Origin of the sequence: Pseudomonas sp. Eqa60, from assembly GCF_018326405.1 — a bacterium.
GTDB lineage: Bacteria > Pseudomonadota > Gammaproteobacteria > Pseudomonadales > Pseudomonadaceae > Aquipseudomonas > Aquipseudomonas protegens.
Genome location: NZ_AP024342.1, coordinates 914,602 through 972,272, shown reverse-complemented (window position 1 = coordinate 972,272; position 57,671 = coordinate 914,602). Strand labels below are relative to the sequence as shown.

The window sequence follows — 57,671 nt, the reverse complement described above, 5'->3', positions numbered from 1 at the left end:
TTGATGTTGGCAATCGCCAATGCCAGCATAAAAAGGACTACCCGCTGCCTAATCGAATGGCAGCTCCATACCATGACTCGCCCCGCAGAGGCTGCTACCGCCCGCTGGGCTGACATCGACATAGAAAAGAGGGTCTGGACGATTCCAGCTGAGCGCATGAAGAAACGCCGGATCCACATAGTGCCGCTCACAGACCAGGCCCTTGCCCTGCTTGAAGCAATCAAGCCCTATAGCGGACACCGCGAGTACGTGTTCCCTGCAGACCGAAATCCTCGAACCCACTGCAACAGCCAAACCGCCAACATGGCACTGAAACGCATGGGATTCGAAGGACGGCTGGTAAGCCATGGGATGCGCTCTATGGCCAGTACCATCCTGAACGAAAATGCCTGGGATCCTGAGTTGATTGAAGTAGCGCTTGCACACGTCGATAAAGACGAGGTACGTAGCGCATATAATCGAGCGGACTACATTGAGCGCAGACGCCCAATGATGAAGTGGTGGAGCGAGCACATCCAAGAAGCAGCTACCGGCAATCTTTCGATGTCGGCCATTCAGGACAACCGGGACAGGAAGATCGTCTCGATTCGTTGAGTGATAAAGCTCTACCGAAATAGCGCCCCCTCAGATATCATATATCCGTTAACTAACCACTCCAGATGCTACATATCTGGAGTGGTTCGAAAACAGCTCAATAGATAGCTCTAAAGCCACAGCGACCATCAACACATAAATCACAACACAGTTTGAATAAGCAAGAGCCTAAAATCAATTCCTTTTAACCAACAAGCTTCCAGAATTTGATCCATACGTCTTACCTGTAACCATACCTTGTTTGTAATAGTCATTGAGCAACTTCAAAAAATCCTCAACATCATTCTTGTCTTCAATTAGGACTCTTCCATCTGAAGTTGACTTCAGTTCTCGCCCTTCATACTGAAGAAGCATCTGCTTCATATTTTCAATTTCAGCAGCACCGATTTGAGCATGATTGTTATTTTTAGCGATATTCGCTAGGGCTCGCATCATAGAAGGTTTTGATGTGACTTCCGCGCGAACAATTTCTAAACCTTCGACCACAGAATGATTATTTATTATCTCTAATGTTTCGTTTGATAGCTCAACAAACTCATCTTCTAACTCGGCAATTTTTTCGAACGCAGCTTTAGAGAAAATCAGAAACGAATTGTCTTGCAATACGCAATCAAATCTATCTTCAAAAGTAATATGCTCAGCCTTAACCTCCACCAACTTAGGGTCTGCGGAGTCGAAGTGAGCCTTAACTTTCTTCCCAAAGCCTTGCGGTGTGTCTGTAGCAACACTTGTAGCTGTTAATTTTTTGAAAAATAAGGCTTTTGCCTTTCCACCATCAGTCGTACTTACAATCTTAACGCAGTAGCACCAAATATTCTTTTTTAACTCATTTAAAGAAACGGCGGACTTTATTTCCGTGCCGTTGAGAATTTTCTTCCAGGTATGATCTGAAACCTTTAACTTTCCAGCCTCATCATACTTGAACAGCGTTTTTGGCATGTCATCGGAGATGACAGCATATTTCTGAGCCACTGCCGAAGACTCTACATATTTATCAACTTGCGCCTTTGCAGACTTAAGAAAAAAACCATTGATTTCCTTCGAGGCATCTATCCTACTAAGAGCATAGCTAAATCCTTTTTTCTTATTTTCAGTCTTGGCTTTTCTTTGTATAAAGAAAACCTCGAACGAAAGATTTGGCTGCTCTAGTAAACCTTTAACGGTGCTCAACGCTTCGCTACTCATCCTTCCTCCCCAAATCTATACCAAAATACAATCTGTGGGCAATTCGCTTCATCTTGAGCAAATCACCTTCTTCCATAAACTTTTCTTTGGTAAGAATTATTATTTTCCTCTTTACTCCCGCTAGGCTTTCGACCTCTACGTGATAGAGGGAATACCAAAAACTCAAAGTTGGGTTTATAAGTATCATTGATGAATTGACGTAAATTGTATACGTAACACACATCAAAGTGACTATTGGTATTAACTGGGCAGGGTCAGCGGGATCTTGAAATACGAAAGGGATAATGTAAGTAAATAGATAAGCGATTGATTCTGAGTTTTTATTTTCTACGTCAACCACCTTGGAAATTTCGCCGCTTTCCTCAGCTCTCTCTCCGAGATTTTTGAGTAAAACCATCAAGAAAATAACAGCCAGAACCGAGATAATTATAAGCGTGGTAGCCACACCGAATTTCTTTGCGAAATTCATCCAGGCATCGCTGTTGAAACCGCCAAAGCTTATATAGTCGCTGTTTTTATAGAATTGCTGAAAAATAATTATCAAAAACAACGGAATGTAAGACACCAGGAAAAGGGTAAGCCTTCCCAGCCGCGTCAATCCGTGCCTTCTGTCCCTACTGCTCTGCATTGGACTATTCCCTGTGCCTTAACACAAGATCTTAGCTGATAGGTGACTACCCTCCAATCAGAATCCTATCCGGACGCTCAGCCTGATTCGTTGAGTGGTGCCAAAACGTCGCAAACGGAAAATTACCTCTAAAATTCCTTCAACCAGATCAAGATTCCGAGTTGGATTCAATTCGAAAAAAACTCAGCCCTACATAATCGCAATGACATAACCACCAGAGAGGTTTGCCCCATGTCATTGCAGTGCCCTCGCTGTCATTCCCCCAAAGTCGCTTCCTTCCACCACGCCATGAAAATCGGGGCCGCTATCGGCACCGTAGGCGGTGCAGCCCGTGGCGTCAGCGCAGCTATAGCAGGTGGTCAGGCTGGTGCGCTCATCGGCGCTATCGCCGGACCTGTCGGCGTCACCCTCGGATCAGTGTCGGGCGCCATCCTAGGCGGCCTGGCTGGTGGCGTGGGCGGCTGCGCGCTCGGCGCTCAGTTAGGCGAGTCGCTCGACCGCCACGTCCTGGCCCACAACCTCTGCCTGCTCTGTGGTCACCGCTTCAACCTGCCGACCTGACCTGGCCGTACCATTTCTTTCTATCCATATCGTCGGGACGGTGCTGCGCAGTGCGCGGCGCTTATGCCGACTTGCACCCAAAGGAACCTCAACCATGGCTCATCTCGTCGAAACTATGGCCTACGCTGGCGCTTCTCCCTGGCATGGCCTGGGTAACCAGCTCACTCAAAAACAACCCATCGAAGTTTGGCAACGCGAAGCCGGCATGAACTGGAAAATCGAGGAAAGCCCCGTGCATTTCAAATCGGATGCTGTCGGCCACCTGGGCACCATCCACTCCTTCCCTGAGCAGAAGGTGCTCTACCGATCAGATACCAAGGCACCACTGTCGGTAGTCTCGCAACGCTATCACACCGTGCAGCCGCGCGAGGTGCTGGAGTTCTATCGGGATCTCACCGAGGTCTCCGGCTATGAATTGGAAACGGCCGGTGTGCTCAAGGGCGGTCGCAAGTTCTGGGCGCTGGCGCGTACCGGGCAAGGCGCAACGCTCAAGGGTAACGACCAGGTCAACGGCTACCTGCTGCTGGCCACATCTTGCGACGGCACCCTGGCCACCACAGCAACACCTACCACCGTGCGAGTGGTGTGCAACAACACTCTGACCATCGCCCTGGACGGCACCAGCCGCGCGATCAAGGTGCCGCACAACACCCGCTTCGATCAGAAAGCAGTAAAGAAACAGCTCGGCATCGCCGTCTCGCAGTGGGATGAGTTTATGTACCGCATGCGGACCTTGTCTGAGCGCAAGGTTCAGTGGCATGAGGCGCTGGGGTTCTTCATGACAGTGTTGTGTGAGACCAGTCCAACCGGCGCACTGCCGGAGGTACTGCCCAACGAACGCGCCCTGCGAAAGGTGCAAGAGCTGTATGAAGGCCGTGGTCGGGGCAGTCAGCTGGACTCGGCTCGCGGTACCGCCTGGGGCCTGCTCAACGCCGTAACCGAGTACGTCGACCATGAACGTCGCGCCCGTAGCAACGAGTACCGCATGGACTCGGCCTGGTTCGGCCAAGGGGCACAGATCAAGCAACGTGCTCTAGACACCGCCCTGCAGCTTGCCGCCTAACCGGTTACTTCCTCCCCCCAAAACGCCCGATCAGCAACGAGGCTGATCGGACGTTTCTATTTCTGCAAGGTGAACGCTATGAACGCTACTCCGTTGCGCAGCACTAGCAAGGCTCGTCCAGCGCTGCGCCTGATAAGCACCAAGGAACTGCCTCGTGAAGATTGGCTGGCGGTGCGCAAGCAAGGCATCGGCAGCTCAGATGCCGGCGCTGCGGTGGGTCTAAATCCCTACAAATCGCAGTTGGAGCTGTGGCTGGAGAAAACCGGTCGAGACACCACTCTGCCAAAAGCCGACCCACATGATGAAGAAAGTCCGATGTACTGGGGCAACGTGTTGGAACCAATCGTGGCCTGGCACTACAGCAAGCGTACTAAGAATAAGGTGCGACGTATCAACGCCGTACTGCAGCATCCGAATCCGGATATGTCCTGGATGCTAGCCAACATTGACCGTGAGGTGATCGCCGCAGACGACGTGCAGATCCTCGAATGTAAGACCGCCGGCATAAACGGGGCACGTCTCTGGAAGGAAGGTGTACCCGAGTATGTAGAACTGCAAGTGATGCACCAACTCGCAGTCACCGGCAAGCAGGCGGCAGATGTAGCGGTGCTACTCGGCGGTCAGCACCTGGAGATCCATCGCATCGAGCGAGATGAGCAGATGATCGCCCGCCTGATCGAACTGGAGCGTAAGTTTTGGAACTACGTGGAAACCGATACCCCGCCGCCAGCCGACGGCAGTGCATCGGCCGAGGCGGCTTTGCGCTGCCTGTACCCGGAGGACAACGGTCAGAGCGTCGACTTCAGCGGCCATGCAGGATTGGCTGCGGCCTACTTAGAGCTCAAGGCCGTACGCCAGTCGATTGCCGACAAGGAAAAGCGCGAGGCTGAGCTCAAGCAGATGCTGCAGCAGGCCATGGGCGATGCCAGTCGGGCGGAGTTCTCCAGCGGCTACGTCTCCTGGCGCAAGGCCAAGGACAGCATCGGTCTCGATGTCGCTCAACTGCTCCAGAACAAGCCCTACCTGCAGGCCAAGTACCCGCTGCTGAAACCCGGTGCAAGGCGTTTCCTGGTCGGCTGATTTCCACCTCTTTCACTCTTCCCTCCCCCTTGGCCAGTCCATGCAGTTCGCGCTGCGTGACTGGTCTTTTTTCATTTCCAGGAGAACCATCATGTTGAAAGGCTTAGCACTGACTCCACCCGTGCTCGGACGCATCTCCATCGGCAAAGTCGTTGAAAGAAACGGTAAACGCCTGCCGGAGAAAGATGATCAGTTCACCATCACATCCCAAGTACAAAGCAGGGATGGCTGGCTGCTACATCCACTCAACGACGAACTGCGCCAGAGTAAGGAAGACAAGCTGCGCAGTATTCCTATACGCCTATTGTTCAACGAACCGGAGCTGAATTTCCGGGCCGATTACACCCTGTTCGACCGGCAGTCTGGGCGACCGTTGTGCGTGGGCAATGGTGAAACCTGCAAGCGCGCTGCCCAGGACGGCATACAGTCTCTGCCCTGCCCTTCGCCCGATGCCTGCCCACTGGCCAAAGGCGGTGCCTGCAAGCCTTACGGGCGACTGAATGTGATTATCGGTGATGAGGATTCGTTGGGTAGCTTTGTGTTCCGCACCACCGGATTCAACAGCATCCGCACCCTGGCCGCTCGACTGCATTACTTCCAGGCCATCTCGGGCAATCGACTGGCTTGCCTGCCGATGGAGCTGCGTCTACGCGGTAAATCCACACGGCAAAGCCATGGCACGCCGATCTTCTATGTCGACCTCACGATACGCGCTGGCATGGATATGAGCGAAGCACTGCAGAAGGCGAGCGAGCTGGATAAACAGCGGCAAACAGCAGGTTTCGATCAGAGGGCTCTAGATGACGCGGCTCGCCGAGGCTTCGGCAACGGCGCCTTCGAGGACAGCGAGGAGGACAGTCACGTCGTGATCGAGGAGTTCTTCGTAAACTCGGAGCCCGCCAGCACCTCTAGCCAGGATGAATCGCAGCCAGCTCCCAACTCCCTCGCGGGAAAACTAGAAGCCCTCACCTCGCAGGCCCACTGAATCAAACCCGTCGGTACCAAGTACATCGGCCAGGCATAAGATCTTGGAGACACGCCATGTCGCTACTGCGATTTTTGCTCTGCTTATTCATATTCGTCGGCTCGCTTGCAGGCGCCGGAGCGCTGGTGCTGAGCATTCTGCTCATGCTGCGCTTCCCACCGCTGTTACTGGCTGTGGTGCTGGCCTTCTGGATCCTGAGTCGCTTGCTCAGACTAATTTCCCCCAGTCGGGGAAATCCCACCTGAAATATTCCAAGTAACCGTCAGCGGCCATGCACACGGCCGCTTTTAGCAGGAGAATGAGTCATGCTTCGATACTGCTTGATCTGCGACTCCAAGGCCGTCCTAACTAGGGAAGCAGCCAAAGACATTGCCCTGTTACTCGGCCTGGCTGACAGCGCGCTGCGAAAAGCGCAGAAATCTAATGAGAACACCCAAGCGCCAGGTAGCCATCTGCTCATCAATGGGTTGGCCGCTATCACTCCAGCGTATCCATCAGCGTTGCGGGTAGCGGAGGAGGTCGCCAAATATCACTTCGCGGGGTTCAACTGTTTGTGCCTACGCTGCGGTGCTCTGTTCGACGAGCCTGGAGAAAAATAATCCTCTGAAACAACAAAGTAACCGCCGTGACTGAGCCCATCAGTCGCAATCAAGCCTAGTGACAAGACGCTCCACCATGTCCATGACGAAGTCGCGGTCATGCGCCTCCAGCCTAGACAGCAAGTCATAAAGCCTCCGCGCCTGATCCTCAGGGCGTGAACTCCCCTCGGTCAGCAGGTCAGCCGTTTCACAACGAAAAACCGCTGCCAGCTCCACCAAACGCTCGATGTTAGGCATAACGATCCCTCGCTCGATACGGGATACGGCCTCGCTTCCAATCCCAAGCCTTTCCGCAACCTGCTCCTGACTCAGCTTGCAACGAGCACGCTGGCGAGCAATTGCTTGGCCAACAAGCTCAGCCAACTGCTTCGATTTGGTTTTTGACATGCCGCCCTCCAGTTCAACCTGGATGGTTGGCTATCAACCCGTTGACATGAAGGACTTATTAAGTTGAGACTCAACCTAAAAGGTTTATATCGCGTCCTTTCTCAAAACCACTATCTCTTGCAGGGAGCTCAGAAAAACCATGATCGTCGTAACAGGTCTGAATGAAGCGCAGATTGAAGGTCTCGTGAAAAGTAAAGCGTCCTTCGAGATCCATGGTCTCAGGGGCAATTTCATGGCAGGTATCAAACAGGTTGAAACCAAGATTGAAAACCTGGGGATGAAGTGTCGAGTTAAAAGCGATGTGAAAAGTGCAGTAGTGCAAGGCGGTGCACTCGGCGCCGTATTCACTGTCCTCACAACACCAGCCACATTGACCATAGCGACATTAACGGCTGCAGCAGGCGTAGGTCATACACTAGTTACGTACAACCCCGACTACGAAATCATCAAAGACTACGTCAACAAGCGGCTAAAGGTTGTTTACAAGAAATAGCAGCTTTGCTCAGCCCTCTCGTCAAACCCTTCATAGTAAGAAATAAACCATGAACCGTATCCTCAGCATCCTTCTTCTCGCGTCCTGTGCTCACGCCAACGCTGAGATCTCCGCGTACCAAGGGACAGCGGCTTTCTTTCCAGACGAGAAATCGACTCACAACCTCCCGGAAGCGATTCCATGTGTCACTCGCTCTGCAGCAACTGGCCAACCCATGCTCTTCTGCACTTGGCTCACCAGCACGCGGTACGTGGATATCTGGGACGCTCAGCGCCAGCAAAATGTCCGCATCACCAACAAAGTCAACGGCATGTGTCAGCGTGGTAACTGTCGAATCCAAGGTGCGGATGTAGGTAACTGGAAGGAGGACACTCCGTTCCAACTCTCGATCTGGTATCGCATAGGCAGTAGCACTGACGGCAAGCCAGTCGCCTACCGTACCGACGCCACTCGTCAAGTGTCGTACGTCGAAGCAGGCAGTCTACTGATGAAGTTCTACCTGGATGCAGGTGTCCCGGACAATGAACTGGTCTCGACCTTCGACAAACGCTACATCGGGGGTTGGACAGCGTGGAATCAGACGAAGGGCGAGGCAGCATCAGTAGCAAAATCCCCTTCTAATCCCCAATCCGAATGGCCAGAAGTCAAAACTGCCTGGTGCAATCCGCGCATGGATGACGACTGCTACATCAACAGCAAGAAAGTGCCAGTAGCTGAACTGGGCAAATGGTTGCCGGACATCAGCGAATCGAATGCCGACCAGCTAGGAGGTCACTGCGAGGCCATCCTCTGCTTCGACAAAGACGACCAGCCGATGGGCTATCTGTTGCCATAACAATCCTGAGCACTGCCGGACAATCTAGAATAGTCGCGCCTTGCTAACCCCAATAACAGGGGGCATACGCCCCCATTACTAGCCAAGATTTTTTATTTTTGCCAAAGCATAATCGCGCCCAGACCATAAGAGTCCAACGATGGCCCCCACTCTATCCTGATTATGTCAGGATCGAGATGCCCATGCGCTAACCGACTTCTACCCTAAGCCCCTAAAAGCCCAAATTATCCAGCATGCAAACAACTTGACATACCTATCGCCAGTGCAGGCCTTTAGTGCGATTGTAGTATCGATAATTAATAGGGGCTGGGCAGTCCAATACCTTGTATCACTGCATAAAGAGCCAAGCCCCCGACCGAACCAAATTTTGTGCCGATTTTTCTCCCGCGATCGAATCAAAAGGCGCGTTTTGGCAACTGGTCAAAAAGCATCAGGTCTCGATATTCACCACTGTGAACAGTACTCGTGGCACCACGAGTGCTGAAGTTTTCAGCCCCATCAAATAGAAGAGAATAACGTTTTCCGGTTTCCCAGGCCTCCTCGTTGAAAGTCAGATTTAGAGGATTGATGAATGCGTCATCGAATACCTCCATATCCTCCAGCTCGGTAAAGTGCATGACTTCTTTAGACGGTCCACTTAAGAGGTTTGCTGATCCGCTGAAAACCTCACATCCAGACTTCGACACCGCGCCATAAATTTTGGCATGGAATTTAGAATCTGGAACCACCTCACGCAATAAGCGCGAAGCCAAATCCAACTTCTCCAACAAAGAGTAATCTATACCTTTAGATTGCTGATAAGCTTTCTTGAAGGAATTTAGCTGGCCCTTACGGGTTACCAACCGAACCTTGCCAGGGTCTGCTCGAAGAATTAGCTCAAGCCAAGTGTCGACTAGATCTTGATCCTTCATCCACTGGTGCCCCACAAACGGGACAATGATGTAGATTTTATCGAACAATACCGTCCAACGTACCAATAGCTTGTGAAGCCATTGCATTATTTGGCTCTTAGAGTACACGCCAGGGCGAATTGTCTGGGAAATAGGTTTTGCACCAACTACATTACATATGGAAAAATCACACTCATCAAACTCAAAGCTCTCTACGTATGGTTTGCTCAGAAAGGAGACATAGCTACTTCCGCACAAGCAATTAAATGACATACGAATAAACATGTACTCTGGAGGAAGGCCGCGACCATGCTTCAACGACCAACTGTAATAATCTGAGAATTCAGCAAAAATAGATTTGAAGTTTCTTCTCAGCTCTTCAAAAATAAAACCGTCCAATCCCGCACTACACTTTTCGCACTCATATAGAGCGCGACCAGCGTAATCATACACATGAGAACGCCGATTCATATCGAGTTCACGACTCAAGACCTGCGTTAAATTTGGAAATGCCGCAAGCTTATTGATTTCCTCAGCAGTTGCCTCGTCCTCTAGGATATAACCAATTAAGGATGCGCCCTCAGAGAAGGCGCTGTAGTCTGGATTGACGACATGGATACTGAATTGATGCGAGCAATTATTACACGCACCAAGGATATAACCATTGTCGTCTTGCGCGGGGAGAGTAATGACTCCAGCATTTACCTCCATGGTCCAAACCTGCGAAAAAGTTATTATAGCAGAGCACACCGAGCAGAATGTTTTGCTAATTTTAACACTATCGGAATCTAGCTGATTTCTTTTGAACTGCTTAAGATCCTTTTTACTAAAAATCATTCCCTACCTACCCTATATTTTTTTCAATAAAAACACTAAGCCATAACTGCAAGCACGCACCGCTCGAACGAACGAACGGGGTATCTGACATCAAGATTACGGTTTTTGCCTGGTAATCGCCCCCCATCGAGTATTCCCATACCAGCCAATGGTTAGGCTCTTGGTAACGGCTTCGACGTTACCTTCGCCAGACAATGAGACTCACTGCTTGTTCTTCTGCATTGAGAAAATCAGTTGAAAGGCAGGAGATGTGCTGCCCGGACGGTTACCGCCAGATCATCGGATCGAATTGGTGCCGCCAGCTCGTTGCTCTATAGATGACATGGTAGCAATCGGCAGAGTACGACCAAAAACCAGGTGCCGCGATAGACGGGGCTCGATTGGAGCAATCAAGAAAAGCTCGCCTCACAATAGCAAATTAATATCATCTGCTGTAATTAGAGGGACCAACAATCGGTTTTGGTAAAACTCGCGAACAAGGAGGAAGGCTGGTGACCATTATCCAAGAGATCCATGCGTGGTCTAAGGGGCTCGCAGACTGGCAACAAGATGCAGTAGCCAGGCTCTATGAGGATCGGACGCTTAGCGCAGTCGATCTTGAGGACCTATATGCGCTGGTCAAAGTAGAAGCCGGAATTCCGGACCCAGAAAGTCGCAAACCCAAAAAGCTTCAAGATGCCCAGGTTGCCCCACCTGTCGATCCAGCTCGAATCGTTCAGTTGGTTGCCATCAAGGATTTGGCTCATGTCAACGCGTTGGCGCATGGCGGCAGTGTCCCAATTGCATTGACAGGCTTGACCGTCATCTATGGTGAGAACGGCGCCGGTAAGTCGGGCTACTCCAGGGTATTCAAGCATGCGTGCCGCGCAAGGGACCGACGCGAACCGATCCTTCCCAATGCGAACCTCGACCCCAAAAATGCCGGCGTAGCTCAAGCTGTATTCGAGACGATGATAGACGGTGTTGCCACAGACTTACCCTGGCGCTATGGAGCCGCTGCTCCCGAGCCGCTATCAGACATATCCATCTTCGATACCTACTGCGCTCGCGCCTACATCGACAACCATGGCGACTTCGCCTACGCCCCATATGGGCTGGACATCCTGGAAGGTCTGGCCAGTGCATGCAACAAACTCAAGGCTCGTGCCACGCAGGACAAGACGGCAAACGCTCCGAGTGACGCGGCATATGTGGCGCTGACGAAGGAACAAACGGCAGTTGCGGTGGCGCTTCTCGGTATACCGGCCAAGACCAAAGCAGATCAAATTGAAGCACTGGCTAAGGTCACCGAGGCTGAGCAGAACCGGCTAACTCTTCTGACCAAGACCTTGTCGGAAGCCGACCCAAAGCAGAAGGCCCAAGCGCTGCGCCAAAAAGCCACGCGATTCGCTGGATTGAAGGGTCGTATCGCTACGGCGATAGTCTTTGTCGACGACGATAAGATCACCCAACTTCAAGCACTCATTGAAAAATCCAAAACGGCAAAGTCCGCAGCTGAACTGGCCTCAACCGAATTCAAGCAGACCCCTGGGCAGTTGATCGGCACCGGCGGAGAGGAGTGGAAGGCTCTCTTCGAAGCGGCCCGAGTATTCGCCCAAACTTGCCACCCTGGCCATGAGTTCCCAGATCTTTCTGAGGGCGCTGCCTGCCCGCTTTGCCAAAATGCCCTCGGCCCGGAGGGGGCTGCGCGTCTTGTCCGATTCGATGTCTTCATCAAACAGAAAGCCGAGCAGACTGCGAAGCAAGCGCGAGAGCTCGCGGCATCCGCCTATAGGGCAATCCAGCAAGCCGTTCTAGATGTGATGTTCCGCGATGCGCTGATTGAGGAACTGACAGAGATTGATCCAATCCTAGCAGCAGAATGCACATCAATGCAGGACAGCCTGCTCCTCCGGCAGAAGTCCACGTTACGGGCAGCTGCAGCGGACCTCCCGTGGGCCGAAGTTCCGAAACTATCGGCCAACCCACAGCATGCTTTGACTATCATCATTGAAGAATTGCAAGAGCAGGCGAAGGCGCTGGAAGCCACCGCTGATGAGGTGGTACGTGCCGCCATGGTTGCCGAGAAACGTGAGTTCGACGCTCGTGTGCGGCTCGCAGAGGTCAAAGACGCTGTTTTGGAGGCTTTAGCCAAGCATGAAATTTGTCGCAAGCTGCAAATCTGCATCGACAGCCTGGATGCCCGTGGCATATCCAGGAAGTCCACCGAGCTTTCTCGTACAACGGCTAGCCAGGAATTAGCCGATGCCCTTAACGAAGAACTCAAGCGGCTCAAGGTGCATCAGCTACAAGTAGTAATGAAGCCGGAATCGCCTGGGGGCCGGACGCAATTCAAGCTTGTCTTGCAACTGCCCGGTGGTGGTGCACCTGGGGCAATTCTAAGCGAAGGGGAACAGCGCGCGATTGCTATCGCTTCCTTCCTAGCTGAGATCAAACTTGGCAAGGGACGCGGCGGCATCGTGTTCGATGATCCGGTCTCTTCGCTTGACCACCGGCGCCGGTGGGAGGTGGCTGAGCGTCTGGCAATAGAGTCTCTGACTCGTCAAGTGATTATCTTCACACATGACATCTACTTCCTTTGCATTTTGGAGCAAAAAATCGAGGAGCTGGCTGGCACACTGACCAAAAACTACATCCGCAGGACAGAGCAAGGCTTTGGTGTCCACTCCCAAGACTTGCCCTTCGACGTTTTGGGCACCAAAGGCCGCCTGGCTCGACTTAGGGATATGCTGGTGGAGGTTCGCAAGGCGCAGAAAGTGGGAAATGATGACGATCATCGCCACCTTACCGCAGCTTGCTATGGAAAGCTGCGTCTTGCATGGGAGCGATGTATCGAGGAAGTTCTTCTTAATGGTGCTGTTCAGCGGTTCGGCGAGGGCGTTTCAACTCAACGCCTCAAGTCTGTCGTCGTGACCGATGACGACTATCACGAAATTGATGCCGGAATGACTAAAAGCTCCAAATTCGAGCACGATGCGGCAATGGCGGTTGGAAGGTTGCCCGTTCCAGAGCCCGATGAACTGGAACAGGACATTGCGAAGCTGGATGCGTGGCGTAAGACCGTCGATGATCGCCTGAAGACAATCGCAAAAGCTCGAGGGTGATCGCAAGGTTGCTCGGAGCCAGCGCTTCCTGATCAAGCTGGCAGGTTTAGGGCAGTCTAATGGCACAACTACAAGGGAGGGCGGCACTTGGCCGCTCACCCCTTCACAGCATTACGGTTGAGCAGAATCAAGGGTGTACTTCGGTCATAACGCTTGGGTCACCGAAGCTGTCCTTTACGCAGGCAATTACCTCGCAACGGTTTCATACCCAAATGGTGATTTTTGACCACATAGCGCATCGCATAGTGGACATGGCTCCGGATGTTCAAATCGTCTAGTCGTACAACGCCGAGAATGCACCGTTCACCGTACTGGTCCTTGTCGTGATTACAACTGTTGAAGCATCCCTGCCCCCTTAGTAATACTGTCGGATGTAGCTATAGGCTTTCTCGAACAGCTCTTCATCCGCGTGCAGCTTGTACTTGAAGAGAGCTTTGCGCAGGGCTTTCTTGACCTCACGCTCACCTGCTTGCGTACCCTGCCAGCCAGGGAAGCGCACTAAACGCACGATCTCATCAATGTCCGCGACTACCCGCTCGACCATGATCGGCGTATCAGCCGTCTTAACCTCGTTAAACAACTCGGTCAGTGCTGCCTTACCGCGATCCTCGTCCTCTTCGGGCGGTATTTCCTTCTCGGCCTGACGCGTTTCCTTGGCGATCTCCAGCAAAGCTTTCAAAAACTCCACGCTGTTGATCTGCCCGGACTCGAAGCGATCTTTCAAGGCATCAAGTCGCTCCGATAATTGCTTGAACTTGGGGTTGCCACTGTGCCCACGAAGCCGGCGCTTAAGCTTTATCTCGATTTCCTTCGCCTTCTTCGGGTCAGGGTTCGAGAGAACTGCCTCTAGCAAATCGGCGTCCAGCACCAGGGTGTCGAGGTCATCGCGCACCGCATCCACATGCACGTTCTGGTGAATCAGCTCGATAGTCTTGGCGCCTAGTGAGTGCCAGATCAGCTTGCCGTGACCGCTGGAAGGCTGCACCGACTGATACACCTGTGACAGCCACTTGTAGTCTTTCTCGAAGGAACCTAGCACCAAGTCGGGCGACAACGCCTCCCAGATCTTGTTAAGTACGCTGTATTCGGCGGCAAAGTTGTCCCGCACCTCGTTGTTCGGCAAACACTCCTGCGCAGCCATCAGGCCTTCATAGCCTTGCTGGTCACGATCGATGCCGGGGAAAAAGGCCAGGCACTTCTGTATCGCTTCGGGCAGCTTGTCCTTCAGCTCTTGGATGTTGCTAACAACCTGTTTGACGCTCTGGTCATCAAACTCCAGCGCAGCAGCAACATCGTCGAAGATGCCCAGATAATCCACGATCAGACCATGGGTCTTCTGCTCGGAGTATGTCCGGTTCACCCGGCAGATCGCCTGCAATAAGGTGTGGTCACGCAAAGGCTTATCCAGGTACATCGCCTGCAAGATCGGCGCATCGAAGCCGGTCAGTAGCTTGGCTGTGACGATGATCAGCTTCAGCGGGTCGGCCGGGTCGCGGAAGCGGTCGAGCAGCCGTTCTTCTTCATCGCGCGAGCGGTCGTAAGTAGCGTACTCCGGGTGCGCCTTCTTATCAGCGGCCTGCACCGACATAACGATATCGGTGGCCTCCGGTGGCAGCAGCTTATCCAACTCCGCCTTGAACAGAAGGCACGACTCACGGTCGAAGGTGACGATCTGGCCCTTGAAGCCATTGGGCTCTACCTTGCCCTGAAAGTGCTGAACAATGTCCTCACACACCTTGCGGATACGCTCGGGGGTCTTAACCAACACGGCCATCTTTGCGGCGGTCTTGGCGAGGTTGTCCTTATCAAGGTCCGACAAGCCACCGGTCAAATCTTTATAGGCAGCGTCGAGGGCTGCCTTGTCGATATGCAGGTCGATCAGTCTCGGCTCGAAGTGTAGTTTCAGCGTGGCGCCGTCGCGGATCGATTCTTCGAAACCATACCGGCTCATGTAGCCCTTTTCGTCCTCGTCGGCACCAAAGGCGTAAAAGGTGTTGCGGTCGGCACGGTTGATGGGTGTGCCAGTCAGACCGAACAGAAATGCATTGGGCAGGGCCTCGCGCATCTTACGGCCCAGATCGCCTTCTTGCGTGCGGTGTGCTTCGTCCACCAGTGCAATGATGTTGCTGCGATCGTTCAGGCTGCCTGTGGCCTCGCCGAACTTGAAGATCGTCGTGATGATGATTTTGCGCACATCCTGCGCTAGCAGTTGCTGCAGCTTCTCGCGCGTATCGGCCTTTTCCAGATTGGGAATGTCCGCCCCGGTGAAGGTGCCGGTGATCTGGCTATCCAGGTCGATTCGGTCCACCACGATCAACACAGTGGGGTTCTTCAACCCGGCGTGCATCCGCAGTTTTTGCGCGGCAAACACCATCAACAGCGACTTGCCCGAGCCCTGGAAGTGCCAGATCAGGCCTTTCTTGGGGTAGCCTGCCAGCACGCGCTCGACAATCTTGTTAGCTGCCTCGTACTGCTGATAGCGGCAGATAACCTTGATGCGGCGCTGCTTCTTGTCTGTGGCGAACAGGGTGAAGCTTCCGAGGATGTCCAACACCACATGCGGCCGCAACATGCTCTCGGCCGACAGCTTGAGTGACCTCAGCGGATGGTGCTGCGCATCGCCTCCATCCAGATGCCACGGCCCCCAGTCCTTAACCGGCAGGCCAACGGATCCGAAGTGGTAGGCTTTGCCCTCGGTGGCCACCGAGAACACATTGCAGACGAACAGCTCTGGCACGAATTTCTCGTAGTCATCGTGTACCTGCACTGCACCATCGACCCAGCTGATGCATTTCTTGACCGGCGTCTTGGCCTCGATCAGCACCAGCGGCAGACCGTTGACCAAAAGCACTAGATCGGCGCGGCGCTCAGTGGGGCCGGCACGGTAGGTGTACTGCTGGGTGACGATGTACTGGTTCTGCGACAAGTCGTCCATATCGATCAGCCGTACCGGCAAATGCTCGTTGTTCTGGCCGAAGGGCATCGAGCGCTCGCCACGCATCCAAGCGGTCATTTCCTCGTTGGCGCGTATCAGGCCATCCGAACGCACAGACAACACGATGGCGCGCAGCTTGTAGAGCACTTCGTCAGCGCGGTCGGGCTGTGCAGCAATATCAGGGTTCAGACGGATCAGCGCATCCCGCAGCCAGGGCTCGACCAGCACGTCCTGAATCTGGCGCGGCACTTCAGTCGGCACCGCGTAGCGCCAGCCGATGCCTTTTGGATTGGGGCCGTAGCTGACTTGCGATTCTTGGACGATATTGGTCGGGACAGCCTTGATGGGGCCCGCGAGCAGGTCGCGGACGTAGGCTTCGACGGTGTTGGATTCGTTAAATGCCATTTGCGCCCCTATTCTCAATTGACTCGAGCGCGTGCAGTTTCAGGTTCTGCGCCGCCTCCTTGCGAGTAGCTATGTCTTTCCGAGCCGACCGAATCGCTCTCATCTCTGCCAACAGAGCATCCTGTTCTTCTACTTCTGGCACCTTGAGCTGGTGCTGGCGAATATCAGCACCGTTGATCTTCCAGATTCCGTTTGTGGATTTGGCGCGAGAGATCAGTCGATTGTGCGTGCTCTGGCTGTTCCACTGCCAAACCGCAAACTCTGGCCTGATGATGTTCTCGTCAAACTTCAGTCGAATAAGCAGGTCTGGATAGAAACAACCCTTTGGCACAACATCGACAAGACCGCACTTGCCTGTGAGTAGCTTGTTGCCGTTTCCACGCACAACAAGAACGTCGTTGGCCTTCAGTTCAAACGTAGCAGCTTCAGTTTCGGATATCTCGGCGTACTTAGTATTGCCCTCTGTCACAATGCGACCATCCCTTACGGCGCCGATACTGAGAGTTGGATATCCTCGCTCGTCAGCGTTAGCTTTCGGGGACACCCCGTTTTTTGGCCCCTTTGGCACGAGTTTGTCGACCGTAATGAAACGGTCAGCCTGCACCGAAGCCAGCGCGTCTTCAAGGCGTGAGTTTTCTAGTGCTATTGTCGCGAGGTCCGCTTCCACAAACGAAACCAAGCATTCTTCAATAGCGCCGAGAAGCTTGACGAGACGATGTTGCTCATCCATCGGCGGCAGCGAGAACTCGAAATCCGCCAAACTCGTCCAGTTGGTACGGGGGCTCAACGAGCCGGCCGATGTGCCTACCGCGTGATCGAAAAAAGCCTCGGTCTGGCAAATGAAAGGCAGCAAACCCGGCAGCAAGACCTGCACGTCCTTTGTTTCAAGCACATAGATGTCACCGGAGCAAACTCCGGCAAAATCCGCCACGGCCACCTTGCGCTGGTAAGCGCGGCGCTTGCCAAACAGCACCTGCCCGGGCTGGAACACGCTGGTGAAGGTCACGCCGTCAGCGACATTGCCCCAACTGCGAATGCGCAAATCGCCCGGCTCCAGATGCTCCATGCCAACATAGCGATCAAAGCCATCTGTCAGCGGATCTTGGCTGCGGGCTTTCGAGAGGCGCACCACGTCGCCAAACTTCACCCGCCGCCAGCCGGGCTTTAGCGCTTTACTGTTCTTATCAGACACGATCGATGTCCTCCGCAATCATCCCATCCAGCGTGTCTACAAGCGCATCCATCTGCTGCCAGAAGGCGCGGCCTTCGTTCTGCAACCGCTCCCAGGAGGAGCGCAGCGATAACGCGTCGCCATTACTATCGGTTGCGATGGCGGCGGCAATGCGTTTCACGTAAAGCGGGATTGACAGGTTGCCAGCGCTGGCGCCGATCTCGGCCAAGGTGGCGACCTTGGCGAAGCCGGGCTCATCCGCAAACGTCTTGTAGGCAGTCAGGATGCGCTGCTGGTGCTCGGATTTCAGAAAGCTCTGTGCACTTTCCCGCGTGACCTCGTTCACCGCGTCGATGAAGATCACCTTGCCTTTGCGTACGGCCGACTTCTTGCGGTTACAGATAACGATGCACGACTCCATCGGGGAGTTGTAGAACAGGTTGGGGCCCAAGCCGATCACGGCCTCCACCCAGTCCTGCTCGATCATCTTGGCGCGCATGGCCTGCTCTTCGTTGCGAAACAGCACGCCGTGGGGCCAGAGCACTGCACTACGCCCCTTGGTCGTGAGGCTAGTCAGGATGTGCTGCTGGAAGGCGTAATCGGCGCGACCCTGCGGCGGGGTGCCCAGCGAGTTACGGCCCCACTTGTCACTGCTCCAAGCCTCGCGGCTCCACTGCTTGATGGAGTACGGCGGGTTGGCTAGGATCACGTCGAACTGGCGAAGTCGGTCGCCCGCGATGTGCTTGGGGTCAGCCAGGGTGTCACCACGGATGATCTCGAAGTCTTCCACGCCGTGCAGGAATAAATTCATACGGGCGATGGACGACGTGATGAGGTTGCGCTCCTGCCCGTAGAGCCTGAGCGTGCGGTATTCGCCACCAGAGCGCTTCACTTCGTCCAATGCCGAGATCAGCATGCCGCCTGTGCCGCAGGTGGGGTCGTAGATCGACTCGCCCGCCTGCGGCTCCAGGAGTTGCGTCATCAGGTGTACCACGGTGCGGTTGGTGTAGAACTCGGCGGCCGTATGGCCCGAGTCATCGGCGAACTTTTTGATCAGGTATTCGTAGGCGTTACCGAGCTCGTCCTCCGGCACGTTGGCCACTGACAATGTCTGAGTGGAGAAGTGTTCTATAAGGTTTTTCAGCGTTTCGTCAGGCAAACGCTCACGGTTGGTCCAGGGAGCGTCACCGAAAATGCCGTCCAGCAGATCTGGATTGGCCGTCTCGATTGCTCGCATGGCCCTTTGAATCGCAGCACCCACGCTCATTGCGGTTTGCCTTACATCCTTCCAATGGGCTCCCTCAGGAATCTGAAATCTGTGGTTTTCAGCAAACTTGGCGTAAGAGAGGTCCCCGGCGGAGTTGGCTAGCGCCGCCTGGTATTCCTCCTCCCATACATCGGCCACACGTTTGTAGAACAGTAGGGGGAAGATGAACTGCTTGTAGTCGCCTGCGTCGATGAGGCCGCGCAGCAGCACGGCTGCGCCCCACAGGTAGCTTTCGAGCTCTCGTTGGGTGATGCGTTTGCTTAGATAACTCATTTAAGCCAGTCCCCTTCTGCCATGAGCTTCGCGAGCTGTTCTTCGGCCTCGCGACAGCGGGTGAGTGCGTCCTTAAATGCCGCGATGGCGTCAGGCAGTGGCGGGATGTCTTCTCGCAGCGGAGGTAGGACATACCGCGAAATGTTCAGCGTCCAGTCTTCCGCCTTAATTTCATCGAGGGTGACGACCTTTGCTGCATCCTGCACATCGGTAAAGCTTTGATACCAGGCCAGGATTTCATCGGCATGAACCGTGTCAAGGAAGTTTTGCGCACGACCTCGCTTGAACAGGCGTGATGCGTCGACGATTAACACTTTATTTCTGTGTTCTACCGGCTTGCGTTTGCGCAGGACCAGGATACTTGCGGCAAGGCCTGTACCGTAGAACAGATTAGGGGCGAGACCGATAACCGCTTCAACCAAATCCATTTCTAACAACTTCTGGCGGATGCTGCCTTCGGCACCTTTGCGGAATAGGGCCCCCTGGGGTAGCACCACAGCCATTCGTCCCGTTGCATCAGCCATGGATTTAACCATGTGTTGTACCCAGGCGAAGTCGCCAGAACTGGATGGTGGCAGACCAGCGAAATTGCGGCCGAAAGGATCATTGATCCACTGTTCCTCCCCCCATTTTTCAAGCGAGAAGGGAGGGTTAGCGATCACGCAGTCGAAACTCGCCAGATGGTCGCCTTCAAAGAACGCAGGGTTGCGCAACGTGTCGCCACGCACTACCTGAAAGTCTTCAATACCGTGCAGGAACAAGTTCATGCGAGCGATAGCAGACGTGGTAAGGTTTTTTTCCTGGCCGAAGAGCTTGCCCCAAAGGCGTTTTACATCGCCGTGTTTTTCCTTCACGTGCTGGACGGCAGCGAGCAACATACCTCCCGTCCCACAGGCTGGGTCATAGATGGTGTCGGCCTCTTTCGGATCAAGCATGTCGATCATCAACCGCACTACGCTGCGCGGGGTATAGAACTCACCGGCTTTCTTGTTGGTGGCGTCGGCAAATTTCTTGATCAGGTATTCGTAGGCATCGCCCAGAAGATCTGAACTTACATTTTTGTTACCTAGTGGAAGCTTGGAGAAGTGCTCGATCAAATCTTTGAGTAATGGGTCTGACAGACGATCCTTGTTTGACCACTGCGCATCGCCGAATACCCCGTAGAGGCTTTCTGGGTTTGCTTTTTCGATCTGGCGCATAGCCCATTGAAGTGCTGCGCCTACGTTGATCGACTTCTCGCGAACATCCTCCCAGTGGCAGTAATCAGGAATCTGGAATCGATGCGACTCAGGAAAAAGTGCCAGCTCAGGATCGCCGCCCTCTTCAACGACTTCGCGATTCTCGTCATCCCATACGTCGCAAATGCGTTTGAAGAACAACAACGGGAAGATGTAGGTCTTGAAATCAGCTGCATCTACCGGACCGCGCAGGATGTTGGCGGACTCCCAGAGGTGGCTTTCGAGCTGACTAAGGGTAATTAGTTGGTCACTCAAAAAAGTAGCCCTTTTCATAAAATTCACCGCAAAGCGGCCTGTATACGTACATATTCTTCACTGTTTAGCCGAAAAGGTTGGACTGCTTAGCGATGTAACCCAGTGGCTTCTTCTGCTTCTCGATCAATCCTTCGTCGACGAGACGCTGTAGCCAGGCCTTGGCCTGCGCGTTTGAGATGTCCAGCGCGGCGGCCACCTCGACGTCTTTCATCGGTGCATTCAAGAGCTGCTGAATAACAGGGCGCACAGCGGCGAAGAGCATTTCAGCAGGGGTCGATTCCGGCTGCGGAGATCCCTTAGCCTCTTCCATCGGTGCCACGCACTCTGGTGTGACTGGCGGCAGCTCTTCCGAGGTCGCAACTGCTAATTGCACATCGGAAATAACGTCTAAAGATGCCGTTGGCTTGGAGTCAGTTGGCGATGGCCCATCGTTCGAAAACAGCGCAAAACCAACCTGTGTGGCGGCCGCCTGTGTCGGCATCACTACGTTGAACACCGCTTCGAACGAATCCACGTCTTGCGGGTTCGGCCAGAGACGCGCGCCTTTCTTTCGCAAACCTTCCAGCCCCACAGAAGAGTCGCTCGTCGGTCGAACGAAGACAGGGACGAACTTGAGCTTGTCGAGCTGCTCGACTGCGCCCGCCCAAGTACCACCTTTGTTAAAGTCGGAACTCACTACGAGGGACGTATCGGCCAATGCGTAAATCAGCTTGTTCCGCTGCATGGCATGACCGACGTTGAACCCGGCATTCGGGTCGTAGGGCGAAACCAGCACTAGCTGGCCATCAAGCAACAGATTGCGGTGCTCGCGGTTCATGGTTGTCTTTTCGAGGCTGTCAGCCAGAACACCACAAACCTTTCCACCTGCCTCCAAGGCCCCGCGCATCGCGGCTTGATCGATACCTTTGGCACCGCCTGAGACAAGCGCTCTCCCTGCTTGAGCAGCGAGCCGACCAACTGCCATCGTGTAGTTGATCAGAGATTCGTCCACATGACGCGACCCGACGACAGCAAGCCCACCAGATTCAAGCAAACTCATGTCACCACAGCCGTAGAGTACAGCTGGCGAGTCTTCGCGAAGACGTGCCTTCAAGCGACGCGGATACTCGGCGTCGGCACGGCTAACCACCCAAATGGCACGTGCCTGCCAGTGCTCAACCACTTGGCTCAGCAGGAATCCGCGTCCCAACAACCGCTGCAAACGGCTTTCGTCAATCACCGGCTGGCAGGCACGCAGGATCTCAGCCGCGCCTGACGAGATGAGATCGGATGGTTGCCGTTGGATTTCGCGCAAATGACGGGCGAGGCGTTTGTATTCCCCGGGCGAGAGTAGATCGGATGACGCGGTTCCGCGTCCGGCAATGAGCGGCGCAGTCAGTAGCAGGATCGCCTGCGTGTTGGGTGATAGGACCGGCGTCATTCGTCGTGCCCCGTCTGTGAAAGGGCCATCGGCCAAACCGCGCCACTACCGTTCTTGAGCAGTAACCACGCAGACACCGTCAGCGTCCAGCGCGAATCGACCATGTCATCAACCAAGAGGACCGGGCCAGGAGGGATGATCTGGCCGTTAAGTGCGAGCGAGCCATCAATGTTGCGCGCCTGTTGTGTACTGTTTGCCATCGTTTTCTGTTCGGGCCTTGCGTCTGTTTTCGTGATGACCATGTGAAACGGCAGACCCAGTGCAGCAGCCAAGCGTTGCGTGAAATCGGGTACCAAACCAGGATGCCGAAGCGAAGGAACGCAGGTCACCCAGGTCGGGGTCGGTTGCGGACTCCAGTCGCGGATCATCTTCACGCAAGCAGTAACAAGGTCGTCGGAAAAACGGCCATCGTGGTACTTACCTTGCCGAACCAGCCCGCCCCAACCAGCATCCCCCCAAACGCATAGCGTTTTGCCGGATTCGGCCTGATGGGCGGGAGTAATGAATCCCTTAACGCCGTACTGGGGCATCCCGCCGTCCGGCCATTTCTTGCGCGGTTCAATGGGCAAGCTGGTTCGACGAAGAAACGAAACGGCAGCTTTGACCAGCTCGGTATCCACAGTTGTAGGCAATGGCGGTAAGGCAGGTTCCGTTACAACAGTTGGATCACCGTCGAGTGCGCCGATCAGGAACCCCATGTGATCGCCAAACGGCAGACCAACGTATTCCTGCATCTGCTGGTGTTCGTCACGCCGCAATGCAGTGAGCCGTTCCGCTCGCCCCCAAAAGCTTTCGCTCAACGTTGCCGCCGTAAGCTGCCACTTACTGCCTTGCTTGGCTATGGGCGCTGGTGCTTCGAGCGAAAGCAGTGCAATCGTCTTCTCAACACGCCCCTTGCTGAGATTGAGTCGGCCTAGCATCTCAGGAACGGACAAACCGTTGGGTTCTTCTTCTAGCGCCTCCAGAACATCGGCCACTTCTTGTCGGGTCGGGAAGGCACTCCGGATAAACCAGTCAGTGATGTCAGACTCTTCCTCACCGCTGAGCAGCACCCCGTAGGCGGAGTCCAGTGCACGTCCCGCACGACCGACCTGCTGGTAGTAGGCGACCACCGAACCCGGCATCTGGTAGTGGATGACAAATGCCAGGTCGGGCTTGTCATACCCCATCCCCAAAGCCGTCGTGGCAACCAGCGCTTTGACCTGGTTGTTGAGTAGCGCCTGCTCAAGCTGCTCTCGGCGATCACCGGTCTCACCAGTGTAGGCCTCTACGTTGAAGCCCTGGGTCTTCAGCCATTCAGCCACTTGATTGGCGTCACGCACCGTCAACGTGTAGATGATGCCGTGACCTTGCAACGTGGCGAGTTGCTCCGCCAGCCATGCAAGGCGTTCGGCTTGGCTGGGTAAGCGGATGGTCTGTAAAGAAAGCGAGGTGCGATTAAGATCACCCCGGGACACATCGATCTTGGGCCCGAGCACCGCAGCGAGATCTTCCATGACCCTATTGTTCGCCGTAGCCGTCGTAGCAAGGAGTCGAAGATTGGGCGGCAGCGTCTTAACGATACGCTCCAGCAGCCGGTAGTGAGGACGGAAGTCGTGCCCCCAATCAGAAATGCAGTGCGCTTCGTCGATGACCAACATTGAAATCTGTGCGGCGATACCCGCCAATACCTGGGTGCGGAAGCGCTCGTTTGCCAGGCGCTCGGGCGAGATCAACAGAATGTCGATTTCCCCCCTGGACAGTTTGCCCTCGACTGCCGTCCAGTCATCCATGTTGTCGGAGTTGATCGTGGCGGCGCGAACGCCCATTCGCTCCGCCGCAGTGATTTGGTTTCGCATCAGCGCCAGCAGCGGCGAGATCAACAACGCAGGCCCAGCACCGGCCTCGCGCAGCAGCGCGGTCGCGATAAAGTAGACAAAACTCTTACCCCATCCTGTCTTCTGCACGACCAACAAGCGGCCTTTGCCTTCGGCAATGTGGCGAATGGCATCTTCCTGGCCATCGCGGAAAGTAGCATCAGCACGCCCGGAGCCGATCCGAAGAAGTTCCAGCGCGCGTTTTGGATCGTAGGCCACGTTATTGCACTCCTTTATTCTTATCGGGCAAGCGGTAGCCCGGGGCCAATACCGCGTTCTTGACGCCGTAGAGCGCCAGATGGTCTTTCAGCCACAATCTGTATTCGTCACCACGCAAGCTGTGGTCGGATGAACAGTCAACGCTCCACTGGCGCAAGATGTAACCGGCGGTGGCAGCGCGCAGTTTCATTCGCAGTGAGCCGTCAACCATCCCGTAATCCATCTGAGTGATTTCGGGGCATGACTGATCGGGGTGCGGCACTATTTCCAGCTCGACGATTCGAGTCCATTGAATGTCCTGGTCGCTGCGTTCATGGAGCTGAACACATTCCCCCTTCATCAAGGTCGGCCGTTTGATCCGGGTAACGACGAAGTCCCGGAACTCCTGCGACTTACGGTCGTAGGCGCGGACATGCCAGCGCAGGCCATTGTCGATCAGCGCAAACGGTACGATTTCCCGCTCGGTGCAACCACTGGAGATGGAGTGGTACTCGATGCCCAGCGGGCACTCCTGATGGATTGCCCTAGTCACACTCGCCAGCACATCCAGATCCGGGTGCGTGAAACGTAACGGGCTCTCACTCGAAACCGACGCTTTGAGGCGCATTGGCTCACCGTCGCCAAAGCCCTGGGTTAGCCACGAAAGTACCCGCGCCGGGAGAAAGTCGAAGACCGGCTGAAAGTCCGGCCCAAGGACGTAAGACTTGCCCTTGGCGTCGTAGTCGATATTGCCTGGGGCCAACTCCTTATACAGCGCCAGATCCCTTGATGCGGCGGCGGATTGGATGCCAAACCGCACCACCAGGTCCTGGCGGCGTATCTCGCCAATAAAACGGACGCGCAACTCTACGAACGCGAGACGATCACGTTGTGGCTGAGTTAGATCTGAAAGCTGCTGGTTCGACATCTGACGGGCTCGTTCGGGTTAGCGTATGCGCTTCCGGGAATTTGTAGATGCATAATACCTACAAAAATACGAAGACAATATCACTATGATGATCGAATCATGATCACCATGATAACCATGCACCGCTGAGAGCTCCTGATAACTCACCACTCGGCGACCACTAACAGACGGCAATACCAGCTATCCCCTACTGGTATCGAATCCACGCTGACGACCACCGTACGACTTCGTAGCCGCCTTGCAGAGGTAGCTGGCACGATGGAATAGCGCTGGTAACTCGTCAGCATCACCTGGACAGACATTCCGGTCTATTCGGTATTCAGCATTCCCAGGGATATGGACCAACCCTCTCACTTCGTCCACTGACAGCCTCAGAGCACTGGCCCAGGCCTCTTCCAGGCGGCTGATATTATTGGCCCTCTCAGAACGTAGCCGACCCAACGTGTAGAAGGAATCACGGTTAAGCAGGATCAGCAGATGGTAGTGCGGTCGTCGCCCCTCCCCTAACTCCCTAGCCCAGACGTATCGAACCTTGCAGTCATGGGCATACTGGTTCCGATCACGAGCCTTCTCACGGTTGTGCTCAATCTTCGCCTTGAAAGATTCGATGAACCTACTGATGACCTGATTCGTGTAGGTGCACTCAGACAGATCGATACCCTGTGGTAGCCGAAGATCAGCTCTAAAGGCCAACACTCTCGGGTATTGAGCCAGTGCCAAGCCTATGGTGCGCTTGAGAGAGGAAATGTACTGGAGGATGAAGGGGCCGGCCTCGATCATCGTTGGCAGGCCCTCGTAGATGGGTTCGTAGTACAGGTGGAGGTTGGAGTTATCTGGATGTCGACGCATGGGTTACTACTCCTCGGGCTGAGTTTCATAAGCTGCGTCTGGTGAGTACTTTTTAACCGTTACCTCTCCATGATTTTCTTGCCTGATCCCTCTATTGAGTAGATAGGTCGGTGCTTGGCTGTGTATCAGTTGGCTAGGTGGGAACCGTACAGGTGATAGCCCATCAGGTAAATGCATAGCTCCATGTCACAAACCTCCCAACCCTACGGGTAATAAGTACTATTAAAAGCATAATACCCGCACCGAGAATGGCTCTCTCGACCGGCTCGGGAAACCAATCCCGAATGCTCAAGCCACACCGGCATTTTTGGACTTAGCCTCACTCCGGAAACAAATCATCGTTCAGAAGCTCTGCCCCAAGAAAGCTTGCCTCCCAAGAGACCGAGCAATGTGGAGCAGCATCGCTCGACCTAGCGGGAGCCCCCTTGTTTGGTCCATGGGCACCAATGGACCAACCCGACATAAACGCCATGACCAGCCGCAGCCGGTCATGGCGCTATGATTAGTTTCTAGCTGGCCATACTCAGACGGCCAGATCGGGCTGAAGCACTCTCAGCTAGGTCGCGCTCTTCAATCCTTGCCAGGATCCAGTCGTGCACCTCGCTTTCCACCCATCCAACGCATCGATCTCCCAGAGAGACCGGCTTCGGAAAGGTGTCCAGGGTAATGAATTTGTAGATGGTCGACCGTGCCAGACCGGTCGAGTCGATGACTTCTTTTAGACGAATGATCCTCATGAGCAGGCTCCTCTATTAGCTCAGAGGATCTGCAGGAGCAGTTAGGAAAAACTTTCTGCCACCCGACAGAACGAAACGCATAGGAGCTCGGCCCTGCTCCCGCACTAGCACCTTGCCCTTCTCAATATTGCATTTGGCCTCGCTGAAGCAACAGCAAGCGCTCGCCATCGATCTCTGCCTGGACTCCCGCAACCAGCTCATGCGGTTGCATCAGGGCAGAAACTCAAGATTGTCACAACCTTTGCCATCAGTCGCTTATCCAGCGGATGGAGTGTGTGATAGCACGGGTAGATCTTAAAAAGCCACGAACGCCTCGAATACAGGGTGTTTCGCATCACTTAATGTCATCTATAAACAACCTAGAAAACATCTATAAACTGTTATAGATTAACGCTATTAACGATCTATAATCAGACTAGATAGATACTAGGAAAAGGAAATGAGCAGAGGTGAAAGCGCACTCGGTCGGCTTATGAAGATGCCGGCAAGGGAGATAACTTGGCTATGGAATGCACTGTCAAATGACGGGATTGACTTTGACGACTGCCAGCTCAACAGCTTAGTCATGCGCCAGCAGATAGCTGGGCACCTCACCCCAAAGCTCATAGCAGCACTTGAGCATGCCAAGGACACCCAGTTTCTTTCCGAAGACGAATTCCGCGGGGTTGCGAAAGATGGACGGCAGCCGAACTGGCTGGTACGCAAAGCCCTGCAAGTTGTAGGCGAAAGACGACTTCCCCAGCCGCTCACAACATTGCCGATACGGCAGCAAGTAATTGCTATTTTTGATCTGTGGAGCGCCCGCTTAAGCGACAAGAAAATGGCGCTGATCGACCTTGAATATGCGTGGCGAGAGCATCTGCAGCACGACGAACTATTTAGGTGGTTCAAGGAAGAGGACGAGAAATCAAAATGCTTGATGGCATGGGAGTGGATGAAGAAGCACCTGCCTCAACAAACCCGAAATGAGCCCCCTTTCGCACGCCATAGCGAGCTACTGGAATTTTTCGACCGTCATGACGCGACCCAAGGTGAAAAGGAGCTCTACGTTTTCAAAATCAAACGGAGTTGGAGCACCCGAAAGACGCGAGAGAATTCGCCCAACAAGAAGCAGTACAATTTTGTACTCACCAAAGATGTCAACGCCGCCCTCGATAAACTTGCCAAGGAACATAAGCTGTCTAGGACGAAAATCCTCGAACAGCTAATCCTCAACGAGGCAGAGACGGGCTTGCATCTTGGACAGATGCTCCACAAGGCTTAAGTACGGAATCCAGTATTCCAAACGGTATTCCAAACAAAAAAACAAACTTATTTTCTACAATAAAATCATGAAGTTATTGGACCTGTTCAGATTACCCCGGCCCACCATTTAGTCTTCCCAGGAAGACCCAGAAAAGCCGTAAAGCCTAGAGAAATCAAAGCTTTACGGCTTTTTTCTTGCCCGCGTTTTCCCACCTAATCCCAGGGCATCCCACGGTTGATGGGGACATAAAGCGCTCATCAGCTTGCTCACACGATAAAAAAACCATTGGCACGTGGGTACGATCAACCCACCTTCTTGCCGGAGCGGCATGAAATGATGCTGTCCTGGCTGACTATTTGGACTCGATAAAAAACTGAATGCGCGCTCATACACTCAGCCGCACCCCTTGAAACCAGTACAAGCACCATCGCTTCGCATGAGTACGGGCTGAATTGCTAAACTGCGCAGATTTGGCGTCTGCAATGCGCCACGCGTAGTTCAAAAGGAATTCCTGCCGATGTCAGCCTTATCCGCTTTGCTCAACACCTACCGCAGCGCGTCTGTCACCGAACGCGAAAAAGGTACTTACTTCGAAGAGCTGGTTTGCACTTACCTGCGCAACGAAGCCACCTACCGCGACCTGTACGACAAGGTATGGACATATGCGGAGTGGGCGAAGGAGCAAAGCCTCAGCGGCAAAGATGCGGGAATTGATTTAGTGGCTCGCACCCAGGGCACAGGCCAATACCACGCGATCCAGTGCAAGCTGTATTCCGAGGACTACAAAGTCCAGAAGAAGGACATCGACAGCTTCTTCACTGCATCGGGCAAGGCACCATTCTCGTACCGCATCATCGTAGCCACCACCAACAACTGGAGCGAGCACGCCGAGGACGCGTTGCAGGGCCAGCAGCCTCCGGTCAGTAAAATCGACCTGCAAGCCCTGGAAGACAGCCAGATAGACTGGGCCAAATACCAGCCCCATCAAGCCGTCGCGCTCAAGGCCAAGAAGCAGCTGCGCGAGCACCAGCAAACCGCGCTGAATGCCGTGGCCGCTGGCCTAAAGGACGCCGAACGCGGCAAGCTGATCATGGCCTGCGGCACCGGCAAGACCTTCACCAGCCTGAAAATTGCCGAGCAGCAGGCCGGCAAGGGCAAGCGCGTACTGTTTCTGGTACCCAGCCTGTCGCTACTGTCGCAGACTCTCACCGAATGGACGCAGGAAAGCGCAACACCGCTCCACAGCTTTGCCGTCTGCTCCGACAGCGACGTAGGCAAGAAGCGCAAAGCAGAGGATGACACGGTTCAGGTGTTCACCCACGAGCTACGCTATCCGGCCACCACTAAGGCAGATCGCCTCGCAGCGGAAATGCTCAAGCGCCATGATGCCGAACACATGAGCGTGGTGTTTTCCACCTATCACTCCATTGACGTGATCAGCCGCGCCCAGGCTGATCATGATCTGGCCGCTTTCGATTTGGTGATCTGCGACGAAGCGCACCGCACCACGGGTGCCACCTTTGGCGACGATGACGAAAGCAACTTTGTGCGCGTTCATGATGCCGACTACATCCGCGCCACCAAACGGCTGTACATGACCGCCACGCCGCGCATCTACGGTGACAACGCCAAGCTCAAGGCCGAGTCCGGCGAAGTCACCCTGTGCTCGATGGATGACGAAGCGCTCTACGGCAAAGAGCTGTTCGTCATCAACTTCTCCGAGGCCGTTCAGCGCGGCCTGCTCACCGATTACAAGGTGCTGGTACTCACCGTCGAGGAGAGCACCATCAGCCGCCGCCTTCAGGAGATGCTGAAGGACGAGAACAACCAGCTCAAGGTAGACGATGCCGCCAAGATAGTCGGTTGCTGGAAGGCGCTGGCCAAGCAGGGATTGGCCGAAAACTTGGTGGGTGATGATCAGCCCATGAGGCGCGCTGTAGCTTTCTGCCAGGTCATCTCGCCCAACTACAAAGGCACCAAGCACAAGGTCAGCTCAATCAATATCGCCAGCATGTTCCAGTCGGTGGTGGAGGCTTATCAGGAGTCAGAAAACATCGATGAGGCTTCACGCATCATCTGCGAAGCCGCACACGTCGATGGCGGCATGAACGCCAGTGCCAAGGAAGCCAAGCTCAACTGGCTTAAGGAAGAACCGCCAGCCAACACCTGCCGTATCCTCAGCAATGTCCGCTGCCTCTCTGAAGGTGTGGACGTACCGGCGCTGGACGCCGTGCTCTTCCTCACCCCGCGTAATTCCCAGGTGGACGTGGTGCAATCGGTGGGCCGGGTGATGCGCAACGCACCGGGTAAGAAGCGCGGCTACGTGGTGCTGCCCGTGGTCATTCCGGCCGGCATGGAGCCCCACGAAGCGCTCAATGACAACCAGACCTACAAAGTGGTCTGGCAGGTGCTTCAGGCATTGCGCTCGCACGACGACAGCTTCGACGCCATGGTCAATAAGCTCGACCTGATCGGCTCTGACCCGCGCAAGATGGAAGTCATAGCCATCACCGACAAGGCCGAGAAAAAGACCAGGAAAGCTAGCGGCACCAGCAACGGCCAGGTAGGCAAAGGCCAGTACGGCATTGGTGAGAAACGCGCTAAGTACGATGTCGAAGGCCAGATGACCCAGCAGGCCGAGCTAGCCTATGAGGTGGGGGAAATCGAGAAGGCCATCTACGCCAAGATCGTCGACAAGTGCGGCAACCGACACCACTGGGAAGACTGGGCCAACGATATCGCCAAGATCGCCCGCACCCATATCGACCGTATCCAGGGAATTTTGGAGAACCCTGAATATACCCAGGAGAGAGCGACTTTCGAGGCCTTCGCCGCTGAGCTGCGTGATGATCTCAACGACAGCATCAGCGATGCCGAGATCGTCGAAATGCTTGCCCAGCATCTGGTAACCAAGCCTGTGTTCGATGCGCTGTTCGAGGAATACAGCTTTGCCAGCAACAACCCCATGTCCAAAGCCATGCAAGGCGTGCTGGACGCGCTCCATGAGCATCACCTGGCCAAGGAAGCCGACACACTGGAAAACTTCTACGCCAGCGTTCGTCAACGAGCTGCCGGCATCGACAACGCCCAAGGCAAGCAGAAGATCATTGTCGAGCTCTACGACAAGTTCTTCCGCAACGCCTTCCCCAAGATGACCGAGCGCTTGGGCATCGTTTACACCCCGGTCGAGGTGGTGGACTTCATCCTCCACAGCGTCAACCACCTGCTGCAACAGGAGTTCGGCCAAACTCTAGGCAGTAAGGGCGTCCACATCATCGACCCTTTTACCGGCACAGGGACGTTCATCACACGCCTGATCCAGTCGGGGCTGATCAAACCGGAAGAGTTGCCGCACAAATATAAGCATGAGATCCATGCCAACGAACTGGTGCTGCTGGCCTACTACATTGCAGCCATCAATATCGAAGCTGCCTATCACGGCGAAGTGATCGACGAGTACACCCCATTTGAAGGTATCTGCCTGACCGATACTTTTCAGATGTATGAGAAGGACGATTTGGTAGATGCACTACTAGAGGACAACAGCGCCCGGCGTAGACGCCAGAAGGATTTGGATATTCGGGTGATTGTGGGTAATCCCCCCTATTCTATTGGGCAAGGTAGTGCAAATGACAACAACACGAATCTCGCTTACCCATCGCTCGATGCCTGCATCGCTTCTACTTACGCAGCACGCTCCTCAATGACGTCCGTGAAGAATATATATGACAGCTATATCCGTGCGATCCGCTGGGCCAGCGATCGTATTGGCGACGCGGGTGTGATCGGCTTTGTCACCAATGCTGGATACTTGGAATCAACGTCTTCCGACGGCATGCGCAAATGCTTGGCGGAGGAGTTCTCTAGCCTCTATGTGTTCCATCTGCGAGGCAATCAACGCACCAGCGGCGAAATCTCTCGGAAGGAAGGGGGCAAAATTTTCGGCAGTGGCAGCCGTACCCCCATCGCCATCTCGCTTCTGGTCAAGAATCCCGAGGCGCAGACACATGGGCAGATTTATTTCCATGACATTGGCGACTATCTCAGCCGCGAAGAAAAGCTGGAGAAGATCGCCAACTACGTCAGCGTGGCCGGTATCGAACACTGGCAATCAATCACCCCGGATGAGCATGGTGACTGGCTCAAACAGCGCGACGATAGTTTCAGCCAGTTCATCTTGATGGGAGATAAGAAGGGCGATGCGCCCAAGCTATTTGACAGCTTCTCACTGGGTGTTGCGACCGGCCGAGACTCCTGGGCCTACAACACCAGCAAGCACAAGCTGGAAGTCAATATGAGCAGCATGATTGACTTCTACAATACCGAGGTGGAGCGCTTCAATGCGGCGCATCCGGGGATGGATACCAAAGCACGGCAGGCGAAAGTTGATGGTTTCATAGACACTAATCCGACCCGTATCAGCTGGACTCGCGCACTGAAACAGGATCTTGGCAGAGATCGCAGCTATGCCTTCGACGCCGACTGCATGGTGCCCGGTCTATATCGCCCCTTCACCAAGCAATGGCTGTACTTCAATCGTCGTTTCAACGAGATGGTCTACCAGATGCCGCGCATCTTCCCAGACGCCACATCTGAAAACAGAGCCATCATGGTTAAGGGAAATTGGCGGGGCGATGGCCAGATTGCTTATATGGTCGATAGCGTTACCTGCTTGCAGCCTGACGGCGGTGGTCAATGCTTCCCCCTCTACCTCTACGACGAAGCCGCTCAGGCTTGCGATGACGACCTTTTCGCTGAGCCGGTTGAGGGCGGCTTGCGCCGCCGTGAGGCTATCACGGACACAGGCCAGTCTCACTTCCACGCGGCCTACCCAGGTGAGCAGATCAGCAAGGAGGACCTGTTTTACTACGTCTACGGAATCCTCCATTCCTCGGACTACCGTGAGCGCTTTTCCGACAATTTGAGTAAAGAGCTACCGCGCATCCCGGCTGTGAAAAAGGCTGCCGACTTCTGGGCCTTCAGCAAGGCAGGCCGCGCCTTGGCCGATCTCCACCTGAACTACGACACCGTCGAACCCTATCCCCTGACCATCGAGGCCAGGGGCTCGTTGAATGGCGCCGATTACCGGGTGGAAAAGATGAAGTTCGCTAAGAAAGGAGACAAAAGCACAGTCATCTACAACCACCGCATCACCCTCAAGGGGATCCCCGAGGCAGCTTGGGAATACGTGGTCAACGGCAAGCCAGCACTGGATTGGGTGATGGATCGCCAAGCGGTGCGTACCGACAAGGCCAGCGGCATCGTCAACGATGCTAACGATTGGGCAGTGGAAACTATGGGCACCCCCAAGTACCCACTGGAGCTGTTCCAGCGCGTGGTCACAGTGAGCGTGGAAACCCAGAAAATCGTCAAGGCGCTGCCCAAACTCGATATCGGTACAGATAAATAGTTAAGTCCGATAAAACGCTAAACATTCAGTCAACTACTACCTTGGTTGGGCCTCCTTTTCCCAACCAAGGCAGTCCAGCTTCGCTCCTGCAAAGGACGGGACATCGACGCCGGTTCCTCTGCTGGTCCGCGGCATAACATGAACTTCGATTGTTTCGTAATGATGATGTTGAACTATATGCAGCAGCAGGGGCAGGTACAGCGTACGGAAGTTATAGATCTGCGCCGGCTCTCGTCTGATCAGGCGGTAAAGCTACTTAGGTGCATGAAAGATAAAGGCGCTCTGCTACAGCAACGACACTGGGCGGTCTATAAACTCGGCTAAAAATTCTATGAGCCCCTATGAGCTTGTATGGGCCCATACACGCCTGAACTGGAAAGCGCCCTGCTGCCCAAGCAGCAGAGTATGTGGTCGTGTATGAAATGACACACCCGAGTCCTGGCTACACTTCGAGCGCGTCATGCCAGACTGCACACAGAGAAAAACTTGGTTGGCGAAACACAGGACCGAAGTCGAAAGGGAGTGAAACTCTTCCTCTGACAGGGAGATGCTTGAGGTTAAAAACCGAAACGCCACCCCACTCAGACCGCGCCTTCGCTCCCCAAAAGCGGCGTTAAGTCTCTTTCTATTGTGCGAACTTTCCTAGAAACTCCTAGCCGCTTGCGCCTACCCCCTCACCCTGGCTAGCCTCGATCCGTCACTGCACATTCAGTGACCGGGTTTAGCAGCTCGACGTGTAACTAGGCGCATGGCGCCCCCATTACGTGGCGCTTTTTTTGGCTCCGCTTTATGGCGGCCGTGCGCAGGGCACCCTCGGGTGCGCCGGGTTCCTAGTACACCGGTCTGCTAACCTGCGAACGGCCGCCACCCTATCGTTTAGCAGCGACGGTGAAGGCTCCTATCTCTGTACTAGGAGTTACGCCATGAAAAAGCTCGTCCCCGATCCGCCCCACCGCGTTAGAAACCCTGACCACGATCTGGCCAATCAGCAGATCCGGCAAAAACTGTCACTTCAGCCTGCCGATGCTTCTCTGATCCAGTCACTGAAAAAAACCATCAGCACCCCAGTAAGTCGCGACTCCTTGTTCTCGGTACGCGGCGGCATCAGCGCCGAAGAAGCCCTGCTCCACGTCTCTCTGCTGCTGAAAAGCGCCGAAGAAGTCTCCGATGAAATCACCGAACGCGGCAGCGGCATTGAACGCGGCCTGATCTGGTCCCTGGTGCACTCGGTGGAGATGGCCCGGGCCGTGGTGGATGCCTTGCTCGACGGCAGTCGCCACAGGCCAACGCTGAAGTAGAACTCCCCGCGACAACACGGCGCGGCAGCACAGTCTGTCGTGCTGTCGCTTGATGAGTGGGGGCTTCAGCGCTCCGACATAACCACCATCACCTCCGCATCCTTCTGCCCTTCCGCTAGGTAGACATGGCCAATGCTGCTGTTGAAGTAGGCCGTTTCCTGCGGGCCAATGCTCACCGCTTCCCCGGTCTCGAACTGAATCCGCACACGCCCCGACAGCACCAGGGCAAATTCCTGCCCGGGGTGACGGATGTAATCCTCGAACTGCTGCAGCTCGCGAGCAAAGATCCGCGCGTACATGGGGGTCATGCTGCGCCCGGGAAAATCGCCGGCCACCTGGTGGTAGTCGTAGTGGCCGGTGCTGTAGCCGGGGGCGTCGGCGATGGTGGTGCTGACCACGGTCGGTTGCACCTGGGCGCTGCGGGTCTGGATCAGGTTCGGCGCCGGGCTAAACAGTTGGGCAATGTCGACGCCCAGGGCGCGGGCCGCGGCGGCGAGTTTTTCGTAGCTAACCGAGACCTGGGCCAGCTCCATTTTCGACAGGGTCGACAGCGCTACGCCGGAGCGTTCCGAGAGCTGTTTGAGGGTCAGCTCGTCCTATGGACAACCGATCGCGCGCTGGAATCAGTGTTATATCCAGGAGGGAAACCTTTTCCATAGTGCGCCTTCCCTTCTCTATTCCGATTGCAGGTCAGTCCTGCTCCCCCTCCTCTCTCTTGTGCTTACGATAACGGGAGAGCGAAATTCCCGTTTGGCGCTTGAAGTAGCGACACAAGTAAGACGCGTCGACGAAGTTCAGTTCGTCGGCCACACGGCCAATAGCCAAGTCACTGTATGAAAGAAGAGCCTTGATCTCCAAGGTTACCTGCCGATCGATCAGGCCCTTGGGAGTGTCATTGAAAAACGCTTTGGTCAACTGCGACAGGTAGAACGGCGTGATATTCAGTGCGTCGGCGTAGAACTTCACATCTCTGTGGCGCACACAATGTTTGCCTATCAATTCCCAGAAGCGCCAACTGAGCATTTCCTTCCGGCTGAATCCCCTGTTTTCTATCTGGTTGGCTGGAGGTTGCTCGGCTATTTTCAGAAAGAGGTTCTGCAGCTGATTGCGCAACATGATGCGTTGGTAGGTGGGACAGGTCTGCGCAATGTTCCGCATCTGCGTCACCCAGCTCTCTATCAGCGGCATGTCGTCCTTGGATGGAATGCAATGAGGATGGTCATGCAGAAATACGAACAAGGTATTGGGTAGCGGGTAGGCAACCTCCGCGGCAAAACTTTTCGGCATAAGGCAGAAAAACACCTTGAAGCGGCGCGAGCGACGTTTGAGCAAGGCAATAGTGTCCTCAGCCAGCAGCATCACACCACCACGCCTAACCGCATGCTCTTTGAAGTTAAGTGTGAAGTGGGCACTACCGCAGAGGCATACCAGCAGCGTCAAGTAAGCGTGACCGAAGGAGAGCGGTAAACCTTGCCCTTCCGCTAGCGTGGTTTCTCCCATCCGCATCGAGTCGTCAGGAGCGGAAAGTTTCGGAATGTGATGCATAGTGCCCCAGCGCTACAACAAACAAGAGCCAAAATCCTATCACCGCTTGGCGCAGCTGTTTCGAAAAGTACCGAAAAAGTCGAGGTACTGGCGTGTACCGATGATCTGTCTCCCAATACTCTGTCCCGAACGAACCAATCCATTCGGGTACAGGACATGACACTTGAAACAGAACGACTCTTGCTTCGCCCCTGGCAGGCCACAGACGCCGCCGATCTATACGAATATGCCAAAGACGCCCGAGTCGGTCCCATCGCTGGCTGGCCCCCCCATACCAGTGTGGAGAACAGTGCCGACATCATCCGTACGGTCTTCAATCACCCCGAGGTGTACGCGGTCGAACTGAAGGAAAATCGCCGTGCTGTTGGTTGTGTGGGCATTCTCATAGGCAGCAACAGCAATTTTGAAATCAGTGAGCAGGAAGGTGAAATCGCCTACTGGATCGGCGTGCCGTACTGGGGCAAAGGCCTGACTCCGGAAGCAGTACGTGAAGTGATGCGACACGCCTTTGGAAACCTGAATCTCAAAGCACTTTGGTGTGGTTACTTCGCCAACAACATCCAGTCCTATGCTGCTCAATCGAAGTGTGGCTTTCGCTTTCATCACACGGAAGAAAACAAATACAACCAGTTCCTCCAAGACTATCGGACAGAACACATTAGCCGTATCACCTACCAAGAATGGCTGGAACATACGAAAGAGTAAGGGCACAAACCGAAGATCCCGGTGTACGGCGGCAACGACCGACGGACGCAGTCTGCGTGACGACGTATACCGCACGAACGCCGCAGAGGAGTTCAAACCTTACTTGGAGCTGCACGGAAAGCTAACCGGAATCCCCCGCTGCCCCAGAACTGCCGCGAACTGCAACAGCTAGAGTGCGAAGCCTGCCGCAGGACAGCGCCGCGCTGCTGGCGAAGGCGCAGGAGGAACTGAATGCCCGTGAAAGTTAATTGAGCCTTATCCACACCCCAGTTCAGGAGACTTTATGAAAATCTCACTTACCCAAGTAACGCAAAAAAACTATGAAGCGATTTGTGAACTGGAGGTTACTGAAGAGCAGGAAGACTACGTGGCAAGTAATACCTGGTCGCTCGTTGAGGCTGCGTACAACCCAGGTTACTTCACACGCGCCATAATCGCGGATGGAGAGCCTGTAGGCTTCTTTATGTGGGTGCAAGAGTCAAAATGCAAAGTTTCTATCTGGCGCTTTATGGTGGACAAAGAACATCAGCGAAAATCCATCGGTAGAGTAGCGCTGGGCCTCGCCCTACATGAAATAAAACAGATCGCGGATTTGAAAGAAATTGAAATTTGCTACAACCCCAACAACATTGTAGCTAAAGGGTTCTACTCCAGTTTCGGATTTGTCGAGGTTGGTATGGATGCAGACGGCGAAGATATGCTGGCGAGGATCAGGATTTGAACTGCGCCAAATACAATTCGAGCGTTGCACAACAGTTCTAATTACCTTCAACTCCAACCGCTTATGGCTCAGGAGGGCGCAGAGTCTGTTTCTATTGTGCGAAACGTCCTGGTTGAACCTAACCACTTGTATCGGGAGTTGTGGATGACTTGCTCGATGGTGAGGGGCCTCAACGCTCCGACATCACCACCATCACTTCCGCATCCTCATCCCCTTCCGCCAGGTAGATATGGCCAATGCTGCTGTTGAAGTAGGCAGTCTCCTGCGGGCCGATGCTCACGGCCTCCCCGGTCTCGAACTGAATTCGCACACGCCCCGACAGCACCAGGGCAAATTCCTGCCCGGGGTGGCGGATGTAATCCTCGAACTGCTGCAGCTCGCGGGCAAAGATCCGCGCGTACATGGGGGTCATGCTGCGCCCGGGAAAGTCGCCGGCCATGGGGTGATAGTCGTAATTGCCGGTGCTGTAGCCGGGGGCGTCGGCGATGGTGGTGCTGACCACGGTCGGTTGCACCTGGGCGCCGCCGGTCTGGATCAGGTTCGGCGCGGGGGTGAACAGCCGGGCGATGTCGACGCCCAGGGCGCGGGCTGCTGCGGCGAGTTTTTCGTAGCTGACCGAGACCTGGGCCAGCTCCATTTTCGACAGGGTCGACAGCGCCACGCCGGAGCGTTCCGAGAGCTGTTTGAGGGTCAGCTTCTGGTTTTTGCGAATGGTCCGCAGGCGTGCGCCGACCTGGGTCCGGTCGATCAGTGGATGGGCGTGGGAGCTCGAGGCGGGCTGGGCTCGGTCGGAACTCATTGAGGCTCTCTGTCTGGCAAATAAGGGCAACCGCGACGCTGGCCGGGGCACGTGGCGAAATATTAACCCATGACCCCGGGTTGACTGGAAAATTCTCATATCTTACATTTCTCGTATGTGAGAATTTTGACCCCAGTCATTTCCCAGCGATTCAGGAACCCCGGCATGCACGCGAACCAATGCTTCGACTTCGTCATCATCGGCGCCGGTATTGCCGGTGCTTCCCTGGCCTATCGCCTGGCCGGGCAGGCCAGCGTGCTGGTGCTGGAACGTGAATCGCAGCCGGGCTACCACTCCACCGGGCGCTCGGCGGCGATGTTCATGGAAGCCTACGGCACCCCGCAGATCCAGGCCCTGACCCGCGCCAGCCGGGCTTTCTACCAGCGGCCGCCGCAAGGTTTCTGCGAACACCCGTTGATGGAACCCCGTGGCTGCCTGTACGTGGCCAGCGAGGAACAGCTGGACCAATTGCAGCAAACCTACGATGAAACCCGCGCCCGCTCCGCCAATGTGCGCCTGATCACGGCGGAGCAGGCCCGGGCCCTGGTGCCCTGCCTGCGCCCCGAGGCCGTCGCCGGGGCGATGCTGGAAACCGCCGCCCAGGACCTGGACGTGCACGCGCTGCACCAGGGCTTCCTGCGGGCCATGCGCCGCGCCGGTGGGCTGCTGGAGTGCGACATACAGATCGTCGAGGCCAGCCGCGAAGACCGCCACTGGAACCTCACACTCAGTGATGGCCGTGTACTGCAGGCGCGCAATCTGGTGAACGCTGCCGGCGCCTGGGTCGATGACGTGGCCCAGCTGTGCGGCGTGGCCCCCATCGGCCTGCAACCCTGCCGGCGCAGCGCCTTCACCTTCGATGGCCCACCGGATGAAGACTTCAGCCGCTGGCCGGCGGTGATCGGCATCGACGAAAGCTTCTACTTCAAGCCCGACGCCGGCCAGTTGCTCGGCTCCCCGGCCAATGCCGACCCGGTGCCGCCCCAGGACGTGATGCCCGAAGAGCTGGACATCGCCACCGGCATCTACCACATCGAGAACGTCACCTCCCTGAGCATCCGCCGCCCGCGCCACAGCTGGGCCGGCCTGCGCTCCTTCGTCGCCGACGGCGATCTGGTGGTGGGCTGGGATGACCGTTGCGAAGGCTTTTTCTGGCTCGCCGCCCAGGGCGGCTACGGCATCCAGTCGGCGGCCGGCGTCTCGCAACTGGCCTGCGCCCTGCTGCTGGGGCAACCGGTCCCCGAAGAACTGCTGAGCCAGGGCGTCGATGCCCAGGCCCTGGCCCCCGCTCGCTTGCGTTAACCCACCCAACCCACGAGGCCCTTGCCATGTCCAATGACATCCAGCGTTATCCCAGCCACCTGCCCTACCCCTTTTCCCGGGCGATCCGGGTCGGCGGCTTTCTGTTCCTCTCCGGCCAGGTGCCCATGAGCGCCGAAGGCGAAGTGGTGCACGGCGACATCCGCGTGCAGACCGAAGCCGCCCTGGCGCGCATCGGCGAGACCCTGGCCGAATGCGGTGCCAGCTTCGACCAGGTGGTGAAGAGCACTGTCTGGCTCACCGACATGCAGCACTTCGCCGGCTTCAACGAGGTCTACCAGCGCCACTTCAAGAACGGTTTCCCGGTGCGTTCCACCGTCAGCGCCCAACTGGCGCTGGGGGTCGATGTCGAGATCGAAGTCCAGGCCTGGGTCGGCGAAAACTGAGTCACCCGCCCCAGTCCTCAAGTGCGATGCCCAGGACCACCACGGCCATGAATGCCGGGGTGGTCCACCCCACATAACAAGAACAAATCGAGGCTAATCGTCATGAAAGAAAGTCTGAAGATCGCCGGCGCCTTCGTCGGTGTGATTGTCGGCGCGGGGTTCGCCTCCGGTCGTGAACTGCTGTTGATGTTCGTCGACTTCGGCGCCTGGGGCCTGGCGGGTGCGGTGGTCAGCGCGGCGCTGTTCACCTTCCTCGGCATGGCCCTGGCCAGCATGGGCAGCCGCCTGCGAGCGGCGTCGCACAAAGACGTGGTGCAGGCCCTGTGCGGCAAGCACCTGGGGGCCCTGGTGGACCTGATGATCACCTTCTTCATGTTCGCCGTGACCGTGGTGATGCTGGCCGGCGGCGGTGCCCTGCTGGAACAGCAATTTGGCATTCCCGCCATTGCCGGCAGCGTGCTGGTGACCCTGATCGTGGTCGCCATCGTGTGCCTGGACGTGCACAAGGTCATCGGCATGATCGGCGCGGTGACGCCCTTCCTGATCATCACCGCGGTGGGCGTGGCCCTGTATGGCGCCGCGACCCGCGACCTGAGCTTCGGCGAACTCAATCAACTGGCGGCCAAACAAGAAGCCGGCGCCAGCCACTGGCTGCTGGGCGCCTTGCTCTACGTGTCCTACAACATCGTGGCCGGGGTGCCGATCCTGGCGATCATGGGCGGCGCGGCCAAGGGCGAAAAACAGGCGATGTGGGGCGGCATTTTCGGTGGTGCGCTGCTGGGCCTGCTGATGCTGGTGATGAGCCTGGGCCTGCTGTCACGCCTGGACAGCGTGGCGGACCTGCCGATGCCCATGCTGTCGATTGCCAGCGAAGTCTCTCCGGCCCTGGGGCTGCTGATGGCGCTGATCATCTTCTGCATGATCCTCAACACCGCCGTGGGCACCCTGTACTCCTTTTCTGCGCGGCTGTTTCCAGCGGGCACCCGACAGTTCCGCCTCGGCTCCATCGCCGCCGGCGCCCTGGCGTTTGTCGGTAGCCTGGTGGGTTTTATCAGTTTGGTGGGGCAGGTCTATCCGTTCTTCGGCTACCTGGGGTTCCTACTGATTGCCGCGGTGGTGATCGGCTGGCTGCGACCACGGCGGGTGGTGGTGGCGTAGGCGTCGCTCGATGGGGCAGGCACCCGGGAGTCATCCCAGGTGCCTTGAGTCAAGCCCGGTGCCGTAGGAGCGAGCTTGCTCGCGAAAATCCCAAGAGCGCCGCCTTTCCCAGCGAACGCGTGTTATCGCTAACGTCCATCGCGAGCAAGGTAGCGGCCCGCTCAAGCAAACCGACTGCCCTTGAGCGCCTTCAAAAAGGTATAGGACGCATGGTTCAACGTCTCCCGCGGGGCGGTGATCACGCTCACCGAGCGCACGATGCGCTGGTCTTCCAGGCGCAGGAAACTCAGCTGGTCCCCCGCCGCCGAACGGCTCAGCAGTTCCGGTAGCAAGGTCACGCCCATGCCTTGGGCCACCAGGGCCAGCAGTGAGGTGGTGTTTCTCACGCTGAGGGTCGAGTGGTCGCGGATGTGCCGGAACTCGGCGGCGTTGATCTCGGCGCCCAGGCCGCTGTTGATGAAGTTCTGCCCGTCCAGGTCGCTCCAGCGCAGCGGGCGCGCCAGGCGGTTGAGGGGGTTGTCGCTGGCGCAGACCACGCAGAAGGCGTCGGAGAACAGGAAGTCCTGGTCGATGTTGGGGATGCTCGCCGGTACGGTGCCGATGCCGATGTCCACGTCGCCGCTGAGCACCGCTTGCACCACTCGCTCGGAATCCATGTCGCGGATATCCAGGTGGAACTGCGGGTGCTGTTCATGGAATTGCTTGAGCAGCGGCGGCAGCAGGGTGATGGCGAAGGAAGGCACCGCCGCCACCCGCACCAGGCCGGTCTCGGCCTTGGCGTAGGTCTTGATGGTGCTGATGGTGCGGTCGAAATGCGCCAGTTCGCGCTGGGCTTCCAGCAGCACGAAACGCCCCAGCGGGCTGAGCTGGTTCTTGCGCTCGCCTTCGAACAAGGCGCCGCCCAGTTCCTCTTCCAGTTGCTTGAGCGAGAGCGACACCGCTGCCGGTGTGCGGTGCAGGCGCTGGGCAGCCTGGGTCAGGCTCTGGCTGGTGGCCACCGCGACGAAAAACTGCAAATTGGAGATCTTGATGCTCATGGCGGCGCGTCCTGCTGGCAAAGGCATAGCTTAAATTTTACTTAAACAACCTTAAAATTTATTAGATTTACTTAATACAAGGCCGACTCATAATCCTCCCAGAACCGCACAAAGGCAACGCCCCGCCTGGCGTGCCGCCCTGGAGGATTTCATGAGCGACAACCATCACAACTACATCGCCGGCCAATGGCTCAAGGGCGCCAGCGAGATCGAGAACCGCAACCCGTCCGACACCCGCGACCTGATCGGCCTCTACGCCCAGGCCTCCCGGGCGCAGTTGGACAGTGCCATTGCCGCCGCCAGCGAGGCCCAGCGAATCTGGGCCCGCAGCGGCCTCGAGCAACGCTACAAGGTGCTGATGGCCATCGGTCAGGAGCTGATGCAGCGTTCTGCGGAAATCGGCAGGACCCTGTCCCGGGAAGAAGGCAAGCCCATGGCCGAAGGTGCTGGAGAGGTGTACCGCGCCGGGCAGTTCTTCACCTACTACGCTGCGGAAACCCTGCGCCAGTTGGGCCAGACCGCCGACTCGGTGCGCGACGGCATCGAGATCGATATCCGCCGTGAACCCATCGGCGTGGTGGCGATCATTTCGCCATGGAATTTCCCCATGGCCACCGCCTGCTGGAAGATCGCCCCGGCCCTGGCCTTCGGCAACGCCGTGGTGTGGAAACCGGCCAACCTGACCCCGGCCAGCGCAGTGATTCTCAGCGAGATCATCGCCCGCCAGGACTTGCCCGCGGGCCTGTTCAACCTGGTGATGGGCGCCGGTTCCGAGATCGGCCAGGCGCTGATCGAGCACCCGGGCATCAACGCCATTTCCTTCACCGGCTCGGTGGACGTGGGCAAGGGCATCGCCGCCTCGGCCGCCGCCAACCTGACCAAGGTGCAACTGGAAATGGGCTCGAAAAACGCCCTGGCAGTGATGGACGACGCCGACCTCGACCTGGCGGTGAGCTGCGCGGTGAATGGCGCCTTTGGCGGCACCGGGCAGAAGTGCACCGCCTCCTCGCGGTTGATCGTGCATGAAGGCATCCACGATGCCTTCGTGGAAAAACTGCTGGCGGCAACCCAGGCGCTCAAGGTCGGCCACGCCCTGGAAGCCGGCACCCAGATCGGCCCGGTGGCCAGCGCCGCACAGCTGGAGGCCAACCTGGCGAACCTGCAACTGGGTCAGCAGGAAGGCGCCGAACTGCTCACCGGCGGCCAGCGCCTGGAGCTGGAAAGCCCCGGTTACTACCAGGCACCGGCGCTGTTCATTGGCGGCAGCAATGCCATGCGCATCAACCGCGAAGAGCTGTTCGCGCCCATCGCCTGCGTGATCAAGGCCGGCAGCTACGAAGAGGCCCTGAGCCTGGTCAACGACACCCGCTTCGGCCTCACCGCCGGCATCATGACCCGCTCCCTGGCCCGCGCCAGCCACTTTCGCCGCAATGCCCGGGTCGGCTGCGTGATGGTCAACCTGCCCACCGCCGGCACCGACTACCACGTGCCTTTCGGCGGCCGTGGCGACTCCAGCTACGGCCCGCGCGAGCAGGGGCGCTCGGCGGTGGAGTTCTACACCCACGTCAAGACCGGCTACATCGCCGCGGGGGCGCCACTATGAGCCTGCCCCAGACCTTCGCCAGCCGCGGCCCGCGCATCGATGCCATGCAGTACGACAACTGGTCGGAAAAGATCTTCCAGCAGATGCGCGAAGGCGGCGTCGACGCGGTCCACGTGACCATCGCCTACCACGAGACCTTCCGCGAAATGGTGGCCAATATCGAAGCCTGGAACCGCAGGTTCCAGCGCTACTCGCACCTGATCCTGCACGGCAAGTGGGCCAGCGACATCGCCCTGGCACGGCAGACCGGGCGCACGGCGATCTTCTTCGGTTTCCAGAACCCCTCGCCCATCGAGGACGACATCGGCCTGGTGGAAGTGGTGCACAGCCTCGGCGCACGCTTCATGCAGCTGACCTACAACAACCAGTCGCTGCTGGCCACCGGTTGCTATGAACAGGAAGACCCGGGGCTGACCCGCATGGGCAAGCAGGTGGTACGGGAGATGAACCGGGTCGGCCTGGTGGTGGACATGTCCCACTCCGCCGAACGCTCGACCCTGCAAGCCATCGAGCACTCCGAGCGCCCGATCGCCATCACCCACGCCAACCCGGCGTTCTGGCACGCGGCGCTGCGCAACAAGTCCGACACCGTGCTCAAGGCCCTGGGCCAGAGCGGTGGCATGTTCGGTTTCTCGCTGTACCCGCACCACCTCAAGGACAAGAGCGCCTGCAGCGTGCAGAGCTTCTGCGAAATGATCGCGCGCACCGCCGAGCTGATGGGCGTCGAGCACCTGGGCCTGGGTTCCGACCTGTGCCAGGACCAGCCCAACAGCGTGGTGGACTGGATGCGCGTCGGCCGCTGGACCCTGGATGTCGACTACGGCGAAGGCTCCAAGGCGCAACCGGGCTTCCCCGACCAGCCGGCCTGGTTCCGCGACAACCGCGACTTCCACAACATCGAGGCGGGCCTGCACGGCGTGGGTTTCAGCGCCCAGGAGGTCGCCGCGATCATGGGCGGCAACTGGCTGCGCTTCTTCGAGAACAATTTTGTTCCGGCCAAGGCCCAGGCAGGTGCCGCCGTCCACCCTCACGAGATCGCGGTCTGAGGCCCCCGACTGTTTCCCGATTGTCCTGACGTCCGGCCTGAACAGGGTCATCGCCAAGCACTAACAACAACAAATGCGCCCATAACAATTATTAGCGATCGACAACGCAACACGGAGGCACCATGGAAATTCCAGGCGAAATCAAAGCGGGGATCGACACCCGCTCGCTGCACAGCCGCGCCGCTGGAACCCTCGACTGGTCGATTTTCTGGATCAGCGGAGGTTTCTTCCTGCTGTTCCTGGTCATTGCCCTGATAGACCTGAACACCCTTTCCAGCCTGATCGGCCACGCCTTCACCTGGAGCACCCACTACTTCGGCCTGTACTGGCAGGTGCTGATGCTGGCGACCTTCGGCGCCAGCCTGTACATCGGCTTCACCCGCCTGGGCCGGGTGCGCCTGGGCGGCGTCGGGCACAAGCCCAGCATCAGCACCTTCAACTGGGTATCGATGATCATGTGCGCCCTGCTGGCCGGCGGCGGCGCCTTCTGGGCCGCTGCCGAACCCATGATGCATTTCATCGCCCCACCGCCGTACTTCGGCGCCGTGGCCAAGAGCGACGCCGCCGGCGTGGCCGCGCTCTCCCAGTCGTTCCTGCACTGGGGTTTCATGGCCTGGGCGGTGCTCGGCAGCCTGCTGACCGTGGTCTACATGTACCTGCACCACGAAAAGAACCTGCCGCTGATGCCGCGCACCCTGCTCTATCCGCTGCTGGGCGAGCGAGCCCTGAAGGGCCCGATCGCCGTGTTCGCCGATGCCTCGGCGATCATCGCGGTGGTGGCCGGCACCATCGGCCCGGTGGGCTTTCTCGGCCTGCAGATCGCCTTCGTCCTGCACTCGGTGTGGGGCGTGCCGAACACCATCATGGTCCAGGCCATGGTGATTCTCTCGGTGACGGTGATCTACACCCTGTCCTGTGTGGTGGGCCTGGGCGGCCTGCGCCTGGTGAGCAAGGTCCACGTGTGGCTGATGCTGGGCCTGGCGGCGTTCCTGTTCATCTTCGGCCCCACCCTGTTCCTCAGCGAAACCCTGGCCCAGAGCCTGGCGGTGCACGTCACCAGCTTCTTCCAGACCGCCCTGTACCGCGATGACAACGCCTGGCTCAACAGCTGGACCCTGTTCTACTGGGGCTGGTTCATCGGCTACGCGCCGATGATGGGTATCTACGTGGCCAAGGTCTCCCGCGGGCGCAGCATCCGTGAGGTGATCACCCTGATGTCGGTGGCCGCCCCGCTGATCACCATGCTCTGGTTCACCCTGGTGGGCGGCACCGGGATCGGTATCGAACTGCAATCGCCGGGCCGCGTGATCAGCCACGGCGTGCAACCTGAGGCGCTGCTGCTCGGGGTGGCCCAGTCGATGCCGCTGCCCAACCTGATTTCGGCGCTGTTCCTGTTCCTCAGTTTCTTCTCGGTGGTCACCAGCGCCGGCTCCATGTCCTATACCGTGGCCATGGCCATCAGCAGCAACCACGCCGAATCCCCGGCCTGGCTGCGGGTGTTCTGGGGTGCCGGCATGGGCCTGGTGGGGGCTACCCTGATCACCCTCGGTGAGGGCGGCATCAGTGCCTTGCAGTCGTTCATCGTGATCACTGCGGTGCCGGTGTCGCTGCTGATCCTCCCGGCGGTCTGGGACGCGATCCGCATTGCCCGGCAAATGGCCCGTGAACAGGGGGTGCTCTGAATGAACCTGCGACCACCCGCCAGCGTCATGAAGGCGGCGCGCCTGGGGGCCTTCCACCAATCCCGGCTGTCGTTCATGCGCCAGTTGCTGCGCCGCCTCAAGGCTGAAAACTGGCAGTTCCAGCGCCCGCTATGGACCCTCGACAGCCAGGGCGTGGGCCGTGCGGTGTACACCGCCACCGGCCCGCAGCGCAGCTACAGCCTGGTGGCCTTCGCCCATGACCTGGACCCGGCACTGCGCTCGGACCGGGTCATCGCCACCGCCTGGGATGCCACCTTCGCCCTGTTCGACGGCATCCCCGATGCCGCCGACCTGGACCGCCTGGAGGCCAATGTGCCGAAGCAGGAAGCCGGGCGTATTTCCTCCCGCGAGCTGTGCATGGCCCGGGCCAACCGTTCGGTGCGGCTGTTCGACCATGTGATCGAGGCCCTGGCTGCCGGCCGCCAGCCGCAACGCGAATTCATCGATGAAGTCGGCTACCTGATGCGCACCACCGCGGTCTACGGCAGCGGCAAGTTCGGCGCGGCCGACCGTGAAAGCATCGCCCAGCGGCCGGAGCTGGCGGCACCCTTCCAGGCGGAAATGCTCACCGTATTCCTGATCCGCGCCTTCACCCTGGACCTGGTGGAACACCTGGCCCAGGCCCGGGCGCCCCGGCAGGCGGTGACCCTGGAGCCGCAACTGCGCCGGCGTCTGGGCATCGGCAACTCCACGGGGCTGGGCATGGCGCCGTTCCTGCTGAACCATCCGGTGCTCTTGAACAACTGGGTACAGGCCCGTGAAACCGCCCTGCAACGGGTACGCGCCGTGCGCCAGCCATCGGCTGCGGAGCGCCAGCGGTTCGTCGAATTCCTCACCCGGGCCCAGGCCGGCATCGGCCACTGGCACTCCGAGCACGAACTGCAACACGGCCGCATCCTGCAACTGCAAGGTGACCTGCAGCGCCTGGAGCACCATCTCGCCAGCGGCATCCTGGAGCAGGATTCCCCCTGGGACGAACTCTATCGCTGGGCCGAAGGCGCGCTGTCGCTGGAAGCCCAGGAATGCCTGGTGTCGCTGCTGCTGGAGCCCTACGGCCACCTGGTGGATGAGCTGGGCGCCGGTATGCAGGCCGATGAGCAGGCCAGCTTCAGCGTCGACGGCAGCATGAGCATCGGCCGCCTGCGGCAGATACTCGACGAGCATTATTCCTGGGTCGCGGCCATCGACTTTTCCAGCCAAGCCAGCCGCGCGCTGTTCTGGTACGTCTCCGAGGAAAAACTCGAACCGCGGATCGGCCAGCGCTTTGCCGAGCCCGGGCAAGACCTGGAGCAGCCCCTGGCAGTGGCCCGGGACATCGCCCAGTTGCAAGCCGCCCTGCCCGGCTGGAGCGACGCGCAAAGCGTCGCCAGCTTCCTGCTGCGGCACCCGGAACATCGCCACAGCCTGCGCCGGGTGCAACTGGCGCCAGCGTTCCCCTACGCCGACATCCAGGACAACCTGATCGACCAGGCGCTGCTGCCCATCGACCTGCTGCGCTGCAAGCTGTCGTTCTTCGGCGCCACCCACTTCGACCCGCGCTCGGATCGTTGGGTACGCATCACCCTCTACCAGAACGCGCCCTTCCCCCATGAGCTGGGGCAGATGGCCGCGGACGACTGGTCCTACCCCAACCTCGACAGCCAGGAGCAGCGCCGTGCATGCCTCGTTGAATGAAATCGAAAGCCTGTGCAAGAAAGCCGCCCGCGGTGCCGGGCTGTCCTGGGGCATGGCGGAGGAAGCCGGCAAGGCCGCGCGCTGGCTCTCGGCCCACGGCCTCGACGGGCCCGGCGTGCTGGCCACGCAGCTGCGACAGAATGACGGCTGTGCCTACCAGCAACTGGCCCCAGATGTCAGCGCCGAGCCCTGGCAGGTGCCCGGGCATGCCCTGTGCCCGCTGATTGCCGGGGCGACCCTGAGCGACCACGCCTACCTGCTGCGCAGCAACGGCCGCATCGAGCTCCGGCAGGTGGCGCACCCGCAACTGCTGCTGCCCTTTGCCAGCGTCACCGCGCGCCAGCTCAGCCTGTGGCTGGAGCTGTCCTGGAACGGCTGCTGCCTGAAGTTTTCCCCCTCGGGCGAAGCCTGGCTGGTACGTGCGCAGAACCTCGGCGCCGCCACAGCCGCCCAGGTGCGCTGCGCTTGCACAGATCCTGCCGGCACCCTCGGCAAGCCTCTGGCGGGCAGCATTCCGGACCTGGGCGACAGCCCCCAGCACGACCTCGATCACCTGGCCGCCCGCACCTACGTGCCGGCCTCCGAAGCCTCGCGCCTGCTGGGCGCCGGGGCCGGCCTGAGCGACAACAACTGACCTTTCCACCCTTGAACCAATGGACGAACCAATGGACCTCGACATGACCTCATCCCTCCAGCGAATCGGCACCACCGCGCGCTTCAGCCAGGCCGTGATCCACAACCGGACCGTCTACCTGGCAGGCCAGGTTTCGCAATTGACCGAAGGGGACATCCGCGCCCAGACGCAGGATGTGCTGCAACAGATCGACGCCCTGCTGGCCAGGGCCGGCACCGACAAGGGCCACCTGCTCAGCGCGCAGATCTGGCTCAAGGACATGGCTGACTACCCGGCCATGAACCTGCTCTGGGATGCCTGGCTCGAAGGTGTCCAGGCACCGGTGCGGGCTTGCGTGCAGGCGCCCATGGCCAAGCCGCACTACCGCATCGAAGTGTTGGTGATTGCTGCGCAACCGGCCTGAATCAGCCCAGCCCTGGCCCGGTCTCAGTGGCCACCAGGGCCCGCTCCATGATCAGCGTCAGCTCCTCGCCCTCGTAATGCTCGCGTACCCGGACAAAGCCCAGGCGGGCATAAAAGCCTTCAGCGGTGACCGACGAGGGCACCACCAGCGAGGTCTGGCCCGAATCCAGCGCCGCCTGCTCGACCGCGGCCATCAGTTGCCGCCCCAGGCCCTGGCCGTGGTAGGCCGGGTCGACAAACACCGAACGCACCGCACGCCCGTCGAGGCTGGCGGTGCCCCGCAATTCCCCGTGCACCAGGGCGACAAACATCTGCCGGCGCTGCATCAGTTGGCGCACTGCATCGGGGGTGAAGCTGGCCTGGACCCGCTCGATCACACTGGCGGGGTAGTCCTGGGCATTGCTGGCGAGCAAGGCCGCCAGGATCACCTGGCTGACCTGTGGAGCATCGGCCGGTACGGCCGGACGAACCTGATATTGCATGACCACTCCCTGGTTATCCCGCGGATGACAGTGGCCAAAATACGGCCCGCCCCAGGCCCTGCCAAGCACTTATTGCAACTGGAACACCAGGCAGGGGTTGTCGTTGAGCCGCCCCTCGAACACCGGCAACTGATTCTCCAGGGAGGTGTTATCCAGCAGCCCCCGGTCCTTGCGCGCGATGATCACCCAGGAGTCATGGGGCAGCGAGTCCAAGTGCCCGGGGTCGTCGCCGCTGACGAACAGCGGCTGTTCGTCGTGGTCCAGGTTCATCATGTAGCGCACCGCCCAGGTGTCCTGGCCCAGGTTGAAGAACACCAGCGGCCCGGGGCTGGCCTGGCGCAACTGCTCCACCTGGGAAACGAAGGCCTTAGTGTCGAACTGCAGATCCTTGGCCGGGTCCACCACCGCCACCAGCAGCGTCCATTGCGCCGCCAGGGCCAAGCCGCTGAGCAGCACCAGGCGCCGCCCGAAACTGCCCAGGGTCCTGCGCCAGCCATACAGCGCCAGCAGCTGCAACACGACGAAGATCGCGATCAGCAGCGGCATGGACACCGGCGGCCAGTAACCGTGCTTGTGCCAGCTGTGGCGCAAGACGAACAGCACCAGGATGCACAGCCCCGGCAGCAGCCCCACCAGCCACAGGTAGCCGCTGCGCACCTTGCCCAGCCAGCCCCGGGCCGTGAGCAGGCCGTAGGCCGCCACCGCAGCGAACATCGGCACCATGGGCAGGATGTAATAGGCGCGTTTGAAGTGCGGCACCGACAGGCCCAGCAGGATCATCAGGCCACAGGCCCCCAGCCGAAGTACCAGGCGCAGCTGCGGGTTCACATGGCGCTGCGACCATTGCCGGCGCAATACCCAGAGCGTCGCCAGGGCCAGGGGCACCACCGGGAAGTAGCGGTACAGCGCCAGCTGGAAGTAGAAGTAGAACGGCTCGCCGCTTTCATCCAGGCGCCCGACCACCTGCATGTTGTAGACCTGACGGACGAAATCTTCGCCACCAGCGAGATAGGCCAGTTGCATCAGCAGCCACCAGCAGCCGGCCAGCAACAGGAGGCCACTGACGCCATAGGCGAGCACCCGTTTGATCAGCGTCAGGCGCGCCTCGCGGGTGCGGCTGTCCCCCAGCAGCCAGTAGGTGCAGGCCACCCCGCAGACTTCCACCAGCCCCAGGGGCCCGCGAATGGCAAAGGCCAGCACCAGCAGCGGCAGCACCGCCCACAACCGCAGCCGGGAGCCCAGTTGCTCGCCGCTGTGCAGCAGGTAGAAGGTGCCCAGGCACAGCAGGGAAACCATCTGGTCCAGGCACACCGAGCGGGACTTGTCCAACAGCTGGCTGGTCAGCGCCGTGAGCAGCACCGCGAGCAGTGCCCAGGTGCGCCCCGAAGGCGCCAGCAAGCGATACAGCAGCGCCAGCACCCCGGCCGAGGCCAGCGCGGTGGGCAGGATATTGGCCAGGTGGTTGGGGGCGCCGAAAGCCTGGGCGAACAGGTAGCTGAAGAAGGTCGCGGTGCCCGGGTAGTCCGGGTATGGCTGGCCGTAGGTAGTGGGGAACAGGCTGGCGCCGTGGCGGAACATTTCCTGCAGGAACAGCGCCCAACGGCCGTCGAAACCCTGGGGCTGCTGGTCCCAGATGCCAAAGGTGAACAGCAGCAGGGCCACCAGGTAAATACCCCAGGCCTCACTACTCAAACGCGTTTCTCGAACCATCTTCGCCCCACCAGAAAGCGCCACACCCAAAGCGAGGCATAAGGCTGAACATGTTGCTCGCGCAGCCCCTGAACGGTGCCTGAACAAGGATAAAAAACCCGCTCCGCACAGCCGACTGTCACCGACTGTAGCCGCTGCCGAGCCCGCGAGGCTGCGAAAAGGCCCGCAGGGCCTTGCCTGGCGATCTCCTGGCAAACCTCTGGCGGCCTCAGGGTCCCTGCGCTTCCTGCGACAGTGCCCCAGAGCGTTCGCAGCCTGCGGCAGCGGCTACAGGGAACGGCGACCCAGGGTGAAAAACCGGCGCCAGTCGAACTGCCCCACCGCCAGCGCCAGCAGGATCAGGCCCATGGAAATGCCCTCCTCGGCCCCGAGCCGCTGCCCCAGGATCAACACCGAACCGGCCATGCCGAACACCGGGATCAGCAGCGACAAGGGCGCCACCCGGGAGACCGGATACTCGCGCAGCAACAGGTTCCAGCCCCAGTAACAAAAGTGCGTTGCAGCATAGACCTGAAACATCAGCGACAAGGCCGCGCCGGCGGACACTTGCCCGGCCAGTTGCAGAAACGGCGCCGCACCATGGCTTATCCAGGTCAATGCCAGCAGCGGCAATGGCGCAAACAGGCTCGCCCAGACCACGAAAGCGAACACCTCGCGCACCCCGCAGCGCTTGATGATGACGTTGCCCACGCTCCAGCTGAATGCACTCACCAGCAGCAGGGCATAACCCAGGCTGGTGGCATGCCCGGGGCTGTCGCCAATGATCCGCAGCAGCCCCCACAGGGCAATGGCCGTGGCCAGCACCTGTTGCAGGCGCAGGCGCTCGCCGAACAGCAGCACGCCCCAGCCCAGGGAGAAAAAGGCACTGAACTGGATCAACAGTGCAGCCGTGCCCGGCGCCACGCCGTGATCGATCCCCAGGTTGATCAGCGCCCACATGGCGACGCCGAAAATCAGCCCGTAGGCCGCCAGCCAGGCGAATGCCACCGGCGGACGCGGCACCAGGAACACCCAGGGCAGCGCCGCCAGGGTGAAACGCAGGGCGGTAAGCAGCAACGGATCGATACTGGCCAGGCCCAGTTTGGTGATGGGAAAGTTCAGGCCCCACAAGGCCGTCACCAGCAGGGCCAGGAACAGGTGTTTTTTCTGCATGTCGCGCGGTCCAGGACAGGCGGCCGCGGGTCATTCCCCGGCCGGGGCCGAACTATCGCCCCCGCGCGCCATGGCCCGCTTGCAGTATCAGGTCAATTATCAGTAGATTCGGGCCATGCAACCCATCGATATCGATCCTTACGAAAATACCCCGCGGGATGTGGTGGTCACCGCCATCGACTACCCCGACGGCCTGTACTTCGCCGAGCACCAGCACCGGCGCGGGCAGTTCGCCTATGCGGCCACGGGGGTGATCAGCGTCTTCAGCGACCAGGGCAACTGGGTGGTGCCGCCGCAGCGGGCCATCTGGGTGCCGGCCGGCGTGCCCCACGCCATGCACATGAGCGGGCCAGTGACCATGCTCAACACCTATGTACGGCCCCGGGCAGCCAAGCGCCTTGGCCTGCCGGAACAATGCCAGGTGCGGGAGGTGTCCGAGCTGCTGCGCCAGTTGCTGCTGCGGGCCACGGCCATTCCCCCGCGCTACGCCGTGGGCAGCGTGCAGGGCCAGGTGATGAACCTGCTGCTGCATGAAGTCGCGGCCATGCCGGCCCTTGCCCTCAATGCTCCGCTTCCCCGCGAGCCACGGCTGGCCAGGGCCTGCCGCGAGGCGCTGGAGCAACCTTCGCTGGAGTTGGGGATCGATGAAATGGCCGAGCGCGCCGGCATGAGCCGCCGCACCTTCACCCGGCTGTTCCGCCAGCACACCGGCATCAGCTTCGTCGAGTGGCGCCAGCAGGCCTGCCTGCTGGCTGCCGTGGTGCGCCTGGGCCAGGGCGAAGCCGTGACCCGGGTCGCCAGCGACCTGGGCTACAGCAGCCCGAGTGCGTTCAGCGGTGTGTTTCGCAAGGTATTGGGCGAGACGCCCAGCCGCTACTTTGCCCGAGCCCGGGCCTGAAGGACCCGAGCCGGAGCGAGGCCGTGCTAGAGGAACACGGCGGACAACATCCCCAGCGCGCCGAGGCAGAAGCCGATCAAGGCTCCGCGCCCGGGCGCCTGCTGGAACAGGGCCCAGATCACCAGCGGCTCCAGGAGCAGCAGCGACGTCACCGAGACCACGGTGATGATCCATATGTCGCCCACCGCCACGTAACCCAGCCAGTAGGCCGCCAGCAGGCAGATACCGCCCAGGCACATGATCAGCACTGGCAACGCCAGTTCGGCACCGGAGGTGTTGCCGGAATGGGCCAGCCGCGCCACCACCACTTCACTGTAGATGGCGCAGAACTCGCCCAGCACCATCAGCCCTACAGCAGAAACTCCGAGTAATTCTTTGGACATGTAACAAACCCCTTCGTATTGAGAGCCCGATTTTTCAGCTCCCAGGCATTGATCGCTCCGCTGACGGAGCCTCCATCACGATGCGCAGGGGTACGAGGCAACTCGGTCATAGTCAGGAACTTGAACATGTCCATCTCCTTCTGGGTGGGTGGTGCAAACCGGGCTCGTGCACGACCGACGGGCCGCTGCCTGTATAAGGGATTTTCTGCCCCGGCGTCATCCACCAGAGCGCGTCGACCGCGAAAAAACCACGCAAACTCCACAAACAGACAGGCTCGCTGCCGATAGCCTTGCTCCGGTCATTCTCAGCCTGAAGCCACTGCCACCATGCCCCAGCCGTCCACATCCCTTCGCACCGTTGAGCCCTCTGATTGGGTTGCCACCTATTTCATCAGCGTCGCGACGCTAGCCCTGGTCCTGACATTGCTGGTCAACCTGGTCGTGCAGTTCAGCAGCCGGGACCCGTGGAGCAATCTGCTCGATGTCCTGTCTTTCAGCGTGGTGGCACTGCTGGTGAGCGTGGTGGTGATAGGCGCCGTCGCCGCCCTGCCCTGCATCCTGTTCTTCTGGCTGGCCCAGCGTTTCACCTGGCGCCATCTATGGATCTACCTGTTGGGCGGAGCCCTGGCGGCGCTGCCCGCCATTCCCATGGTGGTGAGCCTGTCTCCCGGCTTTTTCAACCTCCCGCACGGCGTCAACATCCTTGAGCGCTATGCGCCGTTGGCACACTTGTTCGGCGCTTGCGGGGCCTTTCTGGGAGCGATGTCCTGGTGGCTCAGCGGGCGTCATCTGTGCTGACTACTTCCTGCAGGAGCCGGCATGCCGGCAAAGAAAGCTCACACGGCCTCGGCCTTGTCACTCACCTCAAGAAGCGATATTTCCCATGCCCGCAAAAACGCCAACCCTTCGTACCGTGCAGCCTGAAGACTGGTTCGCCGCCTACTTCATCGGCGTCACGGCCCTGGCCACGCTCGTGGCCGTGCTGATGATGCTGGGGATGCTGGCCGGTGCCGGCTCGTTGAACACGGACATCATTCTCCAGACGCTGTTCGTGGGCCTGCTGACCCTGGTGTTGAGCGGTGTGCTGATCGGCATTTTCACGGTCCTGCCCTGTGTGCTGTTCTTCTGGCTGGCCCAGCGCTTTGCCTGGCGCAATGTGCTGATCTATCTGTTCTGCGGTGCACTGGCGGCGATGCCGACCATTCCGCTGGTGATGAGCCTGGCCCCGTCGAGCTTCTACACCGACTCGCCGGATGAAGAACCCGAGCCCGAAGGGCTGGCGCGCTACCTGCCGGTGGCGCCGCTGTTCGGCTGTTCTGGGGCCTTCCTCGGCGGCATCTTCTGGTGGCGCAGCGGGCGCCACCTGCGCCGATCAGCCCTCCCCGACACTCCACTTCCATAGGAGCCGGCTCGCCGGCGAAGAGGCCCTGCGGCCCTGCGCCAGAGGTGGTACCGCCTTCGCTGGCAAGCCAGCACCCAATCAGCGCCCACCCAGCCTGCGCCTACAAGGAGGCGATGGGCTGGGCGTCGCGGGCCACTACCACTTTGCCCGGCAGGCCGCCCTGCTCCACGCGTTCATGGGCCCGGCGCAGGCTGTCGGCGTTGAACGGGCTGAAGACTTCATTCAGGGTGCAGCGGATCAATCCCTGGTCCAGCAACTGCGCCAGCCGGTTGAGGATGTGGTGCTGCTCGATCATGTCCGGGGTCTTAAACAGGGCGCGGGTGAACACCATCTCCCAGTGCAGGGACACGCTCTTGGCCTTGAGCGGCACCGCATCGAAGAAGTCGTGATCGTCGATCAGCGCGATATGGCCATGGGGCACGATGATCCGGGCCAGCTCGGCATAGTGCCGCTGGGTATGGGTCAGGGCGGCAATATGGGTCACGGGTGGCAGGTCCAGGGCCGCCAGTTGCTCCACCAGCGAACGGGAATGGTCCAGCACCTGATGGGCCCCCAGGTCCAGACACCACTGGCGGCTGTCCGGCCGCGAAGCCGTGGCGATGACGGTCATTGCGGTCAGCCGGCGCGCCAGTTGGATCAGCACCGAGCCAACGCCACCGGCACCGCCGATAATCAGCAGCGTGCCCTGTTCAGCGAGGTCACCGGGCACCCGGCCCAGGCGCTCGAAGAGCAATTGCCAGGCGGTCAGCGAGGTCAGCGGCATGGCGGCCGCCTGGGCGAAGGACAGGCTGGCCGGCTTGTGCCCCACCAGGTGCTCGTCCACCCGGTGCAGCTCGGCATTGGCGCCATCGCGGGTGAAGGTGCCGGCATAGAACACCGCGTCCCCAGGGGCGAACAGGGTCACCGCGCTACCCACCGCGCGGACCACGCCACTGGCGTCCCAGCCCAGGGTGCGCACCTCGTCGGGCACCGCCACCTGGCCGGCGCGGACCTTGGTATCCAAAGGGTTGACCGACACTGCCTCGACCGCCACCAGCAGGTCGTGGGGTTCCAGTGGCGGCGGGTCCAGTTGCACCTCGCAGAACGCGTGGGGGTCAGACAGGTGCGAGCCTTTGAGGTAGGCGATGGCCTTCATTGCAGAGCTTCCTTGGCGATTGAAAGCGCACACTTAAATCCCTCATGCCCTGCCCGCACAAGTAGGGTACTTTTGCGTACCAGCTACGCAAAAGGGTCGTCAGGCAATGAAAAACAAACACTATCAGGACATTCCAGGCTGCCCGGTGGAGGTCACCCTGGACCTGATCGACGGCCGCTGGAAAGGCGTGGTCCTGCACCAGTTGCTGGCCAACGAGTTCCTGCGTTTCAACGAACTGCAACGGCGCCTGCCGGGGATCTCCCAACGTCTTTTGACCAAGCAGTTGCGGGACCTGGAAGCCGCCGGCCTGGTGGCGCGTACGGTGTATGCCGAGGTGCCGCCGCGGGTGGAATACCGCCTGACCGACGAGGGGCAATCGCTGCAGCCGGTGATCGAGGCGCTGTCGGCCTGGGGCCGCGGGCGCATCAGCCGGCAACAGCAGGAAAGCGCCCTCACCTGATCCCTCACCAGAGCCCCCCATGCCCACCTACCCGGATGCTCCAGCAAGGTTCAAGGTCTACCAGGGCTCGACCCTGCTCGGTTGGTCGGCCCTGGAGTCGGCCGACCCGCCCATGGGTGTGGCCTTCGGCCAATTCATCGCCGCCCCGGCCTATGCCGGCCTCCAGCAGCAGGTTCGTGCACTGGCAGGAGCGAGCCAGAGCGGGCTGCACCTGGTAGTACACCACCTCGACCAACCCGTGCCTGCCCTGGGCGTGAGCATTCAGGACTACTCCGCCGAATGTGGCGCCGATGCCATCGAGATCACCGTGCTGGGCATCGCCTACCCCCTCTACGAACAGCTGTTCCCGCAAGCCGTGGCCGCCTACCAGCAGGCCATGGGCTAACCCGCGCACAGCCGCACGCTTTCCCCCTACTTGTTCACAATTCGTTAAGACTTGCCTACGTATACTTTCGGGCTTGCCCGCGGCCTTCCGGCTGCGCCCCTCGACCTGCCGGCGCACAACTCATGTCACGACCCGCTCCGCTGCTGTTTCTGCTGGCCTGCCTGCTGTTCTTCTTTGCCCTGGGCAACCACCAGTTGCAAGGTT

51 protein-coding genes (2 of these 51 only partly in view) are annotated in these 57,671 nt (G+C 58.3%); 29 read left to right on the top strand and 22 right to left on the bottom strand.

What is annotated here, in order from left to right; genetic code table 11:
• Positions 1-594, top strand: the 3' portion of a protein-coding gene (locus KI242_RS04270) for an integrase domain-containing protein (protein WP_212805944.1). The gene continues 663 nt to the left of window position 1, outside the view; only the last 594 of its 1,257 coding nucleotides appear in the window; its start codon lies beyond the left edge, outside the window; its stop codon occupies positions 592-594.
• Positions 595-768: 174 nt separating this feature from the next.
• On the opposite strand, the gene KI242_RS04265 is transcribed toward KI242_RS04270, so the two are convergent.
• Both KI242_RS04265 and KI242_RS04260 read right to left on the bottom strand, forming a co-directional pair.
• The gene (locus KI242_RS04265) at positions 769-1,779 is read right to left on the bottom strand and encodes a Kiwa anti-phage protein KwaB-like domain-containing protein (RefSeq protein ID WP_212805943.1); all 1,011 of its coding nucleotides are present in this window, start codon (positions 1,777-1,779) and stop codon (positions 769-771) included.
• Positions 1,772-2,407 carry a hypothetical protein gene (locus KI242_RS04260; protein ID WP_078469763.1) on the bottom strand — a complete coding sequence of 212 codons (636 nt, stop codon included), beginning with the start codon at positions 2,405-2,407 and terminating at the stop codon, positions 1,772-1,774. The genes KI242_RS04265 and KI242_RS04260 overlap by 8 nt, the downstream gene beginning before the upstream one ends.
• A gap of 231 nt (positions 2,408-2,638) precedes the next feature.
• Here KI242_RS04260 and KI242_RS31645 point away from each other — a divergent pair, with 231 nt between their 5' ends.
• The 5 genes from KI242_RS31645 (at position 2,639) to KI242_RS31640 (ending at position 6,341) form a co-directional block, all read left to right on the top strand.
• A complete protein-coding gene (locus tag KI242_RS31645) occupies positions 2,639-2,968 on the top strand; it encodes a hypothetical protein (RefSeq protein ID WP_244868165.1) in 330 nt (109 codons plus the stop codon).
• Positions 2,969-3,062: 94 nt separating this feature from the next.
• Positions 3,063-4,031, top strand: coding sequence for a DUF932 domain-containing protein (locus tag KI242_RS04255; protein ID WP_212805942.1), 969 nt, complete (start codon positions 3,063-3,065; stop codon positions 4,029-4,031).
• Positions 4,032-4,109: 78 nt separating this feature from the next.
• Complete coding sequence (locus KI242_RS04250) at positions 4,110-5,111, top strand: lambda-exonuclease family protein (RefSeq protein WP_212805941.1); 1,002 nt, start codon at positions 4,110-4,112, stop codon at positions 5,109-5,111.
• 91 nt (positions 5,112-5,202) lie between these two features.
• Positions 5,203-6,096 carry a hydrolase or metal-binding protein gene (locus KI242_RS04245; protein WP_212806361.1) on the top strand — a complete coding sequence of 298 codons (894 nt, stop codon included), beginning with the start codon at positions 5,203-5,205 and terminating at the stop codon, positions 6,094-6,096.
• Between the two features lie 56 nt (positions 6,097-6,152).
• Positions 6,153-6,341, top strand: coding sequence for a hypothetical protein (locus tag KI242_RS31640; protein ID WP_244868164.1), 189 nt, complete (start codon positions 6,153-6,155; stop codon positions 6,339-6,341).
• 393 nt (positions 6,342-6,734) lie between these two features.
• On the opposite strand, the gene KI242_RS04240 is transcribed toward KI242_RS31640, so the two are convergent.
• Positions 6,735-7,082 (bottom strand): helix-turn-helix transcriptional regulator, encoded by a 348-nt coding sequence (locus KI242_RS04240; RefSeq protein WP_212805940.1) that lies wholly within the window; start codon positions 7,080-7,082, stop codon positions 6,735-6,737.
• A 139-nt stretch (positions 7,083-7,221) separates the two neighbouring features.
• On the opposite strand from KI242_RS04240, the gene KI242_RS04235 reads away from it, so the two are divergent.
• Entirely contained in the window at positions 7,222-7,575 is a 354-nt protein-coding gene (locus KI242_RS04235; RefSeq protein ID WP_078469755.1) for a hypothetical protein, read from the top strand.
• A gap of 49 nt (positions 7,576-7,624) precedes the next feature.
• Positions 7,625-8,410, top strand: a complete 786-nt coding sequence (locus KI242_RS04230; protein ID WP_212805939.1) for a hypothetical protein — start codon at positions 7,625-7,627, stop codon at positions 8,408-8,410.
• A 395-nt stretch (positions 8,411-8,805) separates the two neighbouring features.
• Here the strand turns inward: KI242_RS04230 and KI242_RS04225 are convergent, their stop codons facing one another.
• A complete protein-coding gene (locus tag KI242_RS04225; RefSeq protein ID WP_212805938.1) occupies positions 8,806-10,137 on the bottom strand; it encodes a hypothetical protein in 1,332 nt (443 codons plus the stop codon).
• A gap of 491 nt (positions 10,138-10,628) precedes the next feature.
• Here KI242_RS04225 and KI242_RS04220 point away from each other — a divergent pair, with 491 nt between their 5' ends.
• Entirely contained in the window at positions 10,629-13,241 is a 2,613-nt protein-coding gene (locus tag KI242_RS04220) for an AAA family ATPase (protein ID WP_212805937.1), read from the top strand.
• A gap of 355 nt (positions 13,242-13,596) precedes the next feature.
• On the opposite strand, the gene KI242_RS04215 is transcribed toward KI242_RS04220, so the two are convergent.
• The 9 genes from KI242_RS04215 to KI242_RS04175 all read right to left on the bottom strand — a co-directional run bounded on the left by KI242_RS04215 (position 13,597) and on the right by KI242_RS04175 (position 26,773).
• Positions 13,597-16,581 (bottom strand): HsdR family type I site-specific deoxyribonuclease, encoded by a 2,985-nt coding sequence (locus KI242_RS04215; RefSeq protein WP_212805936.1) that lies wholly within the window; start codon positions 16,579-16,581, stop codon positions 13,597-13,599.
• Entirely contained in the window at positions 16,571-17,773 is a 1,203-nt protein-coding gene (locus tag KI242_RS04210) for a restriction endonuclease subunit S (RefSeq protein WP_212805935.1), read from the bottom strand. Before KI242_RS04210 ends, KI242_RS04215 begins: the two co-directional genes overlap by 11 nt.
• Positions 17,766-19,292 carry a class I SAM-dependent DNA methyltransferase gene (locus tag KI242_RS04205; RefSeq protein WP_212805934.1) on the bottom strand — a complete coding sequence of 509 codons (1,527 nt, stop codon included), beginning with the start codon at positions 19,290-19,292 and terminating at the stop codon, positions 17,766-17,768. The genes KI242_RS04210 and KI242_RS04205 overlap by 8 nt, the downstream gene beginning before the upstream one ends.
• Positions 19,289-20,803, bottom strand: a complete 1,515-nt coding sequence (locus tag KI242_RS04200; protein ID WP_078469748.1) for a class I SAM-dependent DNA methyltransferase — start codon at positions 20,801-20,803, stop codon at positions 19,289-19,291. The genes KI242_RS04205 and KI242_RS04200 overlap by 4 nt, the downstream gene beginning before the upstream one ends.
• Positions 20,804-20,849: 46 nt before the next feature.
• A complete protein-coding gene (locus KI242_RS04195) occupies positions 20,850-22,205 on the bottom strand; it encodes a DNA-processing protein DprA (RefSeq protein ID WP_212805933.1) in 1,356 nt (451 codons plus the stop codon).
• The gene (locus KI242_RS04190) at positions 22,202-24,280 is read right to left on the bottom strand and encodes a RecQ family ATP-dependent DNA helicase (protein WP_212805932.1); all 2,079 of its coding nucleotides are present in this window, start codon (positions 24,278-24,280) and stop codon (positions 22,202-22,204) included. Before KI242_RS04190 ends, KI242_RS04195 begins: the two co-directional genes overlap by 4 nt.
• Position 24,281: 1 nt before the next feature.
• A complete protein-coding gene (locus KI242_RS04185; protein WP_212805931.1) occupies positions 24,282-25,187 on the bottom strand; it encodes a WYL domain-containing protein in 906 nt (301 codons plus the stop codon).
• A 180-nt stretch (positions 25,188-25,367) separates the two neighbouring features.
• The gene (locus KI242_RS04180) at positions 25,368-26,036 is read right to left on the bottom strand and encodes an inovirus Gp2 family protein (protein WP_212805930.1); all 669 of its coding nucleotides are present in this window, start codon (positions 26,034-26,036) and stop codon (positions 25,368-25,370) included.
• 509 nt (positions 26,037-26,545) lie between these two features.
• Positions 26,546-26,773 carry an AlpA family transcriptional regulator gene (locus tag KI242_RS04175; protein WP_078469743.1) on the bottom strand — a complete coding sequence of 76 codons (228 nt, stop codon included), beginning with the start codon at positions 26,771-26,773 and terminating at the stop codon, positions 26,546-26,548.
• A gap of 439 nt (positions 26,774-27,212) precedes the next feature.
• Here KI242_RS04175 and KI242_RS04170 point away from each other — a divergent pair, with 439 nt between their 5' ends.
• From KI242_RS04170 to KI242_RS04160, 3 genes are all read left to right on the top strand, one after another.
• Complete coding sequence (locus KI242_RS04170; protein WP_212805929.1) at positions 27,213-28,037, top strand: hypothetical protein; 825 nt, start codon at positions 27,213-27,215, stop codon at positions 28,035-28,037.
• 499 nt (positions 28,038-28,536) lie between these two features.
• Entirely contained in the window at positions 28,537-33,429 is a 4,893-nt protein-coding gene (locus tag KI242_RS04165) for a type ISP restriction/modification enzyme (protein WP_212805928.1), read from the top strand.
• A 923-nt stretch (positions 33,430-34,352) separates the two neighbouring features.
• Positions 34,353-34,727 (top strand): DUF3077 domain-containing protein, encoded by a 375-nt coding sequence (locus KI242_RS04160; RefSeq protein WP_212805927.1) that lies wholly within the window; start codon positions 34,353-34,355, stop codon positions 34,725-34,727.
• 65 nt (positions 34,728-34,792) lie between these two features.
• On the opposite strand, the gene KI242_RS04155 is transcribed toward KI242_RS04160, so the two are convergent.
• Positions 34,793-35,317: an XRE family transcriptional regulator gene (locus KI242_RS04155; protein ID WP_169893960.1), complete on the bottom strand. Its 525-nt coding sequence runs from the start codon at positions 35,315-35,317 to the stop codon at positions 34,793-34,795.
• 100 nt (positions 35,318-35,417) lie between these two features.
• The gene (locus KI242_RS04150) at positions 35,418-36,272 is read right to left on the bottom strand and encodes a helix-turn-helix transcriptional regulator (protein ID WP_212805926.1); all 855 of its coding nucleotides are present in this window, start codon (positions 36,270-36,272) and stop codon (positions 35,418-35,420) included.
• Between the two features lie 156 nt (positions 36,273-36,428).
• Between KI242_RS04150 and KI242_RS04145 the strand changes: the two genes are divergently transcribed.
• Together KI242_RS04145 and KI242_RS04140 are read left to right on the top strand one after the other, a co-directional pair.
• On the top strand, positions 36,429-36,977 hold the full coding sequence (locus KI242_RS04145; RefSeq protein WP_212805925.1) for a GNAT family N-acetyltransferase: 549 nt from the start codon (positions 36,429-36,431) through the stop codon (positions 36,975-36,977).
• A gap of 283 nt (positions 36,978-37,260) precedes the next feature.
• Positions 37,261-37,698: a GNAT family N-acetyltransferase gene (locus tag KI242_RS04140; protein WP_123473941.1), complete on the top strand. Its 438-nt coding sequence runs from the start codon at positions 37,261-37,263 to the stop codon at positions 37,696-37,698.
• Positions 37,699-37,867: 169 nt separating this feature from the next.
• On the opposite strand, the gene KI242_RS04135 is transcribed toward KI242_RS04140, so the two are convergent.
• Positions 37,868-38,497, bottom strand: a complete 630-nt coding sequence (locus tag KI242_RS04135) for an XRE family transcriptional regulator (protein ID WP_011059170.1) — start codon at positions 38,495-38,497, stop codon at positions 37,868-37,870.
• Positions 38,498-38,662: 165 nt separating this feature from the next.
• Here KI242_RS04135 and KI242_RS04130 point away from each other — a divergent pair, with 165 nt between their 5' ends.
• From KI242_RS04130 to KI242_RS04120, 3 genes are all read left to right on the top strand, one after another.
• Complete coding sequence (locus tag KI242_RS04130) at positions 38,663-39,799, top strand: FAD-dependent oxidoreductase (protein ID WP_194237224.1); 1,137 nt, start codon at positions 38,663-38,665, stop codon at positions 39,797-39,799.
• 26 nt (positions 39,800-39,825) lie between these two features.
• A complete protein-coding gene (locus KI242_RS04125) occupies positions 39,826-40,203 on the top strand; it encodes a RidA family protein (protein ID WP_015634090.1) in 378 nt (125 codons plus the stop codon).
• A 102-nt stretch (positions 40,204-40,305) separates the two neighbouring features.
• Complete coding sequence (locus tag KI242_RS04120; protein ID WP_019092824.1) at positions 40,306-41,361, top strand: membrane protein; 1,056 nt, start codon at positions 40,306-40,308, stop codon at positions 41,359-41,361.
• A 161-nt stretch (positions 41,362-41,522) separates the two neighbouring features.
• On the opposite strand, the gene KI242_RS04115 is transcribed toward KI242_RS04120, so the two are convergent.
• Positions 41,523-42,398, bottom strand: a complete 876-nt coding sequence (locus KI242_RS04115; protein WP_212805924.1) for a LysR family transcriptional regulator — start codon at positions 42,396-42,398, stop codon at positions 41,523-41,525.
• A 151-nt stretch (positions 42,399-42,549) separates the two neighbouring features.
• On the opposite strand from KI242_RS04115, the gene KI242_RS04110 reads away from it, so the two are divergent.
• The 6 genes from KI242_RS04110 to KI242_RS04085 all read left to right on the top strand — a co-directional run bounded on the left by KI242_RS04110 (position 42,550) and on the right by KI242_RS04085 (position 49,461).
• Positions 42,550-44,001, top strand: a complete 1,452-nt coding sequence (locus KI242_RS04110; RefSeq protein WP_212805923.1) for an aldehyde dehydrogenase family protein — start codon at positions 42,550-42,552, stop codon at positions 43,999-44,001.
• Positions 43,998-45,047 carry a membrane dipeptidase gene (locus tag KI242_RS04105; RefSeq protein ID WP_053156298.1) on the top strand — a complete coding sequence of 350 codons (1,050 nt, stop codon included), beginning with the start codon at positions 43,998-44,000 and terminating at the stop codon, positions 45,045-45,047. The genes KI242_RS04110 and KI242_RS04105 overlap by 4 nt, the downstream gene beginning before the upstream one ends.
• Positions 45,048-45,169: 122 nt before the next feature.
• The gene (locus KI242_RS04100) at positions 45,170-46,729 is read left to right on the top strand and encodes a BCCT family transporter (protein ID WP_019092820.1); all 1,560 of its coding nucleotides are present in this window, start codon (positions 45,170-45,172) and stop codon (positions 46,727-46,729) included.
• The gene (locus KI242_RS04095; RefSeq protein ID WP_015634085.1) at positions 46,730-48,424 is read left to right on the top strand and encodes a hypothetical protein; all 1,695 of its coding nucleotides are present in this window, start codon (positions 46,730-46,732) and stop codon (positions 48,422-48,424) included. It begins immediately after the preceding gene.
• Positions 48,405-49,058: a DUF3726 domain-containing protein gene (locus tag KI242_RS04090; RefSeq protein WP_212805922.1), complete on the top strand. Its 654-nt coding sequence runs from the start codon at positions 48,405-48,407 to the stop codon at positions 49,056-49,058. Before KI242_RS04095 ends, KI242_RS04090 begins: the two co-directional genes overlap by 20 nt.
• A gap of 43 nt (positions 49,059-49,101) precedes the next feature.
• Positions 49,102-49,461, top strand: coding sequence for a RidA family protein (locus KI242_RS04085; RefSeq protein WP_175456899.1), 360 nt, complete (start codon positions 49,102-49,104; stop codon positions 49,459-49,461).
• A 1-nt stretch (position 49,462) separates the two neighbouring features.
• Here KI242_RS04085 and KI242_RS04080 read toward each other — a convergent pair whose 3' ends face one another.
• The 3 genes from KI242_RS04080 to KI242_RS04070 form a co-directional block, all read right to left on the bottom strand.
• Positions 49,463-49,942 carry a GNAT family N-acetyltransferase gene (locus KI242_RS04080; protein WP_053148985.1) on the bottom strand — a complete coding sequence of 160 codons (480 nt, stop codon included), beginning with the start codon at positions 49,940-49,942 and terminating at the stop codon, positions 49,463-49,465.
• 69 nt (positions 49,943-50,011) lie between these two features.
• Positions 50,012-51,652, bottom strand: coding sequence for a glycosyltransferase family 39 protein (locus tag KI242_RS04075; protein WP_212805921.1), 1,641 nt, complete (start codon positions 51,650-51,652; stop codon positions 50,012-50,014).
• A 267-nt stretch (positions 51,653-51,919) separates the two neighbouring features.
• A complete protein-coding gene (locus KI242_RS04070; protein WP_123473946.1) occupies positions 51,920-52,804 on the bottom strand; it encodes an EamA family transporter in 885 nt (294 codons plus the stop codon).
• A 115-nt stretch (positions 52,805-52,919) separates the two neighbouring features.
• Between KI242_RS04070 and KI242_RS04065 the strand changes: the two genes are divergently transcribed.
• Entirely contained in the window at positions 52,920-53,702 is a 783-nt protein-coding gene (locus KI242_RS04065) for a helix-turn-helix transcriptional regulator (protein WP_019092815.1), read from the top strand.
• A 26-nt stretch (positions 53,703-53,728) separates the two neighbouring features.
• Here KI242_RS04065 and KI242_RS04060 read toward each other — a convergent pair whose 3' ends face one another.
• Positions 53,729-54,046: a hypothetical protein gene (locus tag KI242_RS04060; RefSeq protein ID WP_011059155.1), complete on the bottom strand. Its 318-nt coding sequence runs from the start codon at positions 54,044-54,046 to the stop codon at positions 53,729-53,731.
• A 366-nt stretch (positions 54,047-54,412) separates the two neighbouring features.
• On the opposite strand from KI242_RS04060, the gene KI242_RS04055 reads away from it, so the two are divergent.
• Together KI242_RS04055 and KI242_RS04050 are read left to right on the top strand one after the other, a co-directional pair.
• Positions 54,413-54,883, top strand: a complete 471-nt coding sequence (locus KI242_RS04055) for a hypothetical protein (protein WP_212805920.1) — start codon at positions 54,413-54,415, stop codon at positions 54,881-54,883.
• A gap of 85 nt (positions 54,884-54,968) precedes the next feature.
• Positions 54,969-55,487, top strand: coding sequence for a hypothetical protein (locus KI242_RS04050; RefSeq protein WP_212805919.1), 519 nt, complete (start codon positions 54,969-54,971; stop codon positions 55,485-55,487).
• A 100-nt stretch (positions 55,488-55,587) separates the two neighbouring features.
• Here the strand turns inward: KI242_RS04050 and KI242_RS04045 are convergent, their stop codons facing one another.
• Positions 55,588-56,622 carry a zinc-binding alcohol dehydrogenase family protein gene (locus tag KI242_RS04045; protein WP_212805918.1) on the bottom strand — a complete coding sequence of 345 codons (1,035 nt, stop codon included), beginning with the start codon at positions 56,620-56,622 and terminating at the stop codon, positions 55,588-55,590.
• A gap of 106 nt (positions 56,623-56,728) precedes the next feature.
• Here KI242_RS04045 and KI242_RS04040 point away from each other — a divergent pair, with 106 nt between their 5' ends.
• From KI242_RS04040 to KI242_RS04030, 3 genes are all read left to right on the top strand, one after another.
• On the top strand, positions 56,729-57,082 hold the full coding sequence (locus KI242_RS04040; RefSeq protein WP_123430047.1) for a helix-turn-helix domain-containing protein: 354 nt from the start codon (positions 56,729-56,731) through the stop codon (positions 57,080-57,082).
• Positions 57,083-57,101: 19 nt separating this feature from the next.
• A complete protein-coding gene (locus tag KI242_RS04035; protein WP_172681980.1) occupies positions 57,102-57,467 on the top strand; it encodes a hypothetical protein in 366 nt (121 codons plus the stop codon).
• A 122-nt stretch (positions 57,468-57,589) separates the two neighbouring features.
• A protein-coding gene (locus KI242_RS04030) for a phospholipid carrier-dependent glycosyltransferase (protein WP_212805917.1) crosses the window boundary here: on the top strand, positions 57,590-57,671 show its start. Its footprint extends 1,385 nt past the window's final position; 82 of the gene's 1,467 nt are visible here — the first part of the coding sequence; its start codon is at positions 57,590-57,592; the stop codon falls past the right edge of the window.

Coding starts and splice junctions, on each gene's coding strand:
- KI242_RS04125 (WP_015634090.1), top strand. CDS start 39,826: ATGTCCAATGACATCCAGCGTTATCCCAGCCACCTGCCCTACCCCTTT.
- KI242_RS04250 (WP_212805941.1), top strand. CDS start 4,110: ATGAACGCTACTCCGTTGCGCAGCACTAGCAAGGCTCGTCCAGCGCTG.
- KI242_RS04100 (WP_019092820.1), top strand. CDS start 45,170: ATGGAAATTCCAGGCGAAATCAAAGCGGGGATCGACACCCGCTCGCTG.
- KI242_RS31645 (WP_244868165.1), top strand. CDS start 2,639: ATGTCATTGCAGTGCCCTCGCTGTCATTCCCCCAAAGTCGCTTCCTTC.
- KI242_RS04200 (WP_078469748.1), bottom strand. CDS start 20,803: ATGAAAAGGGCTACTTTTTTGAGTGACCAACTAATTACCCTTAGTCAG.
- KI242_RS04235 (WP_078469755.1), top strand. CDS start 7,222: ATGATCGTCGTAACAGGTCTGAATGAAGCGCAGATTGAAGGTCTCGTG.
- KI242_RS31640 (WP_244868164.1), top strand. CDS start 6,153: ATGTCGCTACTGCGATTTTTGCTCTGCTTATTCATATTCGTCGGCTCG.
- KI242_RS04040 (WP_123430047.1), top strand. CDS start 56,729: ATGAAAAACAAACACTATCAGGACATTCCAGGCTGCCCGGTGGAGGTC.
- KI242_RS04230 (WP_212805939.1), top strand. CDS start 7,625: ATGAACCGTATCCTCAGCATCCTTCTTCTCGCGTCCTGTGCTCACGCC.
- KI242_RS04035 (WP_172681980.1), top strand. CDS start 57,102: ATGCCCACCTACCCGGATGCTCCAGCAAGGTTCAAGGTCTACCAGGGC.
- KI242_RS04045 (WP_212805918.1), bottom strand. CDS start 56,622: ATGAAGGCCATCGCCTACCTCAAAGGCTCGCACCTGTCTGACCCCCAC.
- KI242_RS04150 (WP_212805926.1), bottom strand. CDS start 36,272: ATGCATCACATTCCGAAACTTTCCGCTCCTGACGACTCGATGCGGATG.
- KI242_RS04170 (WP_212805929.1), top strand. CDS start 27,213: ATGAGCAGAGGTGAAAGCGCACTCGGTCGGCTTATGAAGATGCCGGCA.
- KI242_RS04145 (WP_212805925.1), top strand. CDS start 36,429: ATGACACTTGAAACAGAACGACTCTTGCTTCGCCCCTGGCAGGCCACA.
- KI242_RS04075 (WP_212805921.1), bottom strand. CDS start 51,652: ATGGTTCGAGAAACGCGTTTGAGTAGTGAGGCCTGGGGTATTTACCTG.
- KI242_RS04135 (WP_011059170.1), bottom strand. CDS start 38,497: ATGAGTTCCGACCGAGCCCAGCCCGCCTCGAGCTCCCACGCCCATCCA.
- KI242_RS04080 (WP_053148985.1), bottom strand. CDS start 49,942: ATGCAATATCAGGTTCGTCCGGCCGTACCGGCCGATGCTCCACAGGTC.
- KI242_RS04095 (WP_015634085.1), top strand. CDS start 46,730: ATGAACCTGCGACCACCCGCCAGCGTCATGAAGGCGGCGCGCCTGGGG.
- KI242_RS04140 (WP_123473941.1), top strand. CDS start 37,261: ATGAAAATCTCACTTACCCAAGTAACGCAAAAAAACTATGAAGCGATT.
- KI242_RS04050 (WP_212805919.1), top strand. CDS start 54,969: ATGCCCGCAAAAACGCCAACCCTTCGTACCGTGCAGCCTGAAGACTGG.
- KI242_RS04130 (WP_194237224.1), top strand. CDS start 38,663: ATGCACGCGAACCAATGCTTCGACTTCGTCATCATCGGCGCCGGTATT.
- KI242_RS04060 (WP_011059155.1), bottom strand. CDS start 54,046: ATGGTGCTGGGCGAGTTCTGCGCCATCTACAGTGAAGTGGTGGTGGCG.
- KI242_RS04260 (WP_078469763.1), bottom strand. CDS start 2,407: ATGCAGAGCAGTAGGGACAGAAGGCACGGATTGACGCGGCTGGGAAGG.
- KI242_RS04185 (WP_212805931.1), bottom strand. CDS start 25,187: ATGTCGAACCAGCAGCTTTCAGATCTAACTCAGCCACAACGTGATCGT.
- KI242_RS04065 (WP_019092815.1), top strand. CDS start 52,920: ATGCAACCCATCGATATCGATCCTTACGAAAATACCCCGCGGGATGTG.
- KI242_RS04175 (WP_078469743.1), bottom strand. CDS start 26,773: ATGAGGATCATTCGTCTAAAAGAAGTCATCGACTCGACCGGTCTGGCA.
- KI242_RS04165 (WP_212805928.1), top strand. CDS start 28,537: ATGTCAGCCTTATCCGCTTTGCTCAACACCTACCGCAGCGCGTCTGTC.
- KI242_RS04215 (WP_212805936.1), bottom strand. CDS start 16,581: ATGGCATTTAACGAATCCAACACCGTCGAAGCCTACGTCCGCGACCTG.
- KI242_RS04105 (WP_053156298.1), top strand. CDS start 43,998: ATGAGCCTGCCCCAGACCTTCGCCAGCCGCGGCCCGCGCATCGATGCC.
- KI242_RS04240 (WP_212805940.1), bottom strand. CDS start 7,082: ATGTCAAAAACCAAATCGAAGCAGTTGGCTGAGCTTGTTGGCCAAGCA.
- KI242_RS04120 (WP_019092824.1), top strand. CDS start 40,306: ATGAAAGAAAGTCTGAAGATCGCCGGCGCCTTCGTCGGTGTGATTGTC.
- KI242_RS04115 (WP_212805924.1), bottom strand. CDS start 42,398: ATGAGCATCAAGATCTCCAATTTGCAGTTTTTCGTCGCGGTGGCCACC.
- KI242_RS04085 (WP_175456899.1), top strand. CDS start 49,102: ATGACCTCATCCCTCCAGCGAATCGGCACCACCGCGCGCTTCAGCCAG.
- KI242_RS04265 (WP_212805943.1), bottom strand. CDS start 1,779: ATGAGTAGCGAAGCGTTGAGCACCGTTAAAGGTTTACTAGAGCAGCCA.
- KI242_RS04245 (WP_212806361.1), top strand. CDS start 5,203: ATGTTGAAAGGCTTAGCACTGACTCCACCCGTGCTCGGACGCATCTCC.
- KI242_RS04110 (WP_212805923.1), top strand. CDS start 42,550: ATGAGCGACAACCATCACAACTACATCGCCGGCCAATGGCTCAAGGGC.
- KI242_RS04055 (WP_212805920.1), top strand. CDS start 54,413: ATGCCCCAGCCGTCCACATCCCTTCGCACCGTTGAGCCCTCTGATTGG.
- KI242_RS04255 (WP_212805942.1), top strand. CDS start 3,063: ATGGCTCATCTCGTCGAAACTATGGCCTACGCTGGCGCTTCTCCCTGG.
- KI242_RS04225 (WP_212805938.1), bottom strand. CDS start 10,137: ATGATTTTTAGTAAAAAGGATCTTAAGCAGTTCAAAAGAAATCAGCTA.
- KI242_RS04180 (WP_212805930.1), bottom strand. CDS start 26,036: ATGCGTCGACATCCAGATAACTCCAACCTCCACCTGTACTACGAACCC.
- KI242_RS04070 (WP_123473946.1), bottom strand. CDS start 52,804: ATGCAGAAAAAACACCTGTTCCTGGCCCTGCTGGTGACGGCCTTGTGG.
- KI242_RS04205 (WP_212805934.1), bottom strand. CDS start 19,292: ATGAGTTATCTAAGCAAACGCATCACCCAACGAGAGCTCGAAAGCTAC.
- KI242_RS04160 (WP_212805927.1), top strand. CDS start 34,353: ATGAAAAAGCTCGTCCCCGATCCGCCCCACCGCGTTAGAAACCCTGAC.
- KI242_RS04195 (WP_212805933.1), bottom strand. CDS start 22,205: ATGACGCCGGTCCTATCACCCAACACGCAGGCGATCCTGCTACTGACT.